Source organism: Klebsiella sp. K5-204 (assembly GCF_030128585.1).
Classification (GTDB): Bacteria; Pseudomonadota; Gammaproteobacteria; order Enterobacterales; family Enterobacteriaceae; genus Klebsiella; species Klebsiella quasipneumoniae.
In genome coordinates, this window is sequence record NZ_JAKUZS010000002.1 from 283664 (window position 1) to 341334 (window position 57671).

44 protein-coding genes and 1 pseudogene (2 of these 45 running past the window's edge) are annotated in these 57671 nt (G+C 55.5%); 37 read left to right on the forward strand and 8 right to left on the reverse strand.

Going from position 1 to position 57671, the window contains the following annotated elements; genetic code table 11:
• The 5 genes from tdcA to pflB form a co-directional block, all read left to right on the forward strand.
• A protein-coding gene (tdcA, locus tag MKR05_RS06850) for a transcriptional regulator TdcA (protein ID WP_032453338.1) crosses the window boundary here: on the forward strand, positions 1–60 show its end. Its footprint begins 879 nt before the window's first position; only the last 60 of its 939 coding nucleotides appear in the window; its start codon lies off the left edge, out of view; it ends in the stop codon at positions 58–60.
• A 93-nt stretch (positions 61–153) separates the two neighbouring features.
• Positions 154–1143: a bifunctional threonine ammonia-lyase/L-serine ammonia-lyase TdcB gene (gene tdcB, locus MKR05_RS06855; protein WP_023290189.1), complete on the forward strand. Its 990-nt coding sequence runs from the start codon at positions 154–156 to the stop codon at positions 1141–1143.
• A 25-nt stretch (positions 1144–1168) separates the two neighbouring features.
• Positions 1169–2500, forward strand: coding sequence for a threonine/serine transporter TdcC (gene tdcC / locus MKR05_RS06860; RefSeq protein WP_050533791.1), 1332 nt, complete (start codon positions 1169–1171; stop codon positions 2498–2500).
• Between the two features lie 27 nt (positions 2501–2527).
• Positions 2528–3736 (forward strand): propionate kinase, encoded by a 1209-nt coding sequence (gene tdcD, locus MKR05_RS06865; RefSeq protein ID WP_131096007.1) that lies wholly within the window; start codon positions 2528–2530, stop codon positions 3734–3736.
• A 28-nt stretch (positions 3737–3764) separates the two neighbouring features.
• On the forward strand, positions 3765–6059 hold the full coding sequence (gene pflB / locus MKR05_RS06870) for a formate C-acetyltransferase (protein ID WP_101866199.1): 2295 nt from the start codon (positions 3765–3767) through the stop codon (positions 6057–6059).
• 51 nt (positions 6060–6110) lie between these two features.
• Here pflB and MKR05_RS06875 read toward each other — a convergent pair whose 3' ends face one another.
• Positions 6111–6257, reverse strand: coding sequence for a hypothetical protein (locus MKR05_RS06875; RefSeq protein WP_004225356.1), 147 nt, complete (start codon positions 6255–6257; stop codon positions 6111–6113).
• A 289-nt stretch (positions 6258–6546) separates the two neighbouring features.
• On the opposite strand from MKR05_RS06875, the gene MKR05_RS06880 reads away from it, so the two are divergent.
• The 5 genes from MKR05_RS06880 to MKR05_RS06900 all read left to right on the forward strand — a co-directional run bounded on the left by MKR05_RS06880 (position 6547) and on the right by MKR05_RS06900 (position 11513).
• Positions 6547–7605: a branched-chain amino acid ABC transporter substrate-binding protein gene (locus MKR05_RS06880; RefSeq protein ID WP_162543149.1), complete on the forward strand. Its 1059-nt coding sequence runs from the start codon at positions 6547–6549 to the stop codon at positions 7603–7605.
• Positions 7606–7714: 109 nt separating this feature from the next.
• Complete coding sequence (locus MKR05_RS06885) at positions 7715–8629, forward strand: ABC transporter permease subunit (protein ID WP_023290184.1); 915 nt, start codon at positions 7715–7717, stop codon at positions 8627–8629.
• A 9-nt stretch (positions 8630–8638) separates the two neighbouring features.
• Positions 8639–9925, forward strand: a complete 1287-nt coding sequence (gene livM, locus MKR05_RS06890) for a high-affinity branched-chain amino acid ABC transporter permease LivM (protein WP_023290183.1) — start codon at positions 8639–8641, stop codon at positions 9923–9925.
• Positions 9922–10797 (forward strand): ABC transporter ATP-binding protein, encoded by an 876-nt coding sequence (locus tag MKR05_RS06895; RefSeq protein WP_044523916.1) that lies wholly within the window; start codon positions 9922–9924, stop codon positions 10795–10797. The genes livM and MKR05_RS06895 overlap by 4 nt, the downstream gene beginning before the upstream one ends.
• On the forward strand, positions 10794–11513 hold the full coding sequence (locus MKR05_RS06900) for an ABC transporter ATP-binding protein (protein ID WP_023290181.1): 720 nt from the start codon (positions 10794–10796) through the stop codon (positions 11511–11513). The genes MKR05_RS06895 and MKR05_RS06900 overlap by 4 nt, the downstream gene beginning before the upstream one ends.
• A 5-nt stretch (positions 11514–11518) precedes the next feature.
• Here the strand turns inward: MKR05_RS06900 and MKR05_RS06905 are convergent, their stop codons facing one another.
• On the reverse strand, positions 11519–12412 hold the full coding sequence (locus MKR05_RS06905) for a LysR substrate-binding domain-containing protein (protein ID WP_023290180.1): 894 nt from the start codon (positions 12410–12412) through the stop codon (positions 11519–11521).
• 283 nt (positions 12413–12695) lie between these two features.
• Between MKR05_RS06905 and pckA the strand changes: the two genes are divergently transcribed.
• Positions 12696–14339 carry a phosphoenolpyruvate carboxykinase (ATP) gene (pckA, locus tag MKR05_RS06910; protein WP_023290179.1) on the forward strand — a complete coding sequence of 548 codons (1644 nt, stop codon included), beginning with the start codon at positions 12696–12698 and terminating at the stop codon, positions 14337–14339.
• Positions 14340–14388: 49 nt separating this feature from the next.
• Here the strand turns inward: pckA and MKR05_RS06915 are convergent, their stop codons facing one another.
• Complete coding sequence (locus MKR05_RS06915) at positions 14389–14865, reverse strand: GNAT family N-acetyltransferase (RefSeq protein WP_004203250.1); 477 nt, start codon at positions 14863–14865, stop codon at positions 14389–14391.
• Positions 14866–14964: 99 nt separating this feature from the next.
• On the opposite strand from MKR05_RS06915, the gene MKR05_RS06920 reads away from it, so the two are divergent.
• The 3 genes from MKR05_RS06920 (at position 14965) to MKR05_RS06930 (ending at position 18347) form a co-directional block, all read left to right on the forward strand.
• Complete coding sequence (locus MKR05_RS06920; protein WP_124073899.1) at positions 14965–15897, forward strand: LysR family transcriptional regulator; 933 nt, start codon at positions 14965–14967, stop codon at positions 15895–15897.
• Positions 15898–16230: 333 nt separating this feature from the next.
• A complete protein-coding gene (locus MKR05_RS06925; RefSeq protein WP_044523912.1) occupies positions 16231–17526 on the forward strand; it encodes an MFS transporter in 1296 nt (431 codons plus the stop codon).
• Between the two features lie 11 nt (positions 17527–17537).
• Positions 17538–18347 carry a substrate-binding domain-containing protein gene (locus tag MKR05_RS06930; RefSeq protein WP_238874816.1) on the forward strand — a complete coding sequence of 270 codons (810 nt, stop codon included), beginning with the start codon at positions 17538–17540 and terminating at the stop codon, positions 18345–18347.
• On the opposite strand, the gene MKR05_RS06935 is transcribed toward MKR05_RS06930, so the two are convergent.
• Together MKR05_RS06935 and MKR05_RS06940 are read right to left on the reverse strand one after the other, a co-directional pair.
• Positions 18322–19221 carry a LysR family transcriptional regulator gene (locus MKR05_RS06935; protein ID WP_023290175.1) on the reverse strand — a complete coding sequence of 300 codons (900 nt, stop codon included), beginning with the start codon at positions 19219–19221 and terminating at the stop codon, positions 18322–18324. The genes MKR05_RS06930 and MKR05_RS06935 overlap by 26 nt on opposite strands.
• A gap of 114 nt (positions 19222–19335) precedes the next feature.
• Complete coding sequence (locus MKR05_RS06940) at positions 19336–19818, reverse strand: cold-shock protein (protein WP_004203243.1); 483 nt, start codon at positions 19816–19818, stop codon at positions 19336–19338.
• Positions 19819–20009: 191 nt separating this feature from the next.
• Here MKR05_RS06940 and MKR05_RS06945 point away from each other — a divergent pair, with 191 nt between their 5' ends.
• A complete protein-coding gene (locus tag MKR05_RS06945) occupies positions 20010–20708 on the forward strand; it encodes an RluA family pseudouridine synthase (protein ID WP_032428902.1) in 699 nt (232 codons plus the stop codon).
• A 24-nt stretch (positions 20709–20732) separates the two neighbouring features.
• Here MKR05_RS06945 and MKR05_RS06950 read toward each other — a convergent pair whose 3' ends face one another.
• Both MKR05_RS06950 and MKR05_RS06955 read right to left on the reverse strand, forming a co-directional pair.
• Positions 20733–21272 carry a DUF2058 domain-containing protein gene (locus MKR05_RS06950; RefSeq protein ID WP_023290173.1) on the reverse strand — a complete coding sequence of 180 codons (540 nt, stop codon included), beginning with the start codon at positions 21270–21272 and terminating at the stop codon, positions 20733–20735.
• A 115-nt stretch (positions 21273–21387) separates the two neighbouring features.
• A complete protein-coding gene (locus tag MKR05_RS06955) occupies positions 21388–21717 on the reverse strand; it encodes a gamma-glutamylcyclotransferase family protein (protein WP_065813353.1) in 330 nt (109 codons plus the stop codon).
• 599 nt (positions 21718–22316) lie between these two features.
• Between MKR05_RS06955 and tssK the strand changes: the two genes are divergently transcribed.
• From tssK to MKR05_RS07040, 17 genes and pseudogenes are all read left to right on the forward strand, one after another.
• Complete coding sequence (gene tssK / locus MKR05_RS06960) at positions 22317–23657, forward strand: type VI secretion system baseplate subunit TssK (RefSeq protein ID WP_032453324.1); 1341 nt, start codon at positions 22317–22319, stop codon at positions 23655–23657.
• Positions 23654–24307 carry a type VI secretion system protein TssL, short form gene (gene tssL / locus MKR05_RS06965; RefSeq protein WP_023290170.1) on the forward strand — a complete coding sequence of 218 codons (654 nt, stop codon included), beginning with the start codon at positions 23654–23656 and terminating at the stop codon, positions 24305–24307. Before tssK ends, tssL begins: the two co-directional genes overlap by 4 nt.
• Before the next feature lie 3 nt (positions 24308–24310).
• Positions 24311–26008 (forward strand): OmpA family protein, encoded by a 1698-nt coding sequence (locus MKR05_RS06970; RefSeq protein ID WP_284118160.1) that lies wholly within the window; start codon positions 24311–24313, stop codon positions 26006–26008.
• Positions 26009–26194: 186 nt separating this feature from the next.
• Positions 26195–26319: pseudogene (locus tag MKR05_RS06975) on the forward strand (hypothetical protein).
• Between the two features lie 150 nt (positions 26320–26469).
• A complete protein-coding gene (locus tag MKR05_RS06980; RefSeq protein WP_131096005.1) occupies positions 26470–28974 on the forward strand; it encodes a type VI secretion system Vgr family protein in 2505 nt (834 codons plus the stop codon).
• A 25-nt stretch (positions 28975–28999) separates the two neighbouring features.
• Positions 29000–30769: a lipase/acyltransferase domain-containing protein gene (locus MKR05_RS06985; protein ID WP_064157465.1), complete on the forward strand. Its 1770-nt coding sequence runs from the start codon at positions 29000–29002 to the stop codon at positions 30767–30769.
• Positions 30738–31856, forward strand: coding sequence for a T6SS immunity protein Tli4 family protein (locus tag MKR05_RS06990; protein ID WP_224252757.1), 1119 nt, complete (start codon positions 30738–30740; stop codon positions 31854–31856). The genes MKR05_RS06985 and MKR05_RS06990 overlap by 32 nt, the downstream gene beginning before the upstream one ends.
• Before the next feature lie 144 nt (positions 31857–32000).
• Positions 32001–32261, forward strand: a complete 261-nt coding sequence (locus MKR05_RS06995) for a PAAR domain-containing protein (RefSeq protein ID WP_060592484.1) — start codon at positions 32001–32003, stop codon at positions 32259–32261.
• A gap of 2 nt (positions 32262–32263) precedes the next feature.
• The gene (locus MKR05_RS07000) at positions 32264–33373 is read left to right on the forward strand and encodes a hypothetical protein (RefSeq protein ID WP_050533284.1); all 1110 of its coding nucleotides are present in this window, start codon (positions 32264–32266) and stop codon (positions 33371–33373) included.
• A 131-nt stretch (positions 33374–33504) separates the two neighbouring features.
• Positions 33505–36810 (forward strand): ImcF-related family protein, encoded by a 3306-nt coding sequence (locus MKR05_RS07005; RefSeq protein WP_238874792.1) that lies wholly within the window; start codon positions 33505–33507, stop codon positions 36808–36810.
• A 133-nt stretch (positions 36811–36943) separates the two neighbouring features.
• On the forward strand, positions 36944–38707 hold the full coding sequence (gene tssF, locus MKR05_RS07010; RefSeq protein ID WP_284118159.1) for a type VI secretion system baseplate subunit TssF: 1764 nt from the start codon (positions 36944–36946) through the stop codon (positions 38705–38707).
• 29 nt (positions 38708–38736) lie between these two features.
• Positions 38737–39753, forward strand: a complete 1017-nt coding sequence (tssG, locus tag MKR05_RS07015; RefSeq protein WP_165476266.1) for a type VI secretion system baseplate subunit TssG — start codon at positions 38737–38739, stop codon at positions 39751–39753.
• Positions 39734–40270: a type VI secretion system lipoprotein TssJ gene (gene tssJ, locus MKR05_RS07020; protein ID WP_072199221.1), complete on the forward strand. Its 537-nt coding sequence runs from the start codon at positions 39734–39736 to the stop codon at positions 40268–40270. Before tssG ends, tssJ begins: the two co-directional genes overlap by 20 nt.
• Before the next feature lies 1 nt (position 40271).
• Positions 40272–40715 (forward strand): type VI secretion system baseplate subunit TssE, encoded by a 444-nt coding sequence (gene tssE, locus MKR05_RS07025; RefSeq protein ID WP_048297773.1) that lies wholly within the window; start codon positions 40272–40274, stop codon positions 40713–40715.
• A 19-nt stretch (positions 40716–40734) separates the two neighbouring features.
• Positions 40735–42150, forward strand: a complete 1416-nt coding sequence (locus MKR05_RS07030) for a VasL domain-containing protein (RefSeq protein WP_131096002.1) — start codon at positions 40735–40737, stop codon at positions 42148–42150.
• 131 nt (positions 42151–42281) lie between these two features.
• Positions 42282–43196: a sugar ABC transporter substrate-binding protein gene (locus tag MKR05_RS07035; protein WP_032453309.1), complete on the forward strand. Its 915-nt coding sequence runs from the start codon at positions 42282–42284 to the stop codon at positions 43194–43196.
• 83 nt (positions 43197–43279) lie between these two features.
• Positions 43280–43609, forward strand: a complete 330-nt coding sequence (locus MKR05_RS07040) for a DUF1869 domain-containing protein (RefSeq protein ID WP_023290153.1) — start codon at positions 43280–43282, stop codon at positions 43607–43609.
• A 454-nt stretch (positions 43610–44063) separates the two neighbouring features.
• Here MKR05_RS07040 and MKR05_RS07045 read toward each other — a convergent pair whose 3' ends face one another.
• On the reverse strand, positions 44064–44186 hold the full coding sequence (locus MKR05_RS07045; RefSeq protein WP_075208597.1) for a transposase: 123 nt from the start codon (positions 44184–44186) through the stop codon (positions 44064–44066).
• 206 nt (positions 44187–44392) lie between these two features.
• On the opposite strand from MKR05_RS07045, the gene MKR05_RS07050 reads away from it, so the two are divergent.
• The 5 genes in view from MKR05_RS07050 to MKR05_RS07070 are tightly spaced (at most 34 nt apart) and all read left to right on the forward strand, a layout consistent with a single transcriptional unit that may run on beyond the window.
• Positions 44393–45478, forward strand: coding sequence for a DNA cytosine methyltransferase (locus MKR05_RS07050; protein WP_049113580.1), 1086 nt, complete (start codon positions 44393–44395; stop codon positions 45476–45478).
• A 9-nt stretch (positions 45479–45487) separates the two neighbouring features.
• The gene (locus MKR05_RS07055) at positions 45488–48253 is read left to right on the forward strand and encodes a hypothetical protein (protein WP_284118158.1); all 2766 of its coding nucleotides are present in this window, start codon (positions 45488–45490) and stop codon (positions 48251–48253) included.
• 34 nt (positions 48254–48287) lie between these two features.
• Positions 48288–51068 carry a kinetochore protein gene (locus MKR05_RS07060; protein WP_284118157.1) on the forward strand — a complete coding sequence of 927 codons (2781 nt, stop codon included), beginning with the start codon at positions 48288–48290 and terminating at the stop codon, positions 51066–51068.
• A 14-nt stretch (positions 51069–51082) separates the two neighbouring features.
• The gene (locus tag MKR05_RS07065) at positions 51083–57025 is read left to right on the forward strand and encodes a DEAD/DEAH box helicase (RefSeq protein ID WP_284118156.1); all 5943 of its coding nucleotides are present in this window, start codon (positions 51083–51085) and stop codon (positions 57023–57025) included.
• A 7-nt stretch (positions 57026–57032) separates the two neighbouring features.
• On the forward strand, positions 57033–57671 hold the 5' portion of the coding sequence (locus MKR05_RS07070; RefSeq protein WP_284118155.1) for a PD-(D/E)XK nuclease family protein. 510 nt of this gene lie beyond the right edge of the window; the window shows 639 of its 1149 coding nt (coding positions 1–639); the start codon lies at positions 57033–57035; its stop codon lies off the right edge, out of view.

Consider the following 57671-nt stretch of genomic DNA (forward strand, 5'->3'; position numbering starts at 1 on the left):
GCGAAACAGTATTCATCGGGGCAGGGCAACCGCCACTGGCAGCCAATAGAAATTGCCTGACTGATATTGATTAAATAATCCAACAACCATCCTCGCTGTTGTCAGCAGGATGACGCCCGGTCATTGACTTTATATTAAGATACAGAGGCCATAATGCATATTACCTACGATCTTCCGGTATCCATTGACGATATTCTCGAAGCGAAGCAACGCCTGGCAGGAAAAATATATAAAACGGGTATGCCGCGGTCGAATTATTTTAGCGAACGCTGTAAGGGTGAAATATTTCTTAAATTCGAAAATATGCAGCGCACGGGTTCATTTAAAATTCGCGGCGCCTTTAATAAGCTCTGCGGCTTAACCGCAGCGGAAAAACGCAAAGGGGTGGTGGCCTGCTCAGCGGGCAACCACGCCCAGGGCGTCTCGCTCTCCTGCGCCATGCTCGGCATTGACGGGAAAGTGGTGATGCCGAAAGGGGCGCCGAAATCGAAAGTCGCCGCCACCTGCGATTATTCGGCGGAGGTGGTGCTGCATGGCGATAATTTTAACGATACCCTCGCCAAAGCCAGCGATATTGTTGAACTTGAAGGCCGTATCTTTATTCCCCCCTATGACGATCCCCAGGTTATTGCCGGGCAGGGCACTATCGGTCTCGAAATATTAGAAGATCTGTATGACGTGGATAATGTCATTGTGCCGATTGGCGGCGGGGGCTTAATTGCCGGCATCGCGATTGCGATTAAATCCATTAACCCGACGATCCGCATTATCGGCGTGCAGTCGGAGAATGTTCACGGCATGGCCGCCTCCTGGTACGCCGGAGAGATCACCAGCCATCGCCACGCCGGCACCTTAGCCGATGGCTGCGATGTCGCCCGCCCGGGAAAACTGACCTATGAAATCGCCCGCCAGCTGGTGGATGACATCGTCCTCGTCAGTGAGGACGACATTCGCCAGAGCATGGTCGCCTTAATTCAGCGCAATAAAGTGATCACCGAAGGGGCCGGAGCGTTGGCCTGCGCCGCGTTATTAAGCGGCAAATTAGACAGTTATATCCAGAACCGCAAAACGGTCAGCCTGATTTCCGGCGGCAATATCGATCTCTCGCGGGTATCGCAAATTACCGGTTTTGTTGACGCTTAATTCAATACATAAGTGAGGACAGGATATGAGTACGACTGAGAGCATTGCATCCAGCCAGACAAGCCTTTCGTCCTGGCGTAAATCCGACACCACCTGGACCCTGGGCCTGTTTGGCACCGCCATCGGCGCCGGGGTGCTGTTTTTCCCCATCCGCGCCGGCTTCGGCGGGCTGATCCCGATCCTGGTGATGCTGGTGCTGGCCTATCCCATCGCCTTCTATTGCCACCGGGCGCTGGCGCGGCTGTGCCTGTCGGGGGCTAACCCCTCCGGCAATATCACCGAAACGGTGGAAGAGCATTTTGGCAAAACCGGCGGGGTGGTGATCACCTTTCTGTACTTCTTCGCCATCTGCCCGCTGCTGTGGATTTATGGCGTGACGATCACCAATACCTTCATGACCTTCTGGGAGAACCAGCTGCAGATGCCGGCCCTCAACCGCGGAGTGGTGGCGCTGCTCCTGCTGCTGCTGATGGCGTTTGTCATCTGGTTTGGCAAAGACCTGATGGTCAAGGTGATGAGCTATCTGGTGTGGCCGTTTATCGCCAGCCTGGTGGTGATCTCCCTGTCTCTGATCCCTTACTGGAATAGCGCGGTGATTGATCAGGTGAACCTCAGCGATATCGCCTTAACCGGTCACGACGGCATTCTGGTGACAGTGTGGCTGGGCATCTCCATTATGGTGTTCTCCTTTAACTTCTCGCCGATCGTCTCCTCGTTTGTGGTCTCCAAACGCGAAGAGTATGAAGCGCAGTTTGGCCGGGCGTATACCGAACACAAATGCTCGCAGATCATCTCCCGGGCCAGCATGCTGATGGTAGCGGTGGTAATGTTCTTCGCCTTCAGCTGCCTGTTTACCCTCTCGCCGCAGAACATGGCGGACGCCAAGGCGCAGAATATCCCGGTGCTCTCCTATCTGGCGAACCACTTTGCCTCGATGTCGGGCGCCAAATCCACCTTTGCCACCCTGCTGGAGTATGGCGCGTCGATCATCGCCCTGGTGGCCATCTTCAAATCGTTCTTCGGCCACTATCTCGGCACCCTCGAGGGGCTGAACGGTTTGATCCTGCGCTTCGGCTATAAAGGGGATAAAACCCGGGTCTCCAGCGGCAAGCTCAATACCCTGAGCATGGTGTTCATCATGGGCTCGACCTGGGTGGTGGCCTATGCCAACCCCAATATCCTCGACCTGATTGAGGCCATGGGCGCGCCGATTATCGCCTCGCTGCTGTGCCTGCTGCCGATGTACGCCATTCGTAAAGCGCCTTCGCTGGCCAAATACCGTGGCCGTCTCGATAACCTCTTTGTGACCGCCATTGGTCTGCTGACCATCCTCAATATCGTTTACAAACTGTTCTAATCCGGCTCAGGCCACGCGGAGTACAACATGACTGAATTTCCGGTAGTGCTGGTGATCAACTGCGGCTCGTCGTCGATCAAATTTTCCGTACTGGACGCCGCCAGCTGCGACTGCCTGCTCAACGGCGTAGCCGAGGGCATCAACGCGGACCAGGCGTCTCTCTCGCTCAACGGCTGCGAGCCGGTGGCGCTGGCGCCGCGCGGCTACGAAGGCGCCCTGCAGGCGATTGCCGGGGCATTAGCCCAACGCGATCTTATCGACAGCGTGGCCCTGATTGGCCACCGCGTCGCCCACGGCGGCGACCTCTTCACCGAGTCGGTCATTATCAGCGAGGAGGTTATCGACAATATTCGCCAGGTATCGTCCCTGGCCCCGCTGCATAACTACGCCAGCCTTAGCGGCATCGCCTCGGCGCAGCGGCTGTTCCCGGGGGTCATGCAGGTGGCGGTCTTTGATACCAGCTTTCACCAGACCCTGGCCCCGGAAGCCTTTCTCTATGGCCTGCCGTGGGAGTATTACCAGAACCTCGGGGTGCGCCGCTATGGCTTCCACGGAACATCCCACCGCTATGTCTCCCGGCGCGCCCTGGCGCTGCTCGGGTTGCCGGAGCAGGAGAGCGGCCTGGTGATCGCCCACCTGGGCAATGGCGCCTCGATCTGCGCGGTGCGCAACGGCCGCAGCGTGGACACCTCGATGGGGATGACGCCCCTGGAGGGGCTGATGATGGGCACCCGCAGCGGCGATGTCGACTTCGGCGCCATGGCGTGGATTGCCGCGGAAACCCGGCAGACCCTCAGCGACCTGGAGCGGGTGGCCAACACCGCCTCCGGCCTGCTGGGGATCTCCGGCCTTTCCTCCGACCTGCGGGTACTGGAGCAGGCCTGGCATGAGGGCCATGCCCGCGCCCGCCTGGCGATCAAAACCTTCGTCCATCGCATCGCCCGCCATATCGCCGGCCACGCCGCCGCGCTGCAGCGTCTCGACGGCATTATTTTCACCGGCGGGATTGGCGAAAACTCGGTGCTGATCCGTCGGCTGGTGAGCGAGCGGCTGGCGGTCTTTGGCCTTGAGATGGACGCCGCCCGCAACCAGCAGCCTAATTCGGCCGGCGAGCGTCTGATCTCCGCCGACGGCAGCCGGGTGCGCTGCGCGGTTATCCCCACCAATGAAGAGCGCATGATTGCCCTCGATGCGATCCGCTTAGGCCGGATCCACACCGCGGCGGCGCTGGCCTGATTTTTTATTCTGTAGAGAGACGATGTTCATGAAAGTAGATATCGACACCCACGACGCACGATACGCCGACGCCTGGCAGGGCTTTCGCGGGACGGCGTGGCAAACGCAGATTAACGTTCGCGACTTTATTCAGCATAACTACACCCCTTACGAGGGCGATGAGTCCTTCCTCGCCGACGCGACGCCGGCCACCACCGCCCTCTGGAAGCAGGTGATGGCCGGGATCCGCGTCGAGAACGCCACCCATGCGCCGGTGGATTTCGACACCAATGTCGCCACCAGCATCACCGCCCACGCGGCGGGCTATATCAACCAGCCGCTGGAAAAGATCGTCGGCCTGCAAACGGACCGGCCGCTGAAGCGCGCCCTGCATCCCTTTGGCGGCATCAATATGATCAAAAGCGCCTTCGAGGCCTATGGCCGCGAAATGGACCCCGATTTTGAGTATCAGTTTACGGCGCTGCGCAAGACCCACAATCAGGGCGTATTTGACGTCTATTCCCCGGATATGCTGCGCTGCCGTAAGTCCGGGGTGCTGACCGGGCTACCGGACGGCTACGGTCGCGGACGGATCATCGGCGATTACCGCCGCGTGGCGCTGTACGGCATTCGCTATCTGGTCCGCGAACGTGAGCTGCAGTTTGCCGACCTGCAGCCGGCCCTTGAACGCGGCGAGGCGCTGGAGTCCACCCTGCGCCTGCGCGAAGAGCTGGCCGAACAGCGGCGCGCGCTGCAGCAGATGCAGGAGATGGCGGCCCGCTACGGCTGCGATATCTCCCACCCGGCGCGCACCGCCCGGGAGGCGGTGCAGTGGCTCTACTTCGCCTACCTGGCGGCGGTGAAGTCGCAGAACGGCGGCGCCATGTCGCTGGGACGGACGGCCACCTTCCTTGACATCTATATTGAACGCGATCTGCGCGCCGGTTTACTCAATGAGGAGCAGGCCCAGGAGCTGATTGACCACTTCATCATGAAGATCCGCATGGTGCGTTTCCTGCGTACCCCGGAATTTGACTCGCTGTTCTCCGGGGATCCCATCTGGGCGACGGAAGTCCTGGGCGGTATGGGGCTGGATGGCCGCACCCTGGTCAGTAAAACCACCTTCCGTTACCTGCATACTCTGCACACCATGGGGCCGGCGCCGGAGCCGAACCTGACCGTGCTCTGGTCGCAGGCGCTGCCGGTGGCGTTTAAAAAATACGCCGCCCGGGTCTCTATCGCCACCTCGTCGCTGCAGTATGAGAACGACGATCTGATGCGCAGCGATTTTCACAGTGACGACTACGCCATCGCCTGCTGCGTCAGCCCGATGGTGATCGGCAAGCAGATGCAGTTCTTCGGCGCCCGCGCCAATCTCGCCAAAACGCTGCTCTACGCGATTAACGGCGGGGTGGATGAGAAACTGAAGATCCAGGTGGGGCCGAAAACCGCGCCGCTGCGCGATGAGGTGCTGGACTACGACAGCGTGATGGCCAGCCTCGACCACTTTATGGACTGGCTGGCGGTGCAGTACATCAGCGCGCTGAACATCATCCACTGCATGCATGATAAGTACAGTTACGAAGCGGCGCTGATGGCCCTGCACGACCGCGACGTCTACCGCACGATGGCCTGCGGCATCGCCGGCCTGTCGGTGGCGGCGGATTCGCTGTCGGCGATAAAGTACGCTCGGGTGAAGCCGGTGCGCGACCATCACGGGCTGGCGGTGGACTTTGTCATTGAGGGGGATTATCCGCAATATGGCAACAACGACGATCGCGTCGATGCCATCGCCTGCGACCTGGTGGAGCGCTTTATGCGCAAAATTCAGGCGCTGCCCACCTGGCGCCAGGCGGTGCCGACCCAGTCGATCCTGACCATTACCTCCAACGTGGTGTACGGGCAGAAAACCGGCAACACGCCGGACGGACGTCGGGCGGGGACGCCGTTCGCCCCGGGGGCCAATCCGATGCATGGCCGCGACCGCAAAGGGGCGGTGGCGTCGCTGACCTCGGTGGCGAAACTGCCGTTTACCTACGCCAAAGATGGCATCTCGTACACCTTCTCCATCGTGCCGGCGGCCCTCGGCAAAGCGCCGTCGGCGCAGGAAAACAACCTGGTAGGGCTGCTGGACGGCTACTTCCATCACGAGGAGACGGTGGAGGGGGGACAGCACCTCAACGTCAATGTACTGAACCGGGAAAAGCTGCTCGATGCGATAGAACATCCGGAGCAGTATCCGAATCTGACGATCCGCGTCTCCGGCTATGCGGTCCGCTTTAACGCGCTAACCCGCGAGCAGCAGCAGGATGTGATCTCGCGAACGTTCACCAGCCAGCTCTGAGCGGCCGCCGGGCCACAGGGGAGCCCTTAACGGGCTCTCCTGTTATCACCTTCACATTACCGCAACAAAATAATCACCACTGTTGATCATATTCGCATTTTTGCACCACGCTGGCGCGCAGCGACCGCTAACTGCATCTATGTTTAGCTCACGGGCCGGTACGGATACCGCGTTGTCCGGCTCGCCACGTGATGGCAACCGATCTCCTGACCTGAAAGGGAATGCGCCCTTGCCGGATGCGGCACGGGTTGTCGTCGCGTGCGCACCGACCGGGGCGTCCGCTCTCCGGCGCGATCTCTCTACCTGGCGGGATTTTTGCTTCTTCCACCCTGGCCGTCCTGGCGCTGCGCCTGCGTCGGTACCACTCGGTAAGTGATATTTTCTGCGTCATTCCATGACGCCAGGCTCTAAATCGCTGAGGAATATCCGAATGTCTTTGAAACTGAAAACAATGACGCTTCATGTTGTGATAGCAGGTTGTATGAGCATGGCCTTTTACGCCCAGGCTGACGTGAAGATCGGCGTCGCCGGGCCCTTCACCGGCCCCAACGCCACCTACGGCGCCCAGTACTGGAAGGGGGCCTCGCAGGCGGTGGCTGATATCAATGCCGCCGGCGGCATCAAAGGCGAAAAGATTGTGCTGGTGCAGGGGGATGACGCGTGCGAACCGAAACAGGCGGTAGCGGTGGCCAACCGGCTGGTGGACGAAGCGAAAGTCTCCGCCGTGGTGGGGCACTTTTGCTCTTCCTCAACGATGCCGGCCTCCGAGGTGTATGACGAAGCCGGGATTCTGACCATTACCCCCGGCTCCACCAATCCGCAGATCACCGAGCGCGGCATGAAGGATCTCTTCCGCATGTGCGGCCGCGACGATCAGCAGGGGGCGATTGCCGCCAACTATATGCTGGACGTGCTGAAGGCGAAGAAAATTGCCGTCATCCACGATAAAGACACCTATGGCCAGGGGCTGGCCGATGCCACCCGCGCGGCGCTGGCGAAGCGGGGCACCAAAGAAGTGTTGTACGAAGGCCTCTCCCGCGGTGAAAAAGACTTTAACGCCCTGGTGACCAAGATCGGCGCCCTCAAGCCGGACGTGGTCTATTTTGGCGGCTGCCACCCTGAGGCGGGCCCGCTGGTGCGCCAGATGCGCGAGCAGGGAGTGCAGGCGAAATTCTTCTCCGGCGACTGTATTGTCACCGAGGAGCTGGTGACGGCCGCCGGCGGGCCGCAGTTCACCAACGGCGTGCTGATGACCTTTGGTCAGGACCCGCGCACCCTCCCGGAAGGCAAAGCGGTGATCGAGAAGTTCCGCGCCGGCGGCTTTGAGCCGGAAGGCTATACCCTCTACGCCTATGCCTCTATTCAGGCTATCGCCGCCGCCTGGAACGCCGTCGGCACCGATAACGCCAAAGCCAGCGACTGGCTGAAGAGCCACGACGTCGAGACGGTGATGGGCAAAAAAGGCTGGGATGGCAAAGGCGACCTCAAGGTGTCGGACTATGTGGTCTATCAGTGGGACGACAAGGGCAAATATCACCAGCTCTGATCGGCTACCACCCAGTAACTATCCGTTGTTTTGATTGGCTAATCGTCTCACGACGGCGGTCGACCGGGTACCGATCCCGGCGGCCGTCGGCCTGGCGGCTGGAGGGGCTATGACGGCGTTTTTTCTGCAACAACTGATCAATGGGCTGACGCTGGGCGCGGTGTACGGCTTAATCGCCATCGGCTACACCATGGTGTATGGGATCATCGGCATGATCAACTTCGCCCACGGCGAGGTGTATATGGTCTCCGCCTACCTGTGCGCCATCGGCCTGGCGCTGCTCTCCTTCTTCGGGATCCATTCGTTTCCGCTGCTGATTTTCGCCACCCTGGTATTCACCATTGTGGTCACCGGCGTGTACGGTTGGGCGATCGAGCGCATCGCCTACCGGCCGCTGCGCAACTCGACGCGCCTGGCGCCGCTGATCTCGGCTATTGGAATGTCGCTGATCCTGCAGAACTATGTTCAGCTGAGCCAGGGGCCAAACCAGCAGGGGATCCCGACGCTGCTCAGCGGCGCGCTGCGTATGACGGTGGGCGATGGGGTAGTGCAGATCACCTGGACCAAGGTGTTTATTCTCGTCGCCGCGCTGGTGGGGATGCTGATCCTGACCTGGATTATCCAGTACACCCGGCTGGGGCGCATCTGCCGCGCCACCCAGCAGGACCGGCGCATGGCGGCGATCCTCGGCATCAATACCGACCGGGTGATCTCCCTGGTGTTTGTCATCGGCGCGGCGATGGCCGGCCTGGCCGGAGTGTTGGTGACCATGAACTACGGCACCTTCGACTTCTACATCGGATTTATTATCGGCATCAAAGCCTTCACCGCCGCGGTATTGGGCGGGATTGGCTCGCTGCCTGGCGCGATGCTGGGCGGACTGCTGCTCGGGGTGGCCGAGGCGCAGTTCGCCGGAATGGTGAATTCGGATTACAAAGACGTTTTTTCCTTTGCGCTGCTGGTGGCGATCCTGATTTTTCGCCCGCAGGGGCTGCTGGGTCGTCCGCTGGTGGCCAAGGTCTGAGGGGGCTCTATGGGTGAACTGACGCGCCAGCCTGCGCGGGATATCAAAAGCGCGCTGATCGACAGCGTGCTGGCCGGTCTTTGCGCGTTAATTGTCTTTGGCCCGATCGTCGGCGTGGTGCTCAAAGGCTATGGCTTTACCCTCGCGCCCGCGCGGGTGGCGATCCTGGTGGCGGTGGTGATGGCCGGCAGACTGGCGCTCAGCCTGCTGCTGCAGAGCCGGCGGGGCAAGGCCTTGGTTGCCCGCTTTGAGGGGGCGGATGACGGGGTGTACGTCCGGCCCCCGGGCTACCGCTCGCGGCTGCGCTGGATAATGCCGCTGCTGGTGGGCCTGGCTATCGCCTTTCCGTTTCTCGCCAGCAAATACCTGCTGACCGTGGCGATCCTCGGGCTGATCTACGTCCTGCTCGGTTTGGGGCTGAATATCGTGGTGGGTCTCGCGGGGCTGCTCGATCTGGGCTATGTGGCGTTCTATGCTATCGGCGCCTACGGCCTGGCGCTGGGCTACCAGTACCTGGGTCTCGGCTTCTGGGCGATGCTGCCGCTGGGGGCGGTGATGGCGGCCCTCGCCGGGGCGTTGCTAGGCTTTCCGGTGCTGCGCATGCACGGCGACTATCTGGCCATCGTCACCCTCGGCTTTGGCGAAATCATTCGCCTGGTGCTTAACAACTGGGTGAGCTTCACCGGCGGCCCCAACGGCGTCCCGGTGCCATCCCCGACGCTGTTTGGCCTCGAATTTACCCGCCGGGCAAAGGATGGCGGTATCCCCATCCATGAGTTCTTCCACGTCAGTTACAACCCCAACCTGAAATTCATCTTCCTCTACGCCGTGCTGTGCATGGTGGTGATACTGGTGCTGCTGGTGAAGCATCGCCTGACGCGGATGCCCATCGGTCGCGCCTGGGAGGCGCTGCGCGAGGATGAGATCGCCTGTCGGGCGATGGGGCTCAACCATGTGCTGGTCAAGCTCTCGGCGTTCATGCTCGGCGCGTCGACCGCCGGCATCGCCGGAGTGTTCTTCGCCAGCTATCAGGGATTTGTTAATCCGACGTCGTTCACCTTTTTTGAGTCGGCGCTGATCCTGGCGATTGTGGTGCTGGGGGGAATGGGCTCCACCCTTGGGGTGGTGCTGGCGGCGTTTGTCCTGACGGTCACCCCGGAGCTGCTGCGCGGGTTTGACGAATATCGCGTGCTGCTGTTTGGCGTGCTGATGGTGCTGATGATGATCTGGCGGCCGCGCGGCCTGGTGCGCACCAGCCGCAGCGGGGTCGCGTTGCGAAAAGGAGTCGCGCCATGAGCGACAGCATCTTACGCGTTGAGCATCTAATGATGCATTTCGGCGGCATCAAAGCGCTGAATGACGTCAATCTGGAGGTGGAGCGGGGGTCGATCACCGCCCTGATCGGCCCCAACGGCGCGGGCAAAACCACGGTATTTAACTGCCTGACCGGCTTTTACCGGGCGACGGGGGGGAGTATCGTGCTACGGGCGCGGGAAAAGGTCACCGACGTCATTCAGGTGCTGGGGCAAAAGCTTCACCCGGACGATTTCCTCCACCCGGCGCAGCTGGGGCGGCGGATCTATTACAAGATGTTCGGCGGCACCCATCTGGTGAACCGCGCCGGTCTGGCCCGCACCTTCCAGAATATTCGCCTGTTCCGCGAGATGTCGGTGATTGAGAACCTGCTGGTGGCCCAGCATACCCAGGTTAACCGCCATCTGCTGGCCGGGATCCTCAACACCCGCGGCTATCGGCAGGCGGAAAGTCAGGCGCTGGATCGCGCGTTTTATTGGCTGGAGGTGGTGGAGATGGTGGACTGCGCCAACCGTCTGGCGGGAACGCTTTCCTACGGACAGCAGCGGCGGCTGGAGATCGCCCGCGCCATGTGTACCCGTCCGGAGATGATCTGTCTGGACGAGCCGGCGGCCGGACTCAACCCGGTTGAAACCCAGGCGCTGAGCCGGATCATCCGCTTTCTGCGCCAGCAGCACGGCATCACGGTGCTATTGATCGAACATGATATGGGGATGGTGATGGAGATTTCGGATCATATCATCGTCCTCGATCACGGGGACGTCATCGCCCGCGGCGCGCCGCAGGCGATTCAGGCCAACGCCAGCGTGATTGCCGCCTATCTTGGCGCTGAGGAAGAGGAGACGCGCCGATGAGCCAGCCACTGCTTGCCTTTGATGAGGTGGATGTCTTCTACGGGCCGATCCAGGCCCTGAAGCAGGTCTCCCTGACCGTCAACGAGGGGGAGACGGTGGCGCTGATCGGCGCCAACGGCGCGGGTAAATCGACGCTGCTGATGTCGGTCTTCGGGCAGCCGCGTATTGCCGGCGGGGAGATTTTCTATCGCGGGGAGGCGATCAGCCGGAAATCGACCCACTTTATCGCCAGCAACGGCATCGCCCAGGCCCCGGAAGGGCGGCGCATCTTTCCCGATATGACCGTCGAGGAGAATCTGCTGATGGGGACTATTGCCATTGGCAACCGCTATCAGGCCGAGGACAAGGCCCGGATGTACCAGCTGTTCCCTCGGCTGGAAGAGCGGCGGGGACAGCGGGCGATGACCCTCTCCGGCGGTGAACAGCAGATGCTGGCCATCGCCAGGGCGCTGATGAGCCGGCCGCGCCTGCTGCTGCTGGATGAGCCGAGCCTGGGACTGGCGCCGCTGGTGGTGAAGCAGATATTTCAGATCCTGCGCGAGCTGACGGCCCAGGGGATGACGCTGTTTCTGGTGGAGCAGAACGCCCGCCATGCTCTCAACCTGTCGGACCGCGCCTACGTGATGGTGAACGGCCAGATCCGCCTGAGCGGTAGCGGCCAGGCGCTGCTCAACGACCCGGAGGTGCGTAAGGCGTATCTGGGGATCAGCGGCTGAGAGGGTTAATCCCGCGGTTGGTTACGGGTTTTAATGTGCTGCCAGAAACGTTCGGCGGCCTGGTTAAGCCGCGAGCCGGAGCGGTAGAGCCAGGCGCCGATCGGCAGCGACAGGCTCTCATCGAGGATCGTCAGTCGGCCTTCGTCCAGCTCGCGCTGAATGGAGTACTGCGGCAGCCAGCCCACGCCGTCGCCATTGAGGATCATGCGCTTGAGCAGCTCGCTCATGGAAGAGACAAAGGTGAGGGAGAAGGTGATCTCTGGCGTGCGGTCGATGACCTGGTTCACCTGGCGCCCCATATAGCTATCGTTGGCGTATTTCATCAGCGGCAGCACGCCGCGATGTAAATGAAACAGCGGCCGGCCATGTTCGTCGCAGGGGGAGACCAGGTGCAGGTAAGAATCAAAAATTTTATGATTAATAAACGGATAGTTCATTAATTCTTCATTATAGAAGGAGAGGATAAAATCGCTTTTACCCTCTTTCAGGTTAAATACGGCGTCGTTGACGTTAATCGATTCAACATGAAAAGTCTTATTTTTACGGTCGGTGTAACCGGCGATAATTTCCGGCAGCAATAACACCGACAGCGACGGGGCGGCGTCGATTCTTATTTTTTGCGTGGTGTTATTTAAACCTTTAATTCGGCTGATCTGAAAATCCATGTCGTCGAGCATATTTCGCGCATAGCCGACAAAAATTTTCCCGCGGTTGGTCAACTGCAGGGGGTTGGCGCTGCGGTCGAAGATGCTGAATCCGAGGGAAGCCTCCAGCGACTGGATGCGTCGGCTGAACGAGGACTGCGAGATATTGCGGGCTTTGGCCGCCAGGGTAAAGCTGCGTGACTCCTCGAGAGCAATCACATCATACAGCCATTTAACTTCCAGATTTGCCAACACCGATCCAGTCCTCAAAAACGCAATAAAGGCTATGCAATTTTAGCATAGCGCATAGAAACTATGCAATTAACATAATTATCGACAGGTGTTAACATTTTTTGGAAAGTTGAGATTTATGAATGCGTATCGGCGACCCTACATGAGCACGATATGAAATCGCGACTCACGGTTATTTATTGCTTTATTTCATTGCCCATGATTTATCTTATTAAATAGCTGGCGACGATGACGAAAGCAATGAATAACCCAGGCCTCTTACCTTAAATAGTTTGTCAGGAGTTCCATGTCACAACAAATTGAATCAGTAAAAATGGCTCTGCAGGAGCTGGGGATTAATGCAAGCGGCGAATTGTTTTACAACCCTGATTACGATTTGCTTATTGCACATGAAACCGCTCCTGAGCTGACCGGCGCGGCCCGCGGCGTAATGACCGACTCTGGCGCTGTGGCAGTGGATACCGGCATCTTCACCGGTCGCTCGCCGCGCGATAAATATATCGTCAGAGACGAGCAGACGCGCGACACCGTATGGTGGGCTGACTCCGGCCTCGGCCGCAATGACAATAAGCCGTTATCGCCAGAAGTGTGGCGCAGCCTGAAAAGCCTGGTCGCAGGCCAGCTGAGCGGCAAAAAACTGTACATCATCGACGCCTGGTGCGGCGCCAGCCCGGACACCCGCCTTGGCGTGCGCTTCGTCACCGAGGTGGCGTGGCAGGCCCACTTTGTCAAAAACATGTTTATCGTGCCGAGCGCCGACGAGCTGGCCAGCTTTACCCCGGACTTCGTGGTGCTCAACGGCGCCGGCTGCACCAATGCCAACTGGCAGGCGCAGGGCATGAACTCCGAGAACTTCGTCGCCTTTAACCTTAGCGAGCGTATTCAGCTCATCGGCGGCACCTGGTACGGCGGCGAAATGAAAAAAGGGCTGTTCTCGGTCATGAACTACCTGCTGCCGCAGAAAGGCATCGCGTCGATGCACTGCTCGGCCAACCGCGGTGAAGCAGGGGACGTCGCGCTGTTCTTCGGCCTCTCCGGTACCGGCAAAACCACGCTGTCCACCGATCCGCATCGTCAACTGATTGGCGATGACGAGCACGGTTGGGACGATGATGGGGTGTTTAACTTCGAAGGCGGCTGCTACGCCAAGACCATCAATCTCGACCCGCAGGCGGAGCCGGAGATTTATGGCGCCATCCGCCGCAATGCGCTGCTGGAAAACGTGGTGGTGCGCGCCGACGGCAGCGTGGATTACGCCGACGGCAGCAAAACCGAGAACACCCGCGTCTCCTATCCGCTGTCGCATATCGACAATATCGTCAAGCCGGTGTCCCGGGCGGGCCATCCGTCGAAGGTGATTTTCCTTGCCGCAGACGCGTTTGGCGTCCTGCCGCCGGTCTCCCGTCTGACCACCGAGCAGATGCAGTACCATTTCCTGTCGGGCTTCACCTCGAAGCTGGCGGGCACCGAGCGCGGCATTACCCAGCCGACGCCGACCTTCTCCGCCTGCTACGGCGCGGCGTTCCTGCTGCTTCACCCGACCCAGTACGCCAGCGTACTGGCGGCGAAGATGGCGGAATCCGGTGCGGAAGCCTGGCTGGTCAACACCGGCTGGAACGGCGAGGGCAAACGCCTGTCGCTGCGCGATACCCGCAGCATCATCAGCGCGATCCTCAATGGCACCACCGGCCCGCTGCGCGATGAAGCGATCCCGGTGTTCAATCTTGCGATCCCGCAGAGCATTCCGGGCGTCGACAGCGCAGTGCTGGATCCGCGTAATGGCTGGAGCTCAGCGGATAAGTGGCAGGAGAAGGCGGAGAGTCTGGCTCAGCTGTTTATGGATAACTTTAAGCAGTACAGCGATACCGAAGCGGGCGCGCGTCTGGCGCTGGCCGGTCCGCAGCTGCAGAATAGCGCGGTCGAAGCCTGATCCGCGGCCAGCAGGTCGACGCCTGGCGCCGACCTGCTGGCGAGCCGCTTTACTCCGCAAAGGCCCGCAGCGCATCGCCAGTGAGGCGATAACGCACCCACTCATCCTGCGGCTGCGCGCCAATGCTCAGATAGAAATCAATCGCCGGCTGGTTCCAGTCGAGCACGCTCCACTCCAGACGCCCGCACTGACGCTGTACAGCATATTGCGCGATGGTTTTCAGCAGCGCTTTTCCGGCGCCGATCCCGCGATAGTCGGGGGTTACGTACAGATCCTCCATATAGATGCCGTTACGGCCAAGCCAGGTGGAGTAGCTGGTGAAGAACACGGCGTAGCCCACCGCTTTGCCCGCCACCTCGCAGATCAGCGCCTCGGTTTTGCTGCTGCTGGCAAACAGCGTCTCTCTGATCTCCTCTGCCGTTGTCACCACCTCTTCGGGGGCTTTCTCGTAGACCGCGAGTTCATAAATCATGTCATAAATAGCGGTGGCGTCGTCCGGGGTGGCCTGGCGGATCGTGATGCTCATGGGTCGTCCTGTCTGAATGGTATGAAGGAAAGCAAAATTGCTGACCCAGAGCATAAGCGGTATTGTGAAAAGAATTAAGTGCAATGAAATCAGCAAACGATGAATATTATGCATCCTGTCCTGCGCCGTATCGACCTCAACCTGCTGCCGGTCTTTGACGCGGTCTATCGCTCCCGCTCGGTGCGCCTGGCGGCAGAAGAGCTGGCGATGAGCACCTCGGCGCTGAGCCATGCGCTCTCCCGGCTGCGCAGCACCCTCAACGACCCGCTGTTCTATCGGGAAGGTCACCGGATGTGTCCCAGCGTCTATGCCAGCCAGCTGGCGCCCTCTATCGCTTCGGCGCTGAAATTTCTCAATCAGGAGCTGACGCCGCCGGCGGCGTTTGTGCCGGCCGCCAGCACCGACTGCATGCAGATTGCGATCACCGATTTCACCGCGTTCTGCGTCTTTCCGACGCTGATGCACCACCTGCAGCGTGAGGCGCCCGGGCTGCGGTTTGAGCTCCGTTATCTGCCCCACAGCCCGGCGCTGACCGAGCTGCTGGCGGGCGAGGTCGATCTGGCTCTCGGGTTCAATACCCCTGACGAGCCAGCTCATCCCGATCTCGAGGAGATTAACTGGCTGCGGGACGAATATGTGGTTATCAGCCAGGCCGACCGAACGGCGCTCACCCTGGACGCCTACCTTGCGGCCCGTCATCTGGTGGTGACCCCATGGAATGAGCGGCAGGGGGTGCTGGACTGTGAGCTGGAGCGGCAGGGCTATTCGCGGCAGGTGGCGGTGAAAACGCCCTCGATGCTGAGCGCTCCCTTTATTATTGAGCAGAGCGATCTGCTGATGGCGCTGCCCCGGCGGGCGGCGGAGACGATGGCTCGCGCCGCCCGGTTGACCATTTTCCCGCTGCCGTTTCCGGTTCCCCCATTTGACGTCAAGATTTACGCCCACAAACGCAGCGGGAAACGCGAGGCCACCCGCTGGCTGATCTCCCTGTTGCAGACGCTGGGGAACGCCGCCGCGGCGCCGGCGCCCTGAGGTCACGTCCGGATTATTAACATCTCGCCGCTCGGCGTCGCGTTAACCCTGCCGGGCCGGGTATGTCTTTTACCGCCTGGCGCCCGGGGCGCAGCGGCGTACCCTGGCCTCGGTCACAAAACGGAAAACTCACCTTTTCATCCCTGCCGCCGACGCTGATGGCGCAGAGGGTGTTAAATGATTGTATATAAAAGTAATGTTAATTAGTTAAATGTTATTTATGCGTAAAATGCATCAATGGATGCGTTTATTACGCTTATTTCATTCCCGGTTCTGTTTCAGTCTTCAGCAACAGGCGCGCGACAACGCGTGGATAACAAACTGGAGACCTGCATGCATTCGACAACCTCACTGATGAGTACCCGTGACCGGCTCGGCGCCATTCTGCGCGTCACGTCCGGTAACTTTCTCGAACAGTTCGACTTTTTCCTGTTCGGGTTTTATGCCACCTACATCGCACATACCTTTTTTCCGGCGAGCAGTGAATTCGCCTCGCTGATGATGACCTTCGCGGTCTTTGGCGCCGGCTTTCTGATGCGGCCCATCGGCGCCATCGTGCTTGGCGCCTATATCGACAAGGTAGGGCGGCGCAAAGGGCTGATCGTGACCCTGTCGATCATGGCCACCGGCACCTTCCTGATCGTGCTGATCCCCTCTTACCAGGCCATTGGCCTGTGGGCGCCGTTGCTGGTGCTGATCGGCCGCCTGCTGCAGGGCTTCTCCGCCGGCGCTGAGCTGGGCGGGGTATCCGTCTATCTGGCCGAGATCGCCACCCCGGGCCGCAAAGGGTTTTACACCAGCTGGCAGTCGGGCAGCCAGCAGGTCGCCATTATGGTGGCGGCCGCGATGGGCTTTGCCCTCAACGCCGTGCTGGAGCAGAGCGCCATCAGCGATTGGGGCTGGCGTATTCCGTTCCTTTTCGGCTGCCTGATCGTCCCGTTCATTTTTGTGCTGCGCCGTAAGCTGGAGGAGACCCAGGAGTTTACTGCCCGCCGCCATCATCTGGCGATGCGCCAGGTATTCGCCACCCTGCTGGCGAACTGGCAGGTGGTCATCGCCGGGATGATGATGGTGGCGATGACCACCACCGCGTTCTATCTGATCACCGTCTATGCGCCGACCTTTGGCAAAAAAGTGCTGATGCTCAGCGCCTCGGACAGCCTGCTGGTCACGCTGCTGGTGGCGATTTCCAACTTCTTCTGGCTGCCGGTGGGCGGGGCGCTGTCCGACCGCTTTGGCCGCCGGCCGGTGCTGATTGCCATGACCCTGCTGGCGCTGGCTACCGCGTGGCCTGCGCTGACCATGCTGGCGAACGCGCCGAGCTTTTTGATGATGCTGAGCGTGCTGCTGTGGTTGTCCTTTATCTACGGCATGTACAACGGGGCGATGATCCCGGCGCTGACCGAAATTATGCCCGCCGAAGTGCGCGTGGCAGGCTTCTCGCTGGCCTATAGCCTGGCGACCGCGGTGTTTGGCGGCTTCACGCCGGTGATTTCCACGGCGCTGATTGAATATACCGGTGATAAAGCTTCCCCAGGCTACTGGATGAGCTTTGCCGCCGTCTGCGGCCTGCTGGCCACTTGCTACCTCTATCGCCGCAGCGCCGTTACGCTGCAGACGGCACGTTAATCAGGGAGATGATGATGCGTAAAACGACAGGAACCCTGCTGGCCACGCTGCTGCTGGCCGCCACCGGCGGCAGCGCGCTGTCCGCTGAGGTCACCGTGATGATCTCCGGCGGCTTCAAAGCGGCGCTGGAAAAGCTGGCCCCGGCATGGGAAAAACAAAGCGGCAACCACCTCGTGGTGATCCCCGGGCCGTCGATGGGAAAAACGCCGCAGGCGATCCCTAACCGCCTGGCGCGGGGCGAACACGCGGACGTGGTGATTATGGTCGGCGACGCGCTGACCGGCCTCGAGAAAGCGGGCCGTACGCAACCGGATTCGCGCCGGGAGCTGGCCGACTCGCCCATCGGCGTGGTGGTGAAAGCGGGAGCGCCGCTGCCGGCTATCCGCAGCGCAGACCAGCTGCGGGCGGCGCTGCTGGCTGCGCCGTCGGTCGCGTACTCCGACAGCGCCAGCGGACGCTATGTCAGCTCGACGCTGTTCCACCGCCTGGGCATTGATAAGGCGATGCAGAGCAAAGCGCAGATGGTGGAGCGTATTCCGGTAGCCTCGGAAGTGGCGAAGGGACGGTATTCGATCGGTTTTCAGCAGGTGAGCGAACTGCTGCCGGTGCCCGGCGTGACCTTTGTCGGCGAACTGCCGGATAACCTGCAGTACATCACCCGCTTTGCCGGGGCGGTGACCGTCAGCGCCGACCACCCGCAGGAAGGAAAGGCGCTGCTGACGTATCTGGCCTCACCGGCGGCGCAGGAGACCATCCACGCCACCGGTATGCGAAGCGTAGCTGCCGCCGCGCCGGTCAGCCAGAAGGATACTGTTCAATAATCAGCTTCTCCAGCTCTGCCGCCACGTAGGACTGAATACGGCCGCTGAGGCGGATCAGGCCTACCGTACGGGTGACCACCGGCTCGGTAAGCGGTACGGCGCGGAGAACGGAATGCTCCCCGGCGGGCATCGACATCGCGGGCACGGCGGCAATGCCGATGCCCGCTTCCACCATCCCCAGCATCGTGGTGACGTGGCGGGTTTCGCAAATGCTTGGCCGCGCCGGCGTCAGATGCGCCAGCTCCCTGTCGAGCAGCGTCCGGTTGCCGGAGACCCGATCGAGGCCAATATAATCCTGTTCAAAGTATGCCTGCCAGCTGAGGTGCGTCCTGCTCGCCAGCGGATGGTCGTGCCGACAGGCGGCGACATAGCGGTCGTCGGCCAGCGGGGTGAATTCGATGCTGGCCGGCAGGTTTTTGGCAAAGCAGAGGCCAAAGTCAGCCTGTCCGCTGCTCACCGCCTCAATGACATTCCCGGCGCTGCTGTCGATCAGCCGGATACGCACCTGGGGAAAGCGCGCCTGAAAGCTGCGGATGATTTCCGGCATAAAGTAGTAGGCGGCTGAAGGTACCGTCGCCACTGTCACCAGCCCGGTTCGCGCCTTGCTGACCTGGCTGATATCCGCCAGCACCGTCTCGACGTGGGCCAGCAGCTGCTCCGAACGTTCGGCAAAATTCTGTCCATACAGCGTAAGGGTCACGCGGCGGGTGGTGCGCTCGAACAGCCGGTTGCCTAACGCGGTCTCCAGCTTTTCAATGCGGCGGCTGAGGGCCGACTGCGACAGGCAAATGGATTCTGCGGCCAGCCGAAAGCTGCCATACTCCATCAGGGCGCGAAAGGCATAGAGATCGTTGAAGTCAAAATTTACGGGCATGGCGGCGGCATCCTTATCGGCTGTCTGGCGCCTCGCCCCGTCCGGTGAGGGGCGATGGCGACGAAAATCGGCTCGGCAGGTGACTGGGCGCGCGGCTGACCGCACGCCGGGTCGTCATACCTTGAGCAGTTTTACCGTGGCATCGATATCGATTTCGTCTTCCGAGAAGATCAGGGTTGTCCCCTGAAAGGTGGTGATCGCCAGCTTTTTCACCGAGCGCATCTCTCCCGGCTGCACCGTGGATTTTGGCCGGATGCTGTTCATCAGCAGCCCGACCGATAGCACCGCGTTTTCTTTATCCACGCGGGTCTCGACCGGCTCTTCTTCCCGGTAAACCACATAGGATTTGATGGAGGTCAGCTTCAGCCGCTCGCCGGCGATATAGATATATTTGCTTTCCGGAATGACCTTCACCGCGTAGGCCGACAGCCCTTTATTGTTGGTGGTAGGTTCAAAAGTCACCGCCGCGTCTTTCTTGATGAGATCGGGATTGGCGACCTTAATCACATGAAAATACCGGTTTTCGCCGTTTTCATCTTTGATAAATCCAAAACCTTTATCTTTAAACCACGTTGTGATTGTTCCGTTCATCGCCATTACCGTTCTTACTCGTTGGTTAACTCAAATTTTGCAGCGCGCAGTGTAAAGCACATTGCCTGCGCAGACCATGCCTTTGCGATAAGTGTGGGTGATAAATGACGCCGCCGCGAGGGCGGATCGTGCGCCAGCGTCGTACCGGCGGGCAAAATGGGGTACTATCGTCGGCCACTCCTTCTTCGGGCCGTCTGATGTCCACCATTATCGATACCTTTGTCGCTCCGCCGTGCCGCGAGCAGATAACCCTCCTGTATCAGGACGAACACCTGCTGCTGATCAATAAACCTGCCGGGCTGCTGAGCCTGTCAGGCAAAGATCCGCGCAACCTCGACTCCGTGCATCATCGACTGGTCCAGCGCTTTCCGGGCTGCACCCTGGTACACCGCCTTGATTTCGGCACTTCCGGTCTGATGGTGGTCGCCCGCAACAAGGTGATTAACGCCGCGCTGTGCCAGCAGTTCAGTCAGCGCACGGTGGGTAAGGTCTATACGGCGCTGCTGTGCGGTCATCTGCCGGAAGATGAAGGGATAGTGGAGGCGGCGATCGCCAAAGACCCGGCCCGTTTCCCGCGCATGTCGATCTGCGCCCGGCACGGCAAACCGGCGCGTTCGCGCTACCGGGTAATTGACCGTATGTACCAGACGCGGGAAGGGGAGAGGGCGCTGGCGCTGACGAGGGTGGCGCTCACTCCGGAGACCGGGCGCACCCATCAGCTGCGGATCCACTGTCAGCTGCTGGGCTATCCGATCCTTGGCTGCGATCTGTATGGCGGCCGGGAATTGCCGGGCACGGAACAGGCTCCGCGGCTGATGCTGCACGCCAGCGAACTGCGTTTTCGCCACCCCGTCAGTCGCGAGCCGATGCATATCCAGCAGGCAAGCTCGTTCTGATCGCCTGCCGCCGGAAGCCCGCGATCACCACATCAGGTCGTCGGGCACCTTAAAGTCGGCGTACGGATCGTCTTCATCCTGCTCATCCTGGCTCAGGGCGCTGTGCAACACGATGCTGCTGGCATCGCGCTGGGCAATTTTCTCAGCCACAATCGCCGGAATAATTGCATATTCCCCTTCAGGTTTGTTATCCACCGCCAGGCGGGCAATCGCCAGGCGACCGTTAATCAGCTGGGTTTGGGTGGTCTTGTCGACCATGATTTTTTTGATCAGATTATTATCGGTAAAGTTAAAGCCGATATCGCCCCGGGCGACCGTAATGCGGTTCATCTCAATCAGCTGCTTGACCTGAGCTTTATACTCTTTCGCCAGCACCGCCTGCTTTTGCTGCTCGCTGAGCTGTTTATCGCGCTCCAGCTGGGCTTTTTTATTCTCTTCCACCGCTTCCCGGGCCTCACGGGCCTGCACGCGGGATTTTTTCGCCGTTCTCTGGACTTTGGCCATTTTTTTGCTGCTGACCAGGCCGGCTTTGAGCATCTGCTCTTGTAAGGTAAGTTTTGTCATTTGCGTATCTGAAGCTTAGGAAACATCTGGCAAGTATACCTGCATTGGCGGAAACGACGCCAGACCCGCGGACGTACTGGGCCGCTGTGCCCGGTAGCGCGAGACTGGCCGGGGATTACTCCCGGGGCTGGAGCTGATAAATCCAGGCGCTGACCTGCTGTCCATCGTCGGTGGTCACCTCCACCGACACCCGATCGTACCCCTCCTCAAAGTCGTCCAGCATGGGCCAGTGCGCCGCCAGCCGGTCGGACAGGAACAGATAACCGTTGACCCGCGGGCCGTTGGCATCGAGGACGATCCCCGGAAAATCAGCAGCTGCGCCCCAGCCGCGCGCGAAAAAGGTACCGGTAACGTAGCCCGGACGCCACTCGCCCCCGATCGCCTCCAGAATATGCGCATTACTGCGACCGGGACAGAGCGTCCCATAGACAAATAGCGGTTTCATTTTCTCTCTCTCGTTCGCCCTGATACCCGCCCCCAGCGGAGCGGAAAACCAAAATACGGGGTAATTCAGCGCCTGGCAATGGCCGGGTGGGGGTCAGGCATCTCTCTGATGCCGGGGGAGATTCAGGCGCCGGCGCTGTCGGTGGCATATTTACTGCAGTGACAATTTTAGTGTTGAGTTTTTTTTATTATTTGCAGGTGAATATAAATAATATTTAATAGCGAAATAATAAATGGACGGCTTATGGAATAAGCTGCGTGAATGGAATGAAGAGGAATTATAAAACTTCCTTGGGTTGAATTCAGATATTATTTAGGGCCAGGCGTTACCTCCCCTGGCTATTTCACTTTAAGATAAACCTCCCTTGAACAAAAAATACCATCTGATTTCGAAATTCTCGCGGGCAGGGGAGATATTTCCTGTCCTTGAAGCGGCAGGCAATCAATCGAGCCGAACGACCTTCGGGAGAAAAACCGCTAGTGATGAACAGGCCAGAGCAAATGCAGGGGCTGAGGCGAACGCAAGGTATATGAAGGATATCCCACCGGGCATTTGGTCCTGTCTGCAGACAGATGAAAGTGAAAGGCACAGGAGGTGCGATGAAGATTTTCCGCCCATTATGGCGCGATGGGGCTTTTCTGGTTCCGCAGCAGTTTCAGCAACAGGCCCGCTGGGACGCGCACGTCGCCGATACGGTCTCCCGCATGGCGCTCGCCCACCCCTGGGGGGTATTGCGCGCGGAGTTTGACGCCAGCGCGCTCACCCTTTCCCGGCTCAACGCCACCCGGCTGATCGTGCGTTTCGCCGACGGCGCACTGATTGACACCGAGCTGGCGGATATTTTGCCACCGGTCCGCGATGTATCGGACGTGATGCAGGACAACGTGGAGGTTCTGCTCGCTCTGCCGCTGCTCAGCGCCAGCGGCGGCAATCTTGATGACGGCCAGGAAAGCGCCCGCCCGCGCCGCTGGCGCGCCGAGCAGGTGACCGTGCAGGAGCTGGCAGGCCATGAACGCAGCGAGCTGGCCGTCCTGCGGCACACGCTGACGCTGCGTCTCTCCATCGAAGAAAACGCAGCCTTCCTAACCTGCCCGGTAGCGCGTCTGGTACGCGACGCCCAGGGGCAGTGGATCTTTGACCCGAAATTCATCCCGCCGCTGCTGTCGCTGGCCGCAAGCCCGACGCTGGTCAGCGAGCTGGGCGAGCTGCTACATCGCCTGCAGGCCCGACGCAGACGCCTGATGGCCATGCGCCGTGAAAGCAATGCGCGGATGGCTGATTTTGCCGTGGCGGATGTTTCCCTGTTCTGGCTGCTCAACGCACTGAACAGCGCCGAGCCGGTGCTCAGCGAGCTGCATCAGGACCCTTCGCGCCATCCGGAGCTGCTCTATCGTGAACTGGCCAGGCTGGCCGGCAGTCTGCTGACCTTCTCTCTTGAACATCATCTGGACGCGATCCCCCGCTACCGGCATGCCTCGCCGGAGCAGGTATTCCCACCGCTGTTTGCCCTGTTGGATACGCTGCTCGAAGTCAGCTTGCCCTCAAGGGTGATCGCCATCGCGCTGGAGCAGGGTGCTGACCGGGAGATCTGGCGGGGGAGGCTGCACGATGCACGGCTGCGCGAGGGGGCGGATTTTTATCTGTCGGTGCGCTCTTCACTCCCCCCTCACCAGCTACAGAGCCGCTTTCCGCAGCTCTGTAAGGCGGGTAGCCATGATGATGTCGCCGAGGTCGTCAACATTGCCCTCAGCGGCATCGCGATCAAACCGCTGAGCCACGTGCCGGCGGCCATTCCGCTACGTCTGGAAAACCAATATTTCGCTCTGGATCTCTCCACGGATGCCGCCCGCGCGATGCTGGAGGCTGGCAACTGCACCTTCTATACCCCGGAATCGCTTGGCGACGTGAAACTTGAACTCTTTGCGGTACTGCGCTCATGAATATCTCTGAAAGCGATCTGATCAACAAAACCTTTTACCCGGGCTGGCTGATGGTCAGTCAGTTACGCTGCGGCCAGCCGGTGACCGATGGCGAGGCGCTCTATCGTCAGGCCTGTCGATGGGTGACCGAGGCGCGAGAGGCGCTGGCGGCGGCAGGCGTCAGTGAAGCCAGCGCTGAGCAGATGCTCTATGCCTACTGCGCGCTGCTTGATGAGAGCGTCCTTAACCGCGCCAGTCAGGATGATGGCTGGCGCAGGTGGCGCAAGGATCCGCTGCAGGCGCGCTTTTTCAGCACCCTCAACGCCGGGGAAGAGCTCTGGGAACGGATCCGCCAGCTGCTACGAGAGCCCGCGGCGGATGCGGCAGTGCTGACCTGCTTCTTTCGTACTTTGCAGCTGGGGTTTGTAGGAGAGTACCGCGCCCAGGATGACGAACGGCGTGAGGATGTAGCGCATGCGCTTGGCGCGCGGGTTCCGCCGTTCAGCATAACCCAGGAGGCGCCGGTGGTGGTTCGTGCCTCCCGGCTGCGCAGCGGACGGCGGATGTACTGGTGCGGCTGGGCGGCTGGCATTGTGGCGCTGGCGGCGCTGTGGTTGACCTTCTCCTCCATGCTGTCACAGATGGTGGCGCAGATAGCAGGGCAGGGATAAGAGATGCGTGATAACGCCCGGCGTCTGCTTACGCTACTGACCGTCATCCTGGCCCTGTGGCTGGTGCTGGGCTTCTGGCCGCTGTCCATCGGCAACCAGGTGATCGTCAGTCTGTGCATCCTGCTGGTGGGCGGCGCGGCGCTCTGGCGTCAGCGTCGCCGGGCAGTCAGCCGTCAGCGATCGGAAATCGTCCTGCCGCCCGAGGATTTTCAGGGGGCGGTGGTTCTGGTCTGCGGGGATACCGACGGTCTGTTTCCCGGGCGTTCGGCGCACTGCGAAATCCGCCTCGGCTGGTATCTACGGGGGGAAAGCGCGGAGCAGTTGCCGCTGCTGGCGCAGTACCTGGCGGCGGCGCGTCCAGCGCTGGTATCGCAGGTTTCCGTGCTGCTGGCGGTGGTACCGGAGCACCACACCGCCGGGGAGCACCTGGTGCAGTCGCTACGCGACTGGCGGCGGAGTATTGTTCAGTGCCGAACCTGGTTAAACGGTCTGCCGCCGGTGTGGAGCGTGTTCTGGGTGACGCCGCCTGGCGGCCAGGCAGCGGAAAGCCGCTGGTTTACCGTCACGCCGGATCGGCCTGGTCTCCAGGTGCGGCAGAAGGGACAAGCGCCCCAGTCGATTGCCGACTGGCAGCGAGGGGGCAGCTCTGCCTCACGCCTGCATCATACGCTGTGGCTGGAGAGCATTCTGGCGTTGGCAGAAAACGTTCTTTTCCGGCCACTAAGCACTCGCCAGGCGGAACTTTCGCCGTTGGACCTGTGCGCCATGGGCATCTGCCTGACGCCGGTGACGGCGGTGGCAAATAACCTCTGGCAACAGCAAATCGCCGGGATCACCACGCTCTCCCCGGGCAACGCCGCGGCGCCAGGTCCTCACCCGCTGCCGGATCTTCTTCTGTCGTCACTGCCGCACCGCCACGGGGTCAGCCGCCGGATGCGCGATGCCGGTCTTGCCGCTGGCGTGGGCTTCCTCTTTCTGGCGCTGGCGATGTTGGCTTCCTTTATCAACAACCAGCGCCTGGTGCGCAGCGTCGGCGATCATCTGGCGGTGTACTACCGCCTCAGCGGCACGCCGCCGATGCCGAAGCTGCAGGCGCAGCAGCGTCTGCGTACCGACAGCCGCCAGCTGGATGACTGGCTGCGTCGGGGAGAGCCGCTGCGTTACCGGCTGGGGTTGTATCAGGGATTGCGGCTGATCCCCTTCGTGGAAGCCGCGATCAATGACTGGGCGCCGCCCCCGCCGCCGCGTCCGGTCATTAAGCAGGTTGTGCAGGGGCCGCAGACGATCCGCCTCGATAGCATGGCGCTGTTCGATACCGGCAAATCGACGCTGAAACCGGGTTCGACAAAGCTGCTGGTGAACTCGCTGCTGGGCATTAAGGCGAAATCCGGCTGGCTGATCGTGGTGGCAGGCCATACCGATAGCATCGGCAACGATAGATCCAATCAACAGCTCTCTCTGAAGCGTGCCGAGGCGGTCCGCGACTGGATGCGCGATACCGGCGATGTGCCGGAGAGCTGTTTTGCGGTGCAGGGCTACGGCGAAAGTCGTCCTGTCGCCAGCAACGAGACGCCAGACGGGCGGGCGCAAAATCGCCGGGTGGAGATCAGTCTGGTCCCGCAGAAGGACGCCTGTCTGACGCCGGGCACGGCTAATACCTCAGGAGCCGGGGCTGCCGCATTAAAAAACGAAACCGAGTAATCCGCGACCCCGATCGCGGACGTTGAACAACAACAATCTGCCTGCCTGACCCTGTGCGCTACGGGTCCCTGATAAACAGGAAATAGCGATGGGCGGTAGCGTGCCTGCAGCCAGTCAATCTTGTCGGCAAGTGGGGCCTCTGCGGGGGTGAAGTGCGGGACGGTGGGATGGATAAAGGAGATCTGCATCGACAGCGCTAAGGACATTGCCAGAGAAATGCTGGCAGCGTTAAACGTTGAAGGTTCCGGTTTCTGGCTGCTCTTTTTATTTCTCAGTCAGTGAATATAAATATCCCTGGGGTTGCCTTTTAGTAATGAAGTTCCTGGTGGGGTATCTGAGATATCGATATGCACATAAATATATTTATGATGAATGAGATGATTATCATTAAACAAAATTAAACAGGGCGTCCTGTGAATTGATTTTTGATAGTCATTACAGCGGAGTAAAACAGGAATATAATGGATACCTCTTCAATAATTACCGGCACCACCCTCAACCGTTACCAGCTGGATATTCCGTCATGTACTGCATCGCTGGATGTGGAAGAATTCAGCGGTGCAGAAAAACTCAGTGAAACGTATCTCTGGACAATTTATTTCACCAGCACGGATAAAAATATCGACACCAGCCAGTTACTGAGCAAACCGGCGACGCTGACGATGGGCGGCGGCATATTACAGAGCCTGACCGAATGCAAACGGGTGCATGGCGTGGTCACGCATTTTGAGCGTATCAGTGGCTCTGCCGACCAGGCAGAGTACATGATAACCCTCGAACCCTTCCTCTCGCTGCTGGACAAACAGTTCCGCACCCATCGTTTCTTCGTCAATAAATCGGTGCCGGAAGTGGTGAAGCAGGTATTGCAGGAACATCACCTGCATGACTGGGAGTATGAGTTTAATCTCAAGCAACACTATCCGCGGCGCGAGCAAATTAATCAGTATCAGGAGAGTGACCTGGCGTTTATCCAGCGCCTGCTGGCAGAGGTGGGGATATTTTATTTCTTCACCCTGCAGGAAGAGGCCCAGAGCGAAGTGGTCCACTTCGCCGACGCGCAGCGGGCGCTGATGTTCGATAAGACACTGCCGGTTAACAGCCCGTCCGGGATGAGCGACAGCGGTGCGGAATCGATATGGGGTCTGAACATCACGCACAACGTCGTAGAGGCGAACGTCACTACCCGGGATTATAACCCCCGCGATGCGCAGAGCGTTCTCCAGTCGGCAACAGCGGATATGACCCAGGGAAATGGTGAAGGCATCACTTACGGAGAGGTATACCACTATAAGCTTCGCCACCGGGAGCGGGGCGATAAAATCGACCCGCAGGCGGAGACCGCCAACTTCTATGCCCGTCTCGACCATGAGCGTTTTCTCGCTCGCCAGACGCTGATTACCGCGAGCAGTACGGCAGCCTGGCTGGCGCCGGCCCAGGTGCTGACCCTCACCGACAGCCTGCCGTCGACCCTGCCTGCGCCCGTGCAGGATTCGCTGTTAATCACCGGCACCGGTTTTACCGCCAGCCGCCGGGAGGCGCTGCGGGTGACCCTGCTGGCGGTGCCCTACAGCGAAACATTGTGCTGGCGTCCGCCGCTGCTGCCGCGCCCGAAGGTGACTGGCACCATGACGGCGCGGGTGACCAGCGCGAAGGCGAATGATATCTACGCCTGGCAGGATGCGTCCGGCCTGTACCGGGTGAAATTTGACGCTGACAGAGATGATAAAGGGCAGGGTCAGGAAAGCATGCCGGTGCGTCTCGCCAAACCCTATGGCGGCGACGTGTACGGCTTTCACTTCCCGCTGATTCAGGGAACGGAAGTGGCGATAGCGTTCCACGAAGGCGATCCCGACCGGCCGTATATCGCTCATGCGCTGCACGACTCGCGGCATGTTGACCCTGTGACGGAAAAGAACAGCACCCGAAATGTGATTCGTACTCCGGCCAATAATAAGCTGCGAATGGAGGACAAGCGCGGCGAGGAGCATATCAAGCTCAGCACCGATTACGGCGGCAAGACGCAGCTCAACCTGGGGCATAACGTGAATGCGCAGAGGGAGTTGCGGGGCGAGGGGGCGGAACTGCGTACGGATAAATGGGTGAGCATCCGGGGCGGTGCGGGAGTGTTTATTACGGCGGACCCACAGCAATCGGCCAGAGGAATGATGCTGGATATGTCTGCTGCCTTGAGCCAGCTCCGGCAGGCACAGAATCTGGCGGAATCGTTAAGCAGCGCAGCAGAAATCGCGAAAGCAGAGTTGGCGGACCTGCAAACGCAGAAAACCCTGTTGAACGAGACACTGACAGAACTCAGGAAATCAGCGCTGTTGCTTTCTGCCCCTGAAGGGATAGCGCAAGTGACGCCGAAATCCCTGCAATTATCAGCTGGAGAAAACATTACAGCAACAAGCGGTGGTAATACCGATTTCAGTATTCTGAAAAAATTGACTGTTGCGGCAGGAGAAAGAATCGGCCTGTATGCCCAGAAGCTGGGTATCAAACTGTTTGCCAGTAAAGGAAAAGTAGAGATTCAGGCTCAGGGGGATGAAATGACGCTGGATGCGCTTAAAGATATCCGGGTTAGTAGTAGTGAAGGGAAAATCATCATCAGTGCCAAAAAAGAAATTATTCTGACCAGCGGTGGGGGCTATATCCGGATAGCTGATGGCACGGTAGAGTGCGCGGCCCCGGATAAAATTATCGAACGCGGCGCGGTGTGGCAGAAATTTGGCGGGCAAAGTATCACTGAGGCGGTTCAGCAGTGGGATAGTGCGGATTTTGCTGTTACGCCAGAGGTGCGCTGGGAGCAGACCGGTAAACTGGCAAAAAATCAGAAAGTCCTTGTTACCCGCGATGATGGAAGCACAACAGAGATGATAACTGATGGTGAGGGACGTTTGCCAAAACAGAGCGGTCTCTTTGTTGAGGAAATAAAAGTGGAAAGTCCTGATAATCTGAAAAACTAAAAAACAGACAGAGAGCAAACAGTATATGACCACAATAAGTACGGATCTCAGCGCAAAGAATAAAATTGGTTCAGTGACAATTAATGACTATCGCATTATCCCTGTTGTTTTTATTCCGGGAGTTATGGGGAGTAACCTGAAAGACGGTGATGATAATGTTATCTGGCGATATGATGATGATTTGTCATTAATAGGCTGGTCATTACCCGGTTCCGGACCAGAAGAGAGAAAGAAACTGCTCCATCCTGACAGAGTTCAGGTTGATAACCGTGGAGTGATTATTTCGTCACAGCAACAGGAACAGCAAAGTCAGATAATGCTTGACAATCCTGTCAATAAATACGATTCAGAATCAATAGACCGTCTGGGCGCTGCGCTTAAAAAGGCCCAGGAAAACGATCCGGAAACAAAGCTTTTTGGCACACGTGCTGCCCGTGGTTGGGGGGAAGTTGCCGCAGCCAGCTATGGTTCGTTTCTTGATTTACTCCAGCTAGCTTTATTTCGGGATAAGCCTTGTAAAGATAGTCCTCTTAATGCGATTTATAAAAAATTAATTACTGAAGCGCTGGGGGTTGAGTTTTGTAGTAGTGGGAATAGTGATTCTCTGGATGAACAGGCTCTTGAAGTCATGAAGCAATATCAGTTTCCTGTCCATGCAATGGGGTATAACTGGCTCGGTTCTAATATGAAATCAGCGGACCATCTGAAGTCCCGTATTAATAAGATTGTTCAGGGTTATAAAAACAGAGGTATGAAATGCCATAAAGTCATTCTGGTCACCCACTCAATGGGGGGGCTGGTAGCAAGATATTATTCAGAGTGTCTGGACCTGGACGGTGGTACAGGTAATCAAAATATCTACGGGATTGTACACGGAGTGATGCCTTCAACTGGCGCAGCGCCTGCTTACACACGTATGAAACGCGGAACCGAGAATCCTGAATCAAGTGCAAAGGGATATATTACATCACAGATACTTGGGCGGAATGCAGCAGAAATGACGGCAATTTGTTCCCAGTCTGCCGGACCACTGGAGCTGCTGCCATCCGTGGACTATGGTACTGACTGGCTTAAAATAACCGATCGTCATGGTGTAACCACGTCGCTACCAGGGAATAATCCTTATGCAAATCTTTATTTAAAAAGGGATGTCTGGTGGAAGTTGATCGATGAAAACTTGTTGAATCCTTACAATGTTTCATTGGATAAAATTCAAATCGAGGCTGATTGGGAAATCTATTCTGGCATTATGGCTAAAGTTAAGGAGTTTCATGATAAAATAACTGGCAAGTATCATCCTAATACTTATTCTTTTTATGGGAAAGTATCTGATATTGTTATTCCTCCAGCATATCTAACACAAGAAATTGCTCGCTGGAAAGGAAGCATTGCCATTGGAGATGCCGCTGTTTTAAAGAAAAAATATATTCTCAATGACGGACGCCTGGATTACCGGGAGATAAAGGAGAAAAGGACGGTAGCAGATACCCTTTCCGAAAAAGAGCAGAGCTGGAAGGTTTCTTCTCATGGCTCTGGTTATATGAAAAATTATAATTCAGAATATGTCTATATAGGTCAATGTTTTACCCTGCAGGATTCCAGTGAAAATGGCGATGGTACCGTGCCGTTACGGGCCGGAAAAATCCCCGATCGCTTTGTAAAGGAAAGGTTGAGTGTCAATGTATCTCATGAAGCAGCCTACCGTAATGAAACCAGTCTGGCTTTTACATTGCGTTCAATTATTAAAATAGCCCAGCAGGTCAATGATGATGAAGAAATGGCATATACGGAATAATCTGACCCACCAGCCTGGCGTGGTGATATCATTACTGATTACTTTACTGGTCGTGACCGGTTTTTTTATATATCACAATAATAATTACTCTTATTCACTTACCGATAAGGAACAGCAGATGGTCAGTACACTTTTACAACAGCCAGAAACCCGGTATTTTGGTTACTATTCTGTTGCTTTGCCAGCAGAGTTTACCCCGGCACCAGAGATGTTTATGTTCATACAGGGGTCAGATATGACTAAAATTGAGAGTAAACAGCAATATTATCCACCTTTTGAGCAATTTCTTAATCGATATAAAGAAGAACTTAAAAATACACGACCAGATAGTTCTGATGATGCACCTTTTTTGAAAAAAACCGAAATATTACCATCAGGAATGAGTGGGGTATTATTTGAGAGGATGGAAGAAAGATATTACTCTGATGTCTCAAGAATTCTTGAGGCTTACCGATGGGATGATGGAGTTACATTTAAAATAACTATGAAGGCCAGAGATGGCAGATCTTCAAAATATGATCGAGACAGGGAAACTTTTAAAAGTAGCTATCGTTATGATATTCCAGAAAAAAAATCTCTTTTACTCAGTATATTATCAAGTCTGCACCCCCGGAAAGATAATCAGCGCCCGCAGGGGAACAATCTGGCCATAAAATATGGTGAGGTGAAAGAGTCACTGCTTGGGGAATATGAAATGACGGTGAAGTATATAAACAGATATGGAATTAAAGTTTATTTCAATACGGATAACAGCACTTACATTGGAACTCCTTTGCTAAAAAAAGATCATCGAGTAATGGAAAATTCCTATGGTACCACGCTGTATAAAGGTAGCAGAAAAGTGAATGGTCTCGATGTCGTTGAATGGCTGGTCAGAGAGAACCAGATATCAGAGGGTATTCCCATTATAAGTTATGCCTTTACGCTGAGAATTAATGAGGGCAGGGTTGGGGGAATGATGCCGCTGACCGTGAATATGAGATACACATCACGGGACAATAGCTCGGGTGAGATATTAAGTGAGCCTGAACTGGTTGCAGTCTGGCAGCATATAACAGAAACACTGGAGTACCATAAATCCTGGTGATCATTTTTTGAATGGATCTGTAATTTACTTAGGTGATGGTAATTCCACTGGTTTATGAACACTGTTCTTAATATTGTTTAAATGAAAGTATTGTTATCTGTGATACAATTATGCTTTCTATCCGTTTAATATAGGATAAATATTATGCCAGCATTAGTCTGTCTGGGAGATGCCACTACTCATGGCGGTAAAGTCATTTCAGCATCTTCCACTATGTTTATTAATGGTATTCAGGTTGCACTGGTTGGTGACCTTGTATCCTGCCCGAAACATGGTTCCGGTCGTATTATTGAAGGTGATTCCACGGCATCAGAGGAGGGCGTATTTATTGTTGTGGATAATTGCCTCTGTGAATGTGGTTGCCGTGTTATCAGTTCTTATACCGAAAACAGTATTGAGTCATAATTATGCAATGGCCTGTTCCTGATATACCGGAGAAAAACCCACTTCCTTGTCCTGAATACAAAACATGGGGTGTGATTCTTTTCATTATGCTGGCGGCTGGAGGAACTCTGGTATTATTTGTCGGCAGAGTCACCAGTTACGGGCAGGTGATTCTGTATGGTGTGCTACCGGCATTTTTTATCTGGTTGTGTTTCTTCGGTGTTATCTGGCATCGCTATGAAAAGTCTGTTAATGACACACTATTGTGGAATAAAGAATCTGAGCGGACGAGATCACACTGGCAACGCTGGTGCAGGCAGCAATGGGTTGTTGTGGGTAATATTGTGCTGACACCGGAAAAAGACGGAATTGCTGCCCTTCTGGGAGATTATGCGGATATACCCGCTTATCCGCGCAAGGCCCGGTCTTTGCATACTGTTCTTGCTGGATTGAATAACCGGCTGGAATATATTGATGCCCAGGTAGAGAAACAGTGTCCAGGATATCGCCATTTTTTATATGCGATAAAAATTCTTCTTCCTGGCGTGAGTCAGCAGTTATCGGTTAGTCAGGCTGTTTATAAACAATGGGATTTATACCCGGAGTATATTAATTCAGTTGATGATATTCAGGTTGATTCAGAACAGAAGGGACTTATTCTTCTGCTTTGTATTCAGGACTGGTTTACTGATAACAACAAAAAGCACAGCGAATTTATTTCTGGACAGATTATTACATTAGTTTCGTTTTCCTCAGTACATAAGCTGCCAGTTATGGCCGGGATGGGAAGGGTCTTATCCGCTGATTCGTTAACCAGCGCACTGGATATATTGTCTGAATATAACAGGCTAAACAACACAGACTTACATCATATCTGGTTGACAGGAGTTGATAATGATGAACGGGCGAAAATCGTTCAATATGCCGGAGAGCAGCAATGGCAGTTACCGGCAAAACTGCCGTGTCATTTGCTGGATCATACCTTCGGACCTGGCGGACCATTGTCATTTCCCGTTTCTGTCGCACTGATGGTTGATGCAGCTGTTCATACCGGTGAAATGCAGTTGCTTATTTCACAGCAGCGAAAAAATAAGTACTCACTTTGCCTGATCACCAGGGAGTTATTTTTATGACGGCGGGAAATTCAACACCAGAGATCCGTTACAGTGTTACCGGATACATTATTCTGATTATTGGCCTTGCCGGAATATGTGCACTATTACTGTTTCTTAATCAGGATAAAGTAGTCGCTTATGGCATAACGATGCATAAAGCATGGGCTGTCTGGGGAAGTTTATTTTCTGCATTATTGCTGGCTGTGATCGCATCGCCATTCTGGTTGAGGAGAAAGTACAAGAAAGAACAGAATATCTACAAACCAGACAATGTTCTTGCTCATCAGGAAAATCAGCAGATTTCGACAAAAATAACACCTGCTGTCCTTCCGTCATACCAGGAAATACGCAGGCAACTCAGCTCAGTTTATGGTTTCTTCTGGCCCCGCAAACTCCGCATCCTGCTCATTACCGGCAGCATCGCCGACGTCGAACAACTGACCCCAAAACTCACCCGGGAACTCTGGCAGGAAGACCGGGGGACATTGCTGCTGTGGGGCGGCGACCCGGCGGCACCGGCGGACGCCGCCTGGTTCGCCGCGCTGCGAAAGCTGCGCCGTCGCCCGGCGGACGGCATGGTGTGGGTGACCTCCGCTTTTGACTCTGTTCCCGGTGCGGATGGCGATATGCCCGCCGCATCACTCACTTCTGATGCGACGGTTGCGCTGGCCCATGCCCTGAGCGGTCGTTATGAGGCCCTGGGCTGGCGGCTGCCGCTGTATGTCTGGTCGCTGCACGGGCGCGGCGGGGAACAGGCTGGCCGGACAACCCAGCCGGTGGGCTGCCTGCTGTCTGCGGGATGTGCGCCTGACGCGCTGGCCCGTCAGCTGAACGGGCTGATACCGGCGCTCACCGCGCAGGGCATTCAGCAGATTTGCGACAGACCGCAGCATCATTTTCTGCTCACCCTGGCCGACCAGTTAGCCCGCGAGCCGGAAAGTCTGACCGGCCCCCTGTCCATGCTGCTTAATTCGTACCGCCGGCTGCCGCTGGCGGGCGTGGTGTTCAGTGCGCCCTCTGCCGGGGCGCAGCGCAGCGTTGCCCATCACTGGAGCCGGGATAACCGCTGGGATGCCATCCCGGAATCCTCACTGGCGTTACCGGCAGGTTTGCGTGCGCGTAAACCGGGCGTCAGCGGGGCGCGGATGGCGGGCGTGAGCGTTGCGGTGCTGATGCTCCTGTGGGCCGCCGCAATGACCGTCTCCTTTATCACTAACCGCAGCCAGGTGGCGCAGGCGCAGCAGCAGGTTCAGCAACTTTCGGCGGATAAACAGCCGCTGACCACGAGTCTACACGCCCTGTCTGAGCTGCAGAAAACCCTTGCCCGGCTGGAATACCGCTCACAGCACGGAGCACCCTGGTACCTCCGCGCTGGCCTGAGCCAGAATGATGACCTGCTGGCGGCGCTTCTGCCGCGCTATGGCGAAAGCGCCTTACCGCTGCTGCGTGATGCGGCGGCGCGCCATCTGGAAGGGCAGCTGAACGCCTTTGCGCAGCTTCCGCCGGACAGTCCGCTTCGCGAGAAGAGGGCAAAAACGGCTTACGATCAGTTAAAACTGTACCTGATGCTCTCGCGCCCTGAGAGGATGGACGCGTCCTGGTTTGCCACCACGCTGATGCAGGACTGGTCGCAGCGCTCAGGCATCGCCGACGCCGTCTGGCAGGGCAGCGGCCCTTCGTTACTGGCATTTTACGCTGCCAGCCTGGCGTCGCATCCGCAGTGGCGTCTGCCTGTCGACGACGGTCTGGTCAGCCAGGCGCGCACACGGTTAATTCGCCAGCTGGGCCAGCGCAACAGTGAGTCCACGCTTTATCAGAAGATGCTCGCGCAGGTGGCGAACCAGTATGCGGACTTGCACCTGGCGGACATGACCGGCGGCACCGACGCGTCGCGCCTGTTCACCACCGATGAGGTGGTGCCGGGGATGTTCAGCCGGAAAGCCTGGGAAGAGACGGTGCAGCCCGCCATTGAGAAAGTGGTCGCGGAACGCCGCGATGAAATGGACTGGGTGCTGAGCGACGCGAAGCAGCCTGCCGCGCAGTCGGCGTCGCCGGAAGCCTTGCGAGTCCGGCTGGCGGAGCGTTATTTCGCTGATTTCAGCGGCGCCTGGCTGGATTTTCTCAACAGCTTACGCTGGCAGCGCGTGGAGACCCTCTCCGATGCCATCGACCAGCTGACCCTGATGGCCGATGTGCGCCAGTCGCCGCTGGTGGCGCTGATGAACACCCTGAGCGTGCAGGGGCGAACCGGCCAGACCGGGGAAGTCATCGCCGATTCGCTTGTCAAATCAGCGAAAAATCTGTTTAACCGCGACGGGCAGCCCGCCATCGACCAGCAGGGTGGCGTGCGCGGTCCTCTGGATGCCACCTTCGGGCCCGTGCTGGCGCTGCTGGACAATCGCGACGGCGGGACGCCCACCAGCCGCCTTAGCCTGCAGACCTTCCTGACTCGCGTCACTCAGGTGCGTCTGCGCCTGCAGCAGGTCACCAACGCCACCGACCCGCAGGCGATGACCCGCCTGCTTGCGCAGACGGTGTTCCAGGGCAAGGCTGTGGATCTAACCGAAACGCGCGACTACGGCAGCCTGGTGGCGGCGGGACTGGGCCAGCAGTGGAGTGGTTTTGGACAGACGCTGTTTGTTCGCCCGATGGAGCAGGCCTGGCAGCAGGTGCTGACGCCGGCGGCGGAAAGTCTCAACGCCCAGTGGCGCAGCGCGGTGGTGGAGGACTGGAATCGCGCTTTTGGCGGCCGCTACCCCTTTAAAAATACCAGCAGTGAAGTCTCTCTCCCGCTGCTGGCAAAATATCTCAATAGCGAGACCGGGCGCATCGCTCGCTTTCTGCAGACCCGGCTGAATGGCGTGCTGCATAAAGAGGGGAGCCGCTGGATGGCGGACAGTATCAATGCCCAGGGGCTGACGTTTAACCCGGCCTTTCTGCAGGCGATGAATACCCTGAGCCATCTCTCCGACGTCGCGTTCGCCAACGGCGAAGCGGGATTGCATTTTGCGCTACGCCCCGGCACCGCGGATGGCGTGATGCAGACGGAGCTGGTCATCGACAGCCAGAAACTTGTCTACATGAACCAGATGCCGGCCTGGCGGCGGTTCAGCTGGCCCGCCGATACCGAAGCGCCGGGCGCCAGTCTGAGCTGGATCAGCACCCGGGCGGGCACCCGCCAGTATGCAGATCTTCAGGGGGCCTGGGGCTGGATCCGCCTGCTGGATAAGGCGGTGGTCAGCGCTTACCCCGGAACGAGCAGCAGCTGGAGCCTGAGCTGGAAAGCGCCGGATGGTCTGTCGCTGAACTACACCCTGCGCACCGAGTCGGGGGAAGGACCGCTGGCGCTGCTGGCCCTGCGAAACTTTACGCTACCGGAGACGATATTCAGCGTGCGCGCGCCTGCTGAGCGTGTTCCGCTGACCGACGATATACCCGGCGAAGAGGGATACTGAAACCGCCTCCCTCACTGATTGGCGTTGACCTGCGACGCCGGGCCGCCTCTGCTCATGGCCCCCGGCGGTAAACGAATCTGCCCGCGCAGCCATGCTGCGTGTCTCCCTGAAGACGAATAATGGAATAGTCATAATGGACGATTTAACCCTGCGATATTTTGACGCTGAAATGCGCTACCTGCGTGAGGCGGCAAAAGCGTTCGCGCAGGCTCACCCCGACCGGGCGGCGATGCTGGATCTCGATAAAGCCGGCCCGCCGGACCCTTACGTTGAGCGCCTGTTTGAAGGCTTTGCCTTTTCCGTAGGTCGCTTGCGCGAAAAAATTGATGATGATCTGCCGGAGCTGACCGAGGGGCTGGTCAGCATGCTGTGGCCGCACTACCTGCGCACCATTCCATCGCTATCGATCGTGGCGCTGACCCCAACGCTGCCGGCGATGAAGATGGTGGAAACGGTGCCCGCCGGGTTTGAGATAAGCTCCCGCCCACTGGGGCCGAAAAATACCGTGTGCCGGTACCGAACCACCCGCGATCTGACGCTTAATCCGCTGGCGATAGAGGAGGCGGTGATGACGGCGGAGCCGGACGGACGTTCGGTCCTGCGGCTACGCTTCACCTGTAGCGAGCTGGCAGACTGGTCGCAGACCGATCTCCGCCGCCTGCCGCTGTACCTGGGGGAAGACGCCGTTACCGGCAGCGCTCTTCATCTGTGGCTGACCCGACGCCAGGCCGCGATGTACCTGCGTCTGCCAGGGCAGGCGGAGCGGGTAAGTCTGGACGGCTGTTTTTCGCCGGGGGGATTTAGCGAGGAGGATCGTTTATGGCCGAAGGGGGAGAGCGCTTTCAGCGGCTATCAGCTGTTGCTCGAGTACTTCACCTTTCGCGAAAAATTTATGTTCGTGCAGCTAAATGGTCTGGAAAACATGACGCTACCGGCGGGGATAGCGCATTTCACGCTTGAGGTGGTGTTCAGCGAGGTCTGGCAAAGCGATTTGCCCGTCAGCGCAAGCAGCCTGCGCCTGCACTGTGTGCCGGTGATTAACCTGTTTACCCTTGAGGCTGACCCGTTAACCATCAGCGGGCTGGAGAGCGAATACCTCCTGCGTCCGAAGCGCCTGCAGGACGGGCATACCGAAATCTATTCTGTTGACAGCGTGACCGGCTCCGGGCGCACCGGGGAGGCACGCTATGTGCCTTTCACCCGCTTTCGTCACCAGGGCGGGATGATGCGTCGCCATGCGCCGGAACGCTACTACCACACCCGCGTCAAGCGGGGCGTCACCGGCATGCACGATACCTGGCTTATCCTCGGCGGGCAACAATGGGAGGCCGACCGGGCGCTGGAGCGGGAAACGGTCTCCTTGCGCATCACCGGCACTAACGGCCAGCTGCCGCGCCGGGCGCTACAGAGGACGCTGCTGGATCGCTGTGAGTCGATATCAGCCACGCCGCTTACCGTCCGTAATCTCTGTAAACCCACGCTGCCGGCATATCCCCCGGCGGAAGACCGCTACCACTGGCGGGTCATGAGCCATCTGGGCACCCGTTTTCTCAACATGATGAGCAGCGCCGAGGTGCTGCGCGGCACGCTGTCGCTCTACAACTGGCGGGAAGATGAGCTCAATAACCGCCGTCTGGACGCCATTCTGGCGGTCAGCCATCACCGAATTCAGCGTTTCGAACAGGGATTCCTGCTGCGCGGGCTGGATATCGAAGTGACTCTCGACGGCAGTGGATTTACCGGCATGGGGGATGTCCATTTGTTTGGCGACATGCTCAACCGCTTTTTCGCGCTGTATGCCGATATGAATCAGTTCAACCAGCTAACGCTCATTGTTCAACCTGAAGGAAAATGTATCCGGTGGAAAGAGAATCACAGTCTGCGCCTGCCCGGCTGATGGCGCAGCTCCGGCCTCAGTTGCCGTACATGAATTTTTACCGCTTCTGCCAGTTGCTGGAGGAGAACTATCCGAAGGCGCCGATCATTGGCAGCGGCTGGCTGGTGGGTGATGAACCCATACGCTTTCGCCCGCATCCGGGGATGGGCTTCCCGGCCGGCGAAATCCGTGGAATGGACGATCCTGACCCGCCCCGGCCGCCGGCGGTTCGCGTTGCTTTTATGGGTCTCTACGGCGTGGAATCCCCGCTACCGACACACTATAGCGATGACATTGCGCAACGGCGGGAAGGCGTCGAGGCGACCGAGGATTTTCTCGATATCTTTAACCATCGGCTGATCGCCCAGTATTACCGTATCTGGCGCAAATATTCCTACCCGGCAACCTTTCGGGCGGGTGGCACGGACAACACCTCGCAGTATCTGCTGGGCCTGGCGGGGCTGGGTATACCGGGATGTGCCGCCGTTGCCGCAGCGCCGCTGTCGCGATTTCTGGCGTTGCTGCCGGTAATGATGCTGCCGGGGAGATCCGGGGAAGGCATGGAGGCGTTGGTGGCGCTCCTGGCCCCGGGGACCCGGGCGACGGTGTACCACCACGATCCCTGCCGGATCCCCTTGTCGCAGCCGTTAACGATGAGCATCCGCCAGCCGGTTAGCCTGCAACACAGGCCAGTGATGGGAACTCACGCTACGGATGTGAACGGTCAGGTGTTGCTGCAGCTGGCGACGGAAAAGCCTGATGAGGTCCGCGGCTGGCTGCCCGGCGGCGAACTGTTCAGCGACCTGATGGCGCTCCTGCACGTCTGGCTCGGATCTCATCTCGACGTGCGGCTGCAGCTTTGCGTCGCCCGCCATTTACTGCCGAATGCGCAACTTTGCTGCCAGCAGGCGCATGCCGTCCAGCTCGGGAGAACGGCTGTGCTGCAACCGCTGGATGCGCAGAAGCAGGCTGACGACAGGATCACGATTTATCTGGGGCGCTATCAGCGCGTCCGGGAAAACCTCCACCGCAGGGAGAGCGATGAAGATGGCGATTACCGCAGTTAAACCCTCTGCCACGTTACTGGCATTCTTCATGGTCACCCTCTTAACCGGCTGCGGCCTGACGCAGACCGTGAAAGACGGCGCCGTTTCCGTGACCCAGTCCATTTTTTACCCTCAGGTGAAAACGCTTCATCTGGATCTTCGCGCCCGGGAAGGCGTGAATAACAACGCCAAAGGCGCCTCCCTGGCGACGGTGGTGCGTATTTACCAGCTGAAGGACCGGCAGGCGTTTGACAATACTGACTACCCGTCGCTGTTTGCCGGCGATGGCCAGGCGCTGCAGGCGGACCGGGTGGCGGAAAAAGATATTCGCCTGCGTCCGGGCGAATCGGTGACCGTTGATATGCCCATGGAAACCAGCGCGCAGTTTGTGGCTGTGGCGGCCATGTTTATCGATCCAGACCTGACGCTAAATAGCTGGCGGCTGGTACTCACCCGGGACGATCTCGACCCGGCGAGACCGCGCATTATCGAAGCCAGCCAAAATCAACTGACGCTGCACCCGCTTAAGGAGAAGTGAAATGCCTCGTCCCTCCCTGTACGACATCCTCTACGGCAATTTCGCCGGCGGGCTGGACCTGAACAACGTCAGCGAAACGGATCAGGTCATCCTGTCGGTGCTCGATAACATGCAGCGCATCCTCAACTGTCGGGCCGGAACGCTGGCGCATTTGCCGGACTACGGCCTGCCGGATATGACCGCTATCCTCCAGGGCATGCCGGCGTCGGCGCATCAGCTGATGAGCACGCTGTCGGCGGTGTTGCTGAAATACGAACCGCGCCTGCAGCGGATCGCGGTGGTGATGCTCGATCAGGATGCGCCCGGCGAACTGCGCTATGCCATTGATGCTGAGCTGAAGGATATCGGTCTGGTACGTTACGGCACAGAGTTTATGCCTGAAGGCAGGGTGTTGATCCGCCACCTTAAACGTCAGCAGTACCTTGACGCCCGCTCCGCCCTCTAATCTCTCGCTGAAAGACATCATGATGACAACACATAAAGACCGCCGCTATAAAACCGGTGGCGACCCACGCACGCTGGCTGATTTTATTGCCCTGCGTGCGGAAATGAACAAGCTCAGCCACCCGGCGCGGCCGGATATTAACTGGCCGTATGCCGAGCAGCTTGCCCGTGCGCTGCTGGAGCATCACGGCGCGGATCTGCAGACTGTCGCCTGGTATACGCTGGCCCGCGCCAGGCTGGACGGCCTGGCAGGGATCAACGAGGGGCTATCGCTGCTGGAAACGCTGCTGGCCCACCAGGGTAAAAACCTGTGGCCGCAGGCGCTCCCGGCCCGCACCGAAATCTTCCGCACCCTGAGCAAGCGACTGCGGCAGGTGATCCGTACCCTGAACCTCACCCCGGACGATCTTGCGTCGCTTAGCCAGGCTGAGTGTTCGCTGCAAACCTTCGACGCGGTGCTCCAGCGCCTTGAGATCGCGCCTGAAAACCCGCTGAATGACCTGCGGGCGCTGCTGCGCAGCACGGCAACCCGCTTTGAGAACCTCGACCCTGCGCCAGCGCCTCCCGTCGCGCCGCCGGTGGCGATGTCTGAGGCGGCGCTTCCCGACGCTCTGGTCAGCGAAGAGGATGCTGCGAAGGCTGAGCCAGCGCCAGAACGACAACGTAGACCAGAGGCTGAGCCGCCGGCTCCGTCTTCACCAGCAAAGCGGCCCGCGCCAGGGATGGCATCGACTCCGGTCGCCGCGGCGCGCTGGAAGCCATTTATCGCCGGAATGGTCACCATGCTGGCGGTGTCTGGCATCGCCGTCGGCGGATGGCTGGCGCTGCGCCAGACCGATTTGCCGCCGACTGTGATGACGCAACAGGCCGGGCCGCTAGCGGACCTTCCGGGGGCATCTCCCCACGCGCCGGTCGATCTGCGCCAGGCGCAGCGCCAGCTTGACGATCTCGCCCGCCTGGCGCCGGACTGGGCGATAAGCTACGGCGACCGGCTGATCCAGCTGGCCCTGAGCCGCTGGCCGGAACAGGCAAAGCCCCTGGCGCAGCAGTGGCAGCGGCAGCTAAGCGCTGCGGCATTGCCCGCGGAAAACCTCACCGGCTGGGCGGAGGGCATGCGTCAGCTGCAACGGCTCGCCGGTCAGCTCAATGCCCTCGACGAGCAGAAGGGGAAGTACCTGACGGTGAGCGAACTGAAAACGGCGGTGTTTGCCATCATGCAGTCGCTTAACCGCGCCGTTCCGCTGGAAGAGCAGCTGCGTGAGCTGGCCGCGCTCCCCGCAGGTCAACCCTGGCCAGCCGCCCGCGGCAGTCTCGCCGAACTGCATCTGCAACAGCTGATCGTGGAGTATGCCCTGCTGAAGCGAAAACAGCCGGCGCCACCGCCCGCAGCGCGACCCGCAACCGGTGGGCCCTCGGTGAGTGAGGCGGTGAAATAAAGTGTGCGCATGGCAACATTTTCTTTACATCATGATTGCAAGAACTCTACGCCCTTCGTAGTCTGAAAATGATTTAAATATACCGTTTAATTTTATATTGAAAATTTTATTTCAAACTCTGAGGGCATGCTATGAAGCACTGTAACATCATCCTGTTAGTTGGCCTTCTGGCCAGTTCCGCTTCGGCATTGGCGGAGAAGATCGGCGTCTCGATGGCTTACTTCGATCAAAACTTTCTCACCATTATTCGTCAGTCCATTGAGAAAGAAGCTCATGCCCGCCAGGTCGAGGTGCAGTTCGAAGACGCCCGCGGCGACACCGGGCGCCAGGCCGATCAGGTGCAGAGCTTCATTGCCTCCGGCGTGGACGCGATCATCGTTGATCCCGTGGACTCCGCCAGCACCCCGCAGCTGACGAAGATGGCGCAGCAGGCCAGGATGCCGCTGGTGTATGTGAACCGGACGCCGGGGGACAAAACGTTACCCCCTGGCGTGGTGTTTGTCGGTTCGGACGAGCGGGAGTCCGGCACATTGCAGATGGAAGCGCTGGCGAAGCTGGCGAACTACAAAGGCAACGTCGCCATCATGATCGGCAATCTCACCGATGCCGGCGCGCTGCAGCGCACCAGGGACGTAGAGCAGGTGGTGGCCAAATATCCGGCGATGAAAGTGGTGCAGAAACAGCCGGCCAACTATTCCCGCAGCGAGGGAATGGATCTGATGCAGAACTGGACAGGCAACGGGGAAGCGATTGATATTGTGGCGGCGAACAACGACGAGATGGCGATTGGCGCGGCGATGGCGCTGGAGAAGAGCCAGAAGAAGCTGCTGATCGGCGGCATCGACGCCACGCCGGATGGGCTGAAAGCGTTGGCCAGCGATAAGATCCAGGTAACGGTTTTCCAGGATGCCGTTGGTCAGGGCAAAACGGCCTTAGCGGTGGCGTTGAAGCTGATTAAAGGAGAAAAAGTCGAGTCCCATGTCTGGATCCCGTTTGAGTTAGTGACCAAAGAAAACATGCAGACCTATGTGGAAAAGAGTCATTAACGGCAAGGCAGAAATGTTCGAACTTTGCTGATAAAACCGGGCTGAGAATATGACGCCCGGGCAACGAAACCGGAGGAAAAGAGATGGCAACGGCAAAAAGCGGCTACACGCTGCAGGTGATAAAGGCAGGGCTGCAGGGGCATGTTGAAATGAGGTGGGGGCATCTCGCGGAAGTTGATACGCGCGTGGCGGCGGCGACCATCGCGCAGCATATCGGGCGACCCTCGTCTGCGGCGGATCCGCAGGAGATCAGCCTGTCGCTGACCAATGCCGCCAGCGGCATCTCGGTGGAGCTTCATCACCCGGCCTCAGGGGAAAGCGCCACTCCGGCTTTTATTGAGGACGAGTTAAAAAAGATTGTGCAGATCGTTGATGGCTACGAGGCGGCAGAAGAGACCCATATCGTGGAGTAGCGCGCTGCCTTGCGCACAGGAAAAAAAATCCACGCCGGAGCGTGGATTTTTTATTACTCGATGGCGGCAGAACCGCCAGCCAGCGGGATTAGACGTTGAACGAAAATTAATGTCTCAATCTTTTGTTTTTATTGTTAAAATATATTAATTTCTTTAATTATACTCACTTTTGTACTCATCTTTGACTTTGTTTGCCACGCGAATGGACGGGTGAAGTGTGTTGTCGTTTGCCACCACAGAACTATATCTGGCGATCTGCGACAGATACACAGTGCAAAGCAAACCTGAATTTCGCTAGCGTAGCGGGTTTGTAAATCCCATACTCATTCGTGCAGACGTGCCAGAGCCAGCTCTTTTTTGCCAGTATGTCCTACAGCATTGTTTTGTCGAAGCTCAGTCGGCAACCAGCCGTATCTGTTCCAATTTTAAGGAGAAATCCCATCATATTCTTGCATCACGTATGAAATGTGGAGTCGGAGGTACTCAGCTTACGACAAACTTCTGGCACTGATGTACCCAACTCGTCCAACTTCAGGGCAAAGATAATCTGTTTGTCGGTAAATCGTGACTTTTTCATCGGTACAACCTCTGCTTAGGGGAGTGAATATCATGCCGGAGTCCGGTTTTTGAATGGCGCAGAATGTCGGGGTAGGGTGAAAAAATCAAACATGCTGATGTAAGATTTGTTGTGCTAATGTATAATCTTTCCTCATGATTTTATGGATAAATTGATAATCCATTGAGAGTTTTTGCTCTGTTATAAAAGAATTTTGGCATGGGTATATGAACAGTATTTTCGAAAGAGACAATGATAATATCCGAGTACTTTCACTATTCTCCGGTTGTGGTGGTATGGATTTTGGGATTACCTCAGCCGGTGGAGACATCATCTTTGCCAACGATGTTGTAGAGAATGCCTGTAAAACATTAGGGAACTATTTCCCTGATACTGATATCAGGCATAGCGATATTTCTCAAATTCAGTCTTTTCCAGATGTTGATATTGTTGTTGGTGGCTATCCCTGCCAGTCATTTTCAATGGCAGGTAACAGAAAACCAAACAATGACGACAGAACAAACCTTTATAAGCACTTTCTACGGGTATTAGAAACTGTTCGGCCTAAGTATTTTGTTGCTGAGAATGTTTCGGGTTTGAAACATTTGGGGGCAGGTAGTTTCTTGGAACAGCAGCTCACTGCGTATAAAGCTGCCGGGTACCAGGTCAGCTATCATATGGTAAACGCAAGGGCTTACGGCGTGCCTCAGTCGCGCAAGCGTTTGTTTATCATTGGCGTCAGAAACGATCTGGGGCAATACTTTGAATTTCCTTCTGAAACACATGGCAAAGCGACAAAAAAGAATCCTCATTTAAAACCCTATGTTTCACATGGTGAGGCTATTAGGGATTTACCACTATGGCCTGAAGGTGAGTTTTACGAACGACCACATGATCCTGAAGGGCATTTCTCATGGTATTTCATGTCCAGAAACCGTAAAGCTCTATGGGACAGCCCTGCTTACACCGTCGTAGCTAACTGGCGTCATGTGACATTACATCCTGCCAGCCCGGTGATGAAGTTAACATGGTCAAACCTGGAGGATGGCTGGAAGCAGCGCTGGGACTTTTCTGATGAATATGAGCATCTAATTGTTGATACTTCTCGTCCCAAACTGGAACAGGCAAGGCGGTTATCATGGCGGGAATGTGCACGAATACAAACTTTTCCACAGAATTTTGAGCCTGTAGGAGACGTCGAGTCAAAATTTACCCAAATTGGTAATGCTGTTCCTCCACTACTGGCTGAGGTACTTTTTCGGCATTTATTTTCTGGTGCCGGTTTGAAAAAGATGACAACGAACGGTAATTAGGCGGTGAGTATGGATGATTCTTTCCCGGTTACTTTAGAAGAATGGAATGCTGAACTAGTAAAGATCGTCTTTTTTGAGTCTTCGCATACGGGCTCGACTTTAAGCCGAATTGATGCCACAGGGCGTGTTTTTGAGCAACTTGCAGGCCCACGTAGCAAAGAGGATGCTAAGCGAAGTTTTCTGGCTTCGTTTGGAAAAAAGGCGTCTAAAATCCAGGATGCTCTCAGGGATGAGTCGCGGTTAGATATTTTAGCGCAAAGAAAAGGATACCCTACTTATTTTGCCATTTTATATTTAACATTACTTGCTGCCAGTGCTGATGATGAGACGCATGACGAAGGTGATTTTCGGGTTCGATTTTCTGTACTGCTTGGTTTTGATAAAAATAAAAAATTTGTTTTTACTGAATTACCCAATTTATGGGAAAGATTAGAACGATGGAGTAGTAGAAAACAAAACTGTACCCGTTTAGTCCTCCCAGAACCATCAAAACATGAAAGATTGATTGGGTATTCTAAGAGAATTGCTTTTCCCTGCTATAAGGATGAGGTTTTTTTACGGGACATTCTCGTCAATAATGAATTAGATAGCCATTCAACTTTTGAGTCAGTTAATAAACTAGTACATCAATATATATCTTATTTTAGCGAAGTTTTTAATCAAGAGTTTATTGAGTTCAGAACATTACTTTCAAAGGCTGCCATGCAGCAGGCTTATGACTCTCCTTTTTGGGGCGCTGTTCGTGATATCACTGTACATACAGAGAGAGAACAACTCAAAGAGAATGGTAAGTATTGTATTCACATGGAGTTTAATGATTCAGGTAATCCAGAGATTTATCTTCTTATGGATGACGCTGCTGTTACTGCCTCAGAAATCAAGCGTTATTACTCCTTGTCTAATGAAATAGAGAGCTATAATAATATATATTACGAACGAGACATAGGCACCACATTAAATTCCCTGGATTTATTTTTAAAAAAACGGAAGGGTTATTTCTATAAATCACGAGTGGGAGTCGCACTGCGGTCTGGGTGTTTGCCGCTTTTTCGTGATGATTTTTGTCATATTAGTTCAGAAGGAGAATATTATGATAATTCTCCACTCTATTTAATACTTCATCATAAATATGCAGACAGTATTTTCACAGCCTTGAAGAAGGCTGGCGAAAGAGCACAACGTTGGGATATTAAATCTACCAAATGGTCGATAGTTTCTTCCGATAAAGTTGGCAGGCAAACGCTGGATAAGATAGCCCGTTTGTTACCAGAAGAAGCCCGTCGTTTTCTAATACAGGGATGGCAGCCTGCTCGACCTCGAATGTCAGGCGCAGCGCGGTTTGGACAGGCTATACTGTTTAATCCTGCTAGTACACCGATTATTCATATGCCTGAAGTACTAAGAGGATGCTATGTCATTAGCAATAAAGACGGAGAAGAATTAACTCATGGCTCGCTATCTCAAGGGGCTGAAGGATTATTCATTCCGCCAGAGGAGTTGATGGAAATATCTGGTCAGGCATTTTGTCGCTATGAACTTACGTTAGCGCATTCAGATATCCCAGTAAATTTTGATGTACACGTGTTAGATCATGCGCCTTACGCCAGTTATTGTAAAATTACAGAGCCACATGATTGGCTGACTGATGGACCAGCGGGAGTATTAATGGCGTTAGGGGATACGGCAGTGCTCCCCCCACTGAAACGCGAAGAAATAACGCCATTGAGTGGTGCTCAGATGTTATGGCAGTATGAAAATTGCCTTCCTGTAACATGTCAATATACCGAATTACATAATATACCCGCAGCATTTGACTGGATCGCTGAGGCGCTGGCCTTGCGTTTTCAGCGCCGTAGCACATTGCCTTTTGGTGAATTAAAACAACACATTGAACCCGTATCACAGGTAACAAGGATACCCGAATGGCAATTGCGTCGCATGCTCTTTGCCGCTGGCTGGCTTTGTGTAGTACAACGACGTTATTCGCCATATTCGTTAGTCTCATTGGCTGAAAGAACCATTTCCGTTGATGTCACTGAACAGGGAATTATTGCCCGAATTATGGGAATGTTTACAAGAAGTGAACGTAATCTTCTACAAGAAGCACTTAATGACGGTGAGCGAATAGGGCGCCGGTTAGTTGAGGATAACGGCTTTTCAATGGGGTGTATTGAATTGCATCTGTCAGCCAGAGAGCGTGTCCATGCTTTCATTGAGCAGTTTGGGTTACGTTTGGTTAATCACGACGATTTACCCGTCAATGCTTTGAGTGGAGTATTGCTACCGTCGTCTCAAATGCAGTTTATCCCGACTTTACCCCCGGATCTCCATGTGTCGCTATGGCAAGCTGAAAAATACCAATGGTCAGAAGAACAGCGGCTAACTCAAACGGCTAATAACCTATTGATACGATGCCAGGAAAAACAGCGTTACCGTTATTTTATTCGGCAGAACGCCGGATACTGGCAAACCGATAGCTTCTCCTGGGCCTTAATGGCCCAGATGATATGTTCAGGAGTAACGTTTGGTGTGCAAAAAGGCGATAGTGACTGGTGCTGGTCAACGAAAATCATTGCGTTACCGCCTTCCGTTTTACAGTGGTGGATCCACGTTGCTCATGGGTGTTTGTCGATAACAGATAATGGTAGCTACTTATTTGCAGGTGGCAAAGTACCACTCTGGAACAATGTAATGACCTTCCCCTCCTGCCAACGAGCGTTGGCACGACGGAACAGAGCGCTGACAACACGCAAGCTGCGCAGAACCTTACAGTAATTCTACAGAACAGGTGGTAAGGAGAACGTTTAAGATGGCTAAAAAGAAAAGTATTATCAGCGACCGGCTGGGCCAAATGTACTACTTCGGTACAGAATCTCATGAATTGATCAGATGCTTGCAAGAGTGCAAGCAAAGACTTACCAGAAATGGCGCTAAAGCGGATAATTTACCGAAAGGACCAGAGAAAAGGTTACATTTTCTCCGTAGGTTACCACCTAAGGCCAAACTTGTTGTGTCTGATTGGTTTCGTGAAAATTTAACGTTTTCTGAACAAAATGACCCACAAACTGTTCTTAGGGATCTGTTAGAAGCAGAAAGTAATGCGGAAGATATTGAACTCTGTAAACCGTTATGGCGCACTATTCTGGGATTCTATATTTCTTCTGACTGCCCTGAAATTATAACGAAATTCCTGAATGGTGAAGAAATTGATTTACCCCAACATGGTGTTTCTGACTCCTTGACAATTAATGTCACTGATGAAGACATTGAACAATGCGCCTTGATTAGTCAGTGTAAAGAAATTCCTATGCCAGAGCGCACTATTCCACTGTTTGTTGGGGGATTGGTTGATGCACTCAAGGGAACGCGTACAGCCAATAATCAATGGCGGACAAGGCTATCAGAACATTCTTTACCGCTGGCGCGAAAATTAGGTGAACTTATCGATCAGTTTGAAGCCAGTAACGACATTAAAGCGATAGATGGTACCAGTGTAATACAGGCTCCTCCCGTTGTTTCCAAAGAAATCGACGGTACGATGGATGAAGTTATGTTCATTGGAAAAGTGTTAACGCTAACCGCGTCTGGCGCTTTTTTTGTTATGCCGATTAGTCTGTTAGTTGATGGCAACCCACGAGACCTCCCGGAGGCACTGGTAAAAGATTTTTACCCACATAATGGTGAAGCCATTGGTTTTGAGAACCATTTCAACAAAAAATTTACTCGGGGTGAAATGGCAATATGGAAAGCCCAATGTCAGCCGTCCGATAAATCCGCTCAGTATGTCATTACGGACTACCTGTCGCGCGTTTATCCTGTAGTTGCGCTGCCTCATGCCTCCGATGAGCCTGACGCTGTCAGGGAGTGGTTACTTACCAGCTACCAGCCGCAAAACGATACGCCGGTCATTTTTCAGCTAAGTGATGGCGTGTTCCTGAGGTTGCCGAGTGACTTGCCTGATCCTAAAAAATACGACTTTGATATGCCGCTGGAGAGTTACCGCCAGGTCTCTCAAACACTGCTTGGTTCTCATTCCCTCACGGTGATCACTGAACTTCCTCAGGTAAGTGAAAAATATGATTGCGCGGAAGCCAGCACGTGGATCAAACGCTTGCTTAAACGAACTGATTCAGCAAAAAAATTCCCTCAATTCAGTAAAGGGCAGCTACAAAACTTAACTCATTTTATTGCTGAACATGAGTCTGATAATGAGGCATCCTATCTTCGCGCAGTATCTCATCTGGAACAGATAGCAGATACGAGAGCCTTTCTTAATGATACGACTCAACAGCTACTGGCTTTACCTGAGGTTGAGACGCAAATTAATATTGAGAAACAGGAAATACTGGCTCGTTACGAAAATGAGCTGCACCAGATTAAACAATCAATAACGGTATTATCTGAAAAGAAAATACAACTTGAAAATGAAATAGCCGATCAGAAGAAAAAGCTGAAAAAAGAAACTGATCGCATTAATAAAACGCTACGCCAGCAAGAAAATGAACTGGAACAACGGATTAAAAAGACCTTCGAAGCCGCATCTCAAGCGGGAGTGGAAACGCTGGCCCAGACCGCGTTACTGCGGGCGATAATCAAAAATGAAACAGCACAGGAACAACCTGCCCAGCAACGAATAACATCAGAACCTGTAGCCGAATCAGCAAATTCTAATTTCCCATTAGCAGAGACGAACGCTCTGACTCGCAAATATCAACTATCATCGGCTATCGAAAAACAGGCACTGGCGACGGGACTAAGTGAATCTTTATTATCCAGCCTGATTGCCACTGCGAGTATTACACCCACAGTCGGATTGATGGGAAAACAGACAAAACAGGCTATCGCCTCATTAGCGAACCTTTTAGCTGGTAATGTTTGGGGGGAAGTGTCGGTACATGGCGATCATTTTAGCTTCAGTGATTTAATGAACTCCCCCACACTGATCCGCTTATCTGGCGATACTCTTACTATGACGCTGGGCGATTTTTTGACCCAACAACAAGAGGCAGGGCTGGCGAGCATTGTTGAATTGCGTGGTTTTAACCGCACTCCGCCAGAAACTCTACTCCCTGAACTCCGCGAGTGTTTGTTCAGAACTCCCCATCCTGCCGCATGCAGTTGGACGGATCGGAGGCAGGCTCTACGACATTTGCCCATCCGGCACCCGATACTTTTTTTACTCACATTCACTACCGGGAAAAGCACGTTTCCATTGCAGGCTCCTCTTGCTCACCAGTTACCCCTGTTTCTGGCAGAGAAGATATGGTCGGATGAGCGACCATTTGAGCAAAATACTGATATTACGCCTTCTTGTATTACTCCAGAACTATGGCAGACAATGTATGTGGACAACCACCAGCCAGAGAACCAGGCTTGTGCTCCATGGGAAGCGCTAAAAGCAGCGCTACGCTCTTTACTTCCTGATGAACAAGCGCAAGCCGTTGCCCATCTGGCATACGGTCTCGGCCGTAGTACAACACAAGATATTGCGACTAAGATTGACGCTCTTGCCCCAGAATTAGGGCCATATGTTCAGGAAATGACTACCGGCGAATCGGCAAGCATAGTTGAGCACCTTTTCCAGTTATAAGCAAAGGAATAATAATGAATAACCCACTGGAAACATTTGAATCAATTAGAGATTTTTATATTTCGTATCTTGAAACGGCCTTCCGTATTGATTCATCAGACATACAATCTGCACGGCGAGCGTTACTGGAACAGCAAGGGACATTATGCGCCGATCTATTTCTTGAACCGATGCCCCGATATCAGCACTATGGCTTAACTATCAGTGAATTACGAAATGATGCGCATGGTCAGACATGGTTGCCAGGGTTTAATGCGCAACAAAGGGCGGCATTCATCGACCTCTGTTTAGGTGGACTTCTGCCCCGCAATAAAACAGATTCGACTAAGGGACGTTTTAATCTTTATACCCATCAACTGGACATGCTGAAAAGAGGGGTACAGCCAGGCAAGCCGGGCATCGTCACCTCTGGAACCGGCTCCGGTAAAACAGAATCATTTTTGCTGCCGGTTCTGGCGCAGATCGCAAAAGAAGCCACTGGCTGGCCGCAAAGTCCGGCTCTGAAGCACTGGCAACCGTGGTGGCATAAGGTATCGGATAAACAGCCCACCTTTATGCGCGACCATGAGGCCGCCGCACGTCCGAAAGCGGTACGTGCGCTGATTCTCTACCCGATGAATGCCCTGGTAGAAGATCAACTGGTACGTATGCGACGGGCGCTGGATTCCAGTGAAGCTCATAATGTCATGGATACGCATTTCGGCGGCAACCGGATCTTCTTTGGCCGTTATACCAGCGCAACAAAAGTAACTGGCTGGCTCAAACATCCCCGACTCAGTGAAGAAAAAAATGAGAAAAAGCGCGCAGCTAAAAAAATCACTGAGCTACGTGAGTACATGCAATTAACGGAAGAGACCCATCAGGAGGCGGTACGACAAGCTCAACAGGGCAAGGATAAAGAATTATCGTTTAATTTCCCCAGGACTGCTGGTGGAGAGGTTCTCAGCCGCTGGGAAATGCAAAAGACACCGCCCGATATTCTGATCACCAACACCAGCATGCTCTCAACGATGCTGGTTCGTGAGGTGGACGATCCTATTTTTGAACAAACCCGACAGTGGATTGAGCGTGACCCTGATGCCTATTTTTATCTTATCCTTGACGAACTTCATCTACAGCGAGGAACCGCCGGTACTGAAGTCAGCTACTTGCTTAAGCATTTGATCAGTCGGCTGGGGCTGGATCAGGAAAAACACCGACACAAATTGCGTATTCTGGCCTCCAGCGCCTCTTTACCCGTTGAAGGTCCTGAAGGCGAACAAAGCGTCGAATATTTATGGGGAATGTTTGGTCAGAGGGGACTACCTTCAGGTGCCACGTCTAGCGACTGGAGGGAATGTATTATCAAAGGCGACACCCTTCCCCCGGGCAATATGTCTCTTTTCCAGGGGAACCTGGAGGCGTTTTATCACGCAGTATTTCAGTTACAGCAAGCACCACTTACATCATTACAACACTGGCAAAATGTCGCCCACAGCATGGGAATGACAACCAGTGAAGCCTCTACAGAGCAACTGGCACAACGTGTCGTCTTACAGGCTGCCAACCTGCTTGAAAGTGGCTGCTATACGGACGATCATTCTCCGAGAGCCACGTCAATTAAAATGCTCAGTTCACGCCTGTTTAACGCCCAACCCCATAGTGAAAAAGGGCTCCGGGCATTAATCTGGTTGCGCTCGACTGAGGGAGACTGGCCGCAATGGTTTTCACATGATTTTCCTGATGATATCGGTGCACCGCGTTTCCGCGCTCATGCTTTTTTGCGCGCACTGGAAGGGTTATATGCCGCGCCATTGCCTGCCTCCAGCGTTGTATCTGCGCAAGAAATCAATCACCGTTATTTTGGCGATCTTACCGTAGAGTCCGGCTTACGTTATGGCAAAGATAAAACATCGCGGCGTGTCGAGTTACTCTATTGTGAATGTTGCGGCAATCTCTTTTTGGGCGGTAAACCTTCAGTCTTTTCTGGTTCAGAAAGTCGAATTGAACTTTTACCCAACGACCCGGATACGGAACAGCTACCGGAACACGCAAAATCAGTCATGATAGAACGCCGATCTGCTGAAGAATACGCGCTATTTATGCCCGTCGTTGAACGTTTCTGGCCGAAAGGCAACGAAACGTTAAATGGTGATGATGCTTTCGGTACATGGGGCAAAGCCAGTTACGATCCATTTACCGCCACCATTCAACACCCTGTATCGCTCAGAGAACCACTACCGGAAAACCATATCGCGGGCTGGTTCTATTATGTCAAACCCGGTGAATTTGCCACCCCAGAAAGAGGCCAGTCATCCAGCCAATCACCGGGAACAGCGCTACCTTTTCAGTGTCCGGCATGTGGTACATCCTACAAATACGGCAAAGGTAAGCTCTCCCCAATCCGTAGCTTTCGCGTCGGTTTTTCGAAAACGACACAGCTACTGACCAGCTCGCTAATGGCGGAACTACAGCGATCGGGTAACCGTGAGCAACTGGTAACGTTTTCAGACAGTCGTCAGGATGCCGCCAGGGCGGCGCTCGATCTGGAATCGGGTCATCATGACGACGTCAGACGAGAAATTGTTGTACATTCGCTACGGTCCATTGCGGCTGATAAACCGTCCCATAACCAACTAAAAATACGCCAGGCAGAGATAGAGGACCGGAACAAAACACTGATTAACCTCAACGTAAGGTCAGATGAGGAAGAGGATGAGTTGGATCAACTCGCTGATGAACGAAAGAAAATCAGAGGGTTATTATCAAAACCTGAAACTGACAGCATTCCTCTGCGTGAAATCCTCGAACCTGAATCACCGGATGCAGGCCAACCGCTTGGCTTGCTGTTAAGGGCGCAGGTAGATGCAGGTATTCACCCTTCCGATCGTACTGGCATCGCGCCTGTTCCCGATCCTGAAAAACATGAAGAAGGCACACTGACCTTTGCATGGCAACAACTCTTTGAAAAGAACGCGCAGGGGGCGTGGTGCTGGAAGGCTCTTCCATCCTATGAAGACAACCTGCTGGTGGCACGACAGGAGATTTCACGCGATCTGAAACGGCTGGTGGGGGAAAGCGTATTCAGTAAAACCTACTTCGCGCTGGAAGAGTCCGGCTGGGGTTACCCCTGCCTTCCCATTACCGGAAACGACTCACGGGAACATCTCGCAATTTATGACGCAATGTTTCGTGTGTTGGCGGACGCGTACCGGGTTACCCCTTCACAATACACAACAAAGGAAACACGCTGGGGTTCAGCGCGCGATGTCAATCGTAGAAACCGCCTGTACCGCTTTACGCAGGCGATATGCCAGCGTTCGGGAGGCGAGCCTTTATCTTTAATTGATAGTTTTCTCTGGAGACTGGAGCTGGCAGGTCATCAGGGCGGCATTATTGATATTGGCAAAATGCACTTTCGGCTGGCGGAACCTACCGATCGTGTCTGGCGCTGCTCCCGTTGTGGGCGTATACACATGCACACCGGCGCGGGAATCTGTACTCGCTGTTACTCTCCTTTACCAGAAACGCCGTGCAGTGATGCAAAAACGCTCCAGATGCAACACTATCTAGGCAAACGCCTCTCTCATTCTTCTGGTATTCACCGGATGCGCTCAGAGGAGCTGACTGGAATGACCGAAAACCCGGCGGCAAGGCTACGCCGGTTTAAAGGCATTCTGATTGCCGACGATGATGATATTTTGCCGGAAGGAATGAAAGATTTTGCGCCCGATCGAGATCTTGACCGGGCAGCTCGCGTGGTAGATGTGCTTTCCGTAACCACAACTATGGAAGTGGGAGTGGATATTGGTGATTTACGAGCGGTCTTTCAGGCCAACATGCCGCCACAGCGCTTTAATTATCAACAGCGTGTCGGACGCGCCGGACGACGTGGACAGGCGTTTTCATTCGTATTAACCGCGTGTCGCAGCAAGAGTCACGATCTGTTTTACTTCCGCCATCCGGAAAAAATTACTGGCGATCTCCCCCCGCCACCGTTTTTGACCACAAAGCTGGAAATGATCTGCCAGAGACTGGTACGAAAAATTTGGCTGGTGTCGGCATTCAAATGGTTAAGGCAGCAAATGGAAAAAGCCGATCACCCATGGCCGGTTGACGACTACGCGCACGTCCCTGATAACCACGGTGAGTTTTTTCCGGTGCACTGGCTGAAAGAAAACCAAACGGACTGGCTGCCAAAAATCCGGCAGGCCATCGAAGCAACCATCCTGGCGCGCGATGAATTTGCCCAGACTTGCACGCAGCAAGACCATCATTTGTTCCAGAGAGTTATTCAGCCTTTGACGCCGGAACAACTGATTCAGGATATTAACGCCGTACTAAACGACAGTGCAATGGAGGCGAAAGGGCTGGCAGAAGCGCTGGCGGAACACGGTAAATTCCCAATGTATGGCATGCCGACCCGCTCTCGCCTTTTGCTGACAAGGCCCGTCAGCACAGGCGAAAAAGAAATCGAATTTGCCAGCATGGATCGCGATCTGGATATTGCGATACAGGAATTTGCCCCCGGAAAAATTCTGATTCAAGACAAACGACGCTACTTTACGGCAGGTTATAGTGGAATGCTTAAACAGAGCAGAAAAAATCCACGATCATTTTATTCAAATGCCCCCGAACCGGGTGAACTCAGAACAATGACCGCCTGTCCGGTGTGCAACATCTGGGCTCCTGCAAACGCTCTGGTCACCGAATGTACTATCTGCGGTGCCGTTATGGATAAGGCGGAACGCTATCAATGCTATGTTCCTTATGGATTTATCACCACGCTGGAACCAAAATCGGCCAAAGAGGATTTTGATCAAATCCTGACCACGGCCAGTCGTGTATCAATTGCAGAAGCCTACACTTTTTCTGCAATGCCAGAGCCTGACGTGAATGTCGCGATACAGCTTCAGCCACAGACATGCTTGCACCGCCTGAATCGAGGAATTTACACCGATAAAACATGGCGTGGTTTCAGCGCAACACAGGGGAGCTTATCGGTTCCTTTCAGAAAAAAGGGGACTTACCAGCCGCTTTGGGCGAACCGAGTTTGGATGGATAGTCAAATTATTGAGGCCGACCTGTTAGTTAAAAACCGCTTTACCGATCGGGGAGAAACCCGAAACAAATTTTATCTTGCCGCGCCTAAAGTGACTGATCTACTTGCGCTGATGGTTGCCCAAACCCCACCGGGTCTCCGGCTACAGTATTCCACGCTAACTCCGGCATTCAGAGCTGCTGCGCTCTCGGCGTCTTTTATCATTGTTAACTATGCATCAAAAGAGCTACTGGATATTGATCCTGAAGAAATCGAAATTCTGGAACCCCGCGTTCAAACGCTGAAAAACGGTAAGTCGGTACCGGTTCTGCAAATGGCCGATCGTCTGGTTAATGGTTCAGGATTATGTGAACGGCTACAGCAGAAGGGCGCATCCGGTTCTCTCATTATCCTTGAGGTCATGAAGAATATTTTAAATAACAAAATGGCCTACCCGCTGGCTGAGTTCCTGCAACCCGATCATCGTGAACGATGCTTTCAGGGGTGTTATCACTGCCTGCACCGATACGGAAACCAGCCGTATCACGGATTGCTGGACTGGCGTTTGGGACTGGATGTTATTCAACTTCTTCTGGATCAAACCTATAACGCCGGGCTGAACGGTGATTTTACATCTCCGGGCGTGTCTGACTGGTCGGAAAATGCCCTACGATTAGCCAAAGAGGCCGCTTCGCTATACAGCGACAGTGACGTAAAAGTGATGGGGAATATACCCGTGATTCTCACCGGGGACGGGCGCTGGGCCGCCGTACTGCATCCATTCTGGGATCCCGATGCTGCATTTGCTGCAAACCCCGAACTTGAGGCATTTTCATATGAGGTGGACGTAGACGCGACGAATACTTTTGCATTGTCCCGCCGCATGGGGACTGAAATGGCGAAATTACGGACTCAGGCATTCTTATCTCAGGAGTGATAATGCAATGAATGAAATGACGCTATCGCGTACTCGTCCGGTGCTTCCTTCTCTGTTGGGGAGCTTCGTCGTTTGCCCGGCGAAATACCTGCTGGAAAGCGAAGCGCATTCTTACGCACGTTTGCCGCTGCATCCGGGAGTAATTCTTGGGCAGGTAGTACATCAACTTGCCGAGTCAGTGAAGCACCGAGAAGTTACTTCTGGGAGTTATACTGTCAGACAACTAGAAAATGATTTTATAACGGCGCTGACAGTCAGCCAGCGTGCCGGGACGGTTGCAAACTGGATATATGATAATCATGGTGTTGGCGGGCTGGTGTCACGCCAAACGCTTATTACGCAGATCCGCTATGTCAGATCGCTTGTATCACCAATCCTTGTGAGGGGAATGTCTAGACACGAAAAGACATTGCCTGTTGGTCGGGAGGTTATGCTAACTAGCAACGACCTTGATATGCATGGACGGGCTGACCTCATTTATCAAGAACGAGATGGTCGGTTAAATGTGGTTGATTTTAAAACCGGAAAGATAACCGACGAACAAAACCAGCCGAAAGAAGCTAGTTTGTTACAGATTGCAGCTTATGGAATGATGGTAAAGGAACGGGCACCTGATATGGATATTGGTTTAATGCTGACCGGCATC

What these genes read in the sequence shown, in the direction of transcription:
- tdcB (WP_023290189.1), top strand. Translation starts at nt 154, where the DNA reads ATGCATATTACCTACGATCTTCCGGTATCCATTGACGATATTCTCGAA.
- tdcC (WP_050533791.1), top strand. Translation starts at nt 1,169, where the DNA reads ATGAGTACGACTGAGAGCATTGCATCCAGCCAGACAAGCCTTTCGTCC.
- tdcD (WP_131096007.1), top strand. Translation starts at nt 2,528, where the DNA reads ATGACTGAATTTCCGGTAGTGCTGGTGATCAACTGCGGCTCGTCGTCG.
- pflB (WP_101866199.1), top strand. Translation starts at nt 3,765, where the DNA reads ATGAAAGTAGATATCGACACCCACGACGCACGATACGCCGACGCCTGG.
- MKR05_RS06880 (WP_162543149.1), top strand. Translation starts at nt 6,547, where the DNA reads ATGGCCTTTTACGCCCAGGCTGACGTGAAGATCGGCGTCGCCGGGCCC.
- MKR05_RS06885 (WP_023290184.1), top strand. Translation starts at nt 7,715, where the DNA reads ATGACGGCGTTTTTTCTGCAACAACTGATCAATGGGCTGACGCTGGGC.
- livM (WP_023290183.1), top strand. Translation starts at nt 8,639, where the DNA reads ATGGGTGAACTGACGCGCCAGCCTGCGCGGGATATCAAAAGCGCGCTG.
- MKR05_RS06895 (WP_044523916.1), top strand. Translation starts at nt 9,922, where the DNA reads ATGAGCGACAGCATCTTACGCGTTGAGCATCTAATGATGCATTTCGGC.
- MKR05_RS06900 (WP_023290181.1), top strand. Translation starts at nt 10,794, where the DNA reads ATGAGCCAGCCACTGCTTGCCTTTGATGAGGTGGATGTCTTCTACGGG.
- pckA (WP_023290179.1), top strand. Translation starts at nt 12,696, where the DNA reads ATGTCACAACAAATTGAATCAGTAAAAATGGCTCTGCAGGAGCTGGGG.
- MKR05_RS06915 (WP_004203250.1), bottom strand. Translation starts at nt 14,865, where the DNA reads ATGAGCATCACGATCCGCCAGGCCACCCCGGACGACGCCACCGCTATT.
- MKR05_RS06920 (WP_124073899.1), top strand. Translation starts at nt 14,965, where the DNA reads ATGAATATTATGCATCCTGTCCTGCGCCGTATCGACCTCAACCTGCTG.
- MKR05_RS06925 (WP_044523912.1), top strand. Translation starts at nt 16,231, where the DNA reads ATGCATTCGACAACCTCACTGATGAGTACCCGTGACCGGCTCGGCGCC.
- MKR05_RS06930 (WP_238874816.1), top strand. Translation starts at nt 17,538, where the DNA reads ATGATGCGTAAAACGACAGGAACCCTGCTGGCCACGCTGCTGCTGGCC.
- MKR05_RS06935 (WP_023290175.1), bottom strand. Translation starts at nt 19,221, where the DNA reads ATGCCCGTAAATTTTGACTTCAACGATCTCTATGCCTTTCGCGCCCTG.
- MKR05_RS06940 (WP_004203243.1), bottom strand. Translation starts at nt 19,818, where the DNA reads ATGGCGATGAACGGAACAATCACAACGTGGTTTAAAGATAAAGGTTTT.
- MKR05_RS06945 (WP_032428902.1), top strand. Translation starts at nt 20,010, where the DNA reads ATGTCCACCATTATCGATACCTTTGTCGCTCCGCCGTGCCGCGAGCAG.
- MKR05_RS06950 (WP_023290173.1), bottom strand. Translation starts at nt 21,272, where the DNA reads ATGACAAAACTTACCTTACAAGAGCAGATGCTCAAAGCCGGCCTGGTC.
- MKR05_RS06955 (WP_065813353.1), bottom strand. Translation starts at nt 21,717, where the DNA reads ATGAAACCGCTATTTGTCTATGGGACGCTCTGTCCCGGTCGCAGTAAT.
- tssK (WP_032453324.1), top strand. Translation starts at nt 22,317, where the DNA reads ATGAAGATTTTCCGCCCATTATGGCGCGATGGGGCTTTTCTGGTTCCG.
- tssL (WP_023290170.1), top strand. Translation starts at nt 23,654, where the DNA reads ATGAATATCTCTGAAAGCGATCTGATCAACAAAACCTTTTACCCGGGC.
- MKR05_RS06970 (WP_284118160.1), top strand. Translation starts at nt 24,311, where the DNA reads ATGCGTGATAACGCCCGGCGTCTGCTTACGCTACTGACCGTCATCCTG.
- MKR05_RS06980 (WP_131096005.1), top strand. Translation starts at nt 26,470, where the DNA reads ATGGATACCTCTTCAATAATTACCGGCACCACCCTCAACCGTTACCAG.
- MKR05_RS06985 (WP_064157465.1), top strand. Translation starts at nt 29,000, where the DNA reads ATGACCACAATAAGTACGGATCTCAGCGCAAAGAATAAAATTGGTTCA.
- MKR05_RS06990 (WP_224252757.1), top strand. Translation starts at nt 30,738, where the DNA reads ATGATGATGAAGAAATGGCATATACGGAATAATCTGACCCACCAGCCT.
- MKR05_RS06995 (WP_060592484.1), top strand. Translation starts at nt 32,001, where the DNA reads ATGCCAGCATTAGTCTGTCTGGGAGATGCCACTACTCATGGCGGTAAA.
- MKR05_RS07000 (WP_050533284.1), top strand. Translation starts at nt 32,264, where the DNA reads ATGCAATGGCCTGTTCCTGATATACCGGAGAAAAACCCACTTCCTTGT.
- MKR05_RS07005 (WP_238874792.1), top strand. Translation starts at nt 33,505, where the DNA reads ATGCATAAAGCATGGGCTGTCTGGGGAAGTTTATTTTCTGCATTATTG.
- tssF (WP_284118159.1), top strand. Translation starts at nt 36,944, where the DNA reads ATGGACGATTTAACCCTGCGATATTTTGACGCTGAAATGCGCTACCTG.
- tssG (WP_165476266.1), top strand. Translation starts at nt 38,737, where the DNA reads ATGAATTTTTACCGCTTCTGCCAGTTGCTGGAGGAGAACTATCCGAAG.
- tssJ (WP_072199221.1), top strand. Translation starts at nt 39,734, where the DNA reads ATGGCGATTACCGCAGTTAAACCCTCTGCCACGTTACTGGCATTCTTC.
- tssE (WP_048297773.1), top strand. Translation starts at nt 40,272, where the DNA reads ATGCCTCGTCCCTCCCTGTACGACATCCTCTACGGCAATTTCGCCGGC.
- MKR05_RS07030 (WP_131096002.1), top strand. Translation starts at nt 40,735, where the DNA reads ATGATGACAACACATAAAGACCGCCGCTATAAAACCGGTGGCGACCCA.
- MKR05_RS07035 (WP_032453309.1), top strand. Translation starts at nt 42,282, where the DNA reads ATGAAGCACTGTAACATCATCCTGTTAGTTGGCCTTCTGGCCAGTTCC.
- MKR05_RS07040 (WP_023290153.1), top strand. Translation starts at nt 43,280, where the DNA reads ATGGCAACGGCAAAAAGCGGCTACACGCTGCAGGTGATAAAGGCAGGG.
- MKR05_RS07045 (WP_075208597.1), bottom strand. Translation starts at nt 44,186, where the DNA reads ATGAAAAAGTCACGATTTACCGACAAACAGATTATCTTTGCCCTGAAG.
- MKR05_RS07050 (WP_049113580.1), top strand. Translation starts at nt 44,393, where the DNA reads ATGAACAGTATTTTCGAAAGAGACAATGATAATATCCGAGTACTTTCA.
- MKR05_RS07055 (WP_284118158.1), top strand. Translation starts at nt 45,488, where the DNA reads ATGGATGATTCTTTCCCGGTTACTTTAGAAGAATGGAATGCTGAACTA.
- MKR05_RS07060 (WP_284118157.1), top strand. Translation starts at nt 48,288, where the DNA reads ATGGCTAAAAAGAAAAGTATTATCAGCGACCGGCTGGGCCAAATGTAC.
- MKR05_RS07065 (WP_284118156.1), top strand. Translation starts at nt 51,083, where the DNA reads ATGAATAACCCACTGGAAACATTTGAATCAATTAGAGATTTTTATATT.